We start from the raw sequence: 57,671 nt of genomic DNA, 5'->3' as shown, positions 1-57,671 counted from the left end.
GAGGGGGGCGGTGGGCACGCACGGTGGCGGGCCGGGCGCGCAGGTGACTGGGCACGCCACCTGCATGCGAGGATCATGCCGGACGGGACCCCTCTGCCGGGGTGTCGCCGCCTGTTTCCTGCCTTCGAGCGCTCACCAACATGCCTGAAACCGCCGCCATGCCCCTGTCTCCCGCCGCTGTGCAAGACGACCCCGCCCGGGCCTGCACCCATCCTGTGCTGGACGCGGCCGACCTGGGCACCCAGGCCCCGGTGGGGGTGCGGCTGCTGGAGGAGGACTGGGTGCTGTGGCGCGACGCGGCCGGCCAGGCCTGGGCGGCGCCGGACCGCTGCCCACACCGGGGCGCACGCCTGAGCCTTGGCCGGGTTGGCGACGGGGCCCTGGCCTGTCCGTACCACGGCTGGCGATTCGGGGCCGGTGGCGCCTGCGTGCTGGTGCCGGCCGTGCCGGGCTGGGTGCCGCCAGCTTCGCACGGCCTGCGTGCCGTGCCCGTGCTGGACGCCTGCGGCCTGCTGTGGCTGCGTCCGGACGGGCGACCGGCCCAGCCCCCGGCCTTTGCCGCCGAGGCGGACCTGCGGCTGCGCAAGCTCAACGTGGGGCCGTATGAGGTGGCCACCAGTGCGCCGCGCATCGTCGAGAACTTCCTGGACATGGCGCACTTCAGCTTTGTGCATGCCGGCTGGCTGGGCGATGAGGCGCATGCGGCGGTGCAGCCGCATGCGGTGAGCGTGAGCGCCGAGGCGGGGCTCTGGGCCCAGGGCTGCCAGGCCTGGCAGCCACAGAGCAACCGGCTGTCGACCGAGGGGTCCTGGGTGGCGTACGACTACCGGGTGCCGGCGCCTTTCACCGCGGTGCTGGAGAAGGCGCCCGATGCCCAGGCTGGCTATCGCGAGTCCATCGCCCTGTTCATCCAGCCCCAGGGGCAAGAGGCGTGCCGGGTGTGGTTTCGGCTGGCGGTGCCGGACTTCGAGTCCGGTGACGCACAGTTGCGCGCCTTCCAGGACACGATCTTCGCGCAGGACGCGCCGGTGCTGCTCTCGCAGCGCCCCCGGCGGCTGCCCTTGACCGAGGCCGCGCCGGTGCAGGAGGTGCACTGCGCGGCCGACCGCTCCAGTGCCGCCTACCGGCGCTACCTGCGCGCCCTGGGCTGGCGCTGGGGGGTGTGCTGAGGCGGGCGGCCCGCTCCCGCGGCATCAGTGGGTGTCGAGGTCCAGGGTGTAGGCGCCCTGCGGGTTGTTGGAGACCCAGCGGACCTCCAGCACCCAGGTCACCGGGGTGGCATTGGTATTGGTGCGGCTCAGGTACTCGTCAAAGCCCTTGGCGCGCTGGCTCTTTTGCACCAGCGCCCCGTTGGCCTTGCGGTAAAGGTAGAGCTGCTGGTTGGCCTCGTTCTGCAGGTTGAGCGTGACCTGGAGCGTGGCACCGGCGGGCACCTCGATGGCGTAGAAGTCGCTGGCACCGCTGCGGGAGACCTGGCCCGTCACCGTTTGCGGGAAGACCGCCGGCAGTGTCTGAGCCGTCGCCAGGCTGCTGTGGTCGTCGTCGGTCTCATCGGTCAGGGTGGCCAGGGCCATGCGGGCGCTGCGAGCGGCCGTGACGGCCGCCTCGGCGTCCAGCAGGCCGGCGCCGCACTGGCTGCAGGTGGCCGGGAAAGCCCTGGCGCTGGAGGTCAGCAGGTTCTTGACCTCAGCCGGCGTCAGGTTGCGGTGGGCGGCCAGCATCAGGGCGGCCACGCCGCTGACGTGCGGGGCGGCCATCGAGGTGCCCTGGTAGTACTGGTAGATGTCGTTGCCCGGGCTGGTGCTGCCATCGTTGAGCGTGGAGAGCACACCGTTGGCGATGCCGGTGGACATGTCGCCCCCGGGGGCGGCCAAGGTCACGCCGCTGCCGAAATTGGAGTAATAGGCCCGGGCACCGGTGCGTCCGGTGGCCGCCACGGCCACCACGCCGCTGCAGTTGGCCGGGAAGGCATTGGCCACATCGGTGGCGCTGTTGCCGGCCGAGACGACCACGGTGCTGCCACGGGCCACCGCCTGGGTGATGGCGGTCTGCAGCAGGCTGCTGCAGCTGCCCGAGCCGCCCAGCGACATGTTGATGACCTGGGCCGGATGCGTGTTGTCCGGCACGCCACTGACCGTGCCGCCTGAGGCCCAGGTGATGCCGGCGATGATGTCCGAGGTGTAGCCGCCGCAGGTGCCCAGCACCCGCACCGGCAGCACCTTGGCGCCATAGGCCACGCCGGCCACGCCCTCGGTGTTGCGGGTCATCGCGGCGATGGTGCCGGCCACATGCGTGCCATGCCAGGTGGAGGCCCGGGCGCTGTGGGCGTAGCCGCACTGGTTGGCGCTTACCCAGTCCCCCGGGTCCAGCGGGTCGGCGTCGCGCCCGTCGCCGTCATTGCCCACGCTCGGGGTGCTGATGAAGTCGTAGCCGGCCAGCAGGTTGCCCGCCAGGTCGGCATGGGGGCGGTAGCCGGTGTCCACCACCGCCACCACCACGCCAGCGCCCAGGCTGGTGTCCCACGCGGCGGGGGCGCGGATGCCGGCGGTGCCCTCGTGGTAGTGCCACTGGCTGGCGTAAGAGGGGTCGGTGGGGGTGTAGTGGGCCGCCACGCGCAGGTCGGGCTCGGCAGCGGTCACGGTGCCGTCGGCCTGCTTGAGCTGCAGTGCCAGGGCGCGGGCCTGCTCGGCGCTCACGCTGCGGCTGAGCTTGAGCACATGGCCGCGCTGGACCACGCCGGAGCGCAGCAGGCTCAGGTCCACGCCCATGCGGCGGGCGGCGCTGCGGGCCGTGGCCAGGCGCGCCGGCTCCAGGGCGTCGTCCGCGCCGTCGCGGTACTGCACGATCAGCCGGTCGGTGGTGGCCAGCCAGGCGTCCTGCGCCGCCTGTTCGCCGGGGGTCAACGGGGTGGCCCAGGCGGGCACGGTGGCAAGGCCGAAGGCCAGGGCGGTGGCCAGACGGGTCCAGGGCAGGGCGGGGGCTCGGTTCATGGGCAGGCTGCGAGGGTGAAGATTCGTCGACGGCGGTACGCCCTGGCCTGGGCCGAAATGGGCGCTCTGCACAGTCTGGGTTGCGCATGATGCCGCAGGCCGACTCCAAGGTGAACTTTCGTTGCGGCGCGCGGCCGCGCCAAGTTGGGGGGGCGCCGGCCGATACTTGCCGCCATCTTCCTTTCACCCGAGGTCGGCCCCATGACTGCCCCCCAAGACGCGCCCTTGAAGGCGCCCTGGTCCTTTGCCCTGCCCGAGTCGGTGCACCGCGTGCCGGCGTCGGCCCTGCCGGCTCTGATCGAGCGGCTGCCCAAGGCCGAATTGCACCTGCACATCGAGGGTTCGCTCGAGCCCGAGCTGATCTTCGCCCTGGCGCAGCGCAACGGCGTGGCGCTGCCCTACGCCAGCGTAGAGGCCTTGCGCGCGGCCTATGCCTTCACCGACCTGCAGAGCTTCCTGGACATCTACTACGCCGGCGCCAGCGTGCTGCTGCAGGAGCAGGACTTCTTCGACATGGCCTGGGCCTACCTGCTGCGGGCCCAGGCCGACCAGGTGGTGCGGGCTGAGTTGTTCTTCGACCCCCAGACGCACACCGAGCGCGGCGTGCCGTTCGAGGTGGTCATCCGTGGCCTGCACCGGGCCTGCCGCCAGGCCCAAGCGTCCCTGGGTGTGAGCGCGGACCTGATCCTGTGCTTCCTGCGCCACCTCAGCGAGGAGGAGGCCCTGGCCACCCTGCAGCAGGCGCTGCCTTACCGGGACCTGTTCATCGGCGTGGGGCTGGACAGCGCCGAGCGCGGGCACCCGCCGGAGAAGTTCGCCCGGGTGTTCGCCCAGGCACGGGCGCTGGGCCTGCATGTGGTGGCCCATGCCGGTGAGGAAGGGCCCCCGGCCTATGTGTGGAGCGCCCTGGATGTGCTGCAGGTCGAGCGCATCGACCATGGCGTGCGCAGCGTCGAGGATCCGGCCCTGATGGACCGGCTGGCCGCACAGGGCGTGCCGCTGACGGTCTGTCCCCTGTCCAACCTGAAGCTCTGCGTGGTGCGCGATCTGGCCGACCACCCGCTGCCGACCCTGCTGGCCGCCGGCCTGAAGGCCACGATCAACGCCGACGACCCGGCCTACTTCGGTGGCTACCTCAACGACAACTGGCGTGCCACCTTCGCGGCGCTGCCCCAGCTGGGACCGGCGCAGGCCTATGCGCTGGCGCGCCACAGCCTGGAGGCGACCTTTGCGCCGCCCGAGGTGCAGGCCGCCTGGGTGGCGCGGCTGGATGCGGCCTTTGAGGAGGCGGCCGCGGCGTCGGCTCCCCTCAGGCCTTGAAGAGTGCGCTCGGGGTGGTGCCCAGCTCGCGCCGCACCATGGCGCTGAAGGCGCTGGGGCTGGCGTAGCCCAGCTGGCTGGCGATGCGGTTCATCGGCTGCCCGGCGGCCGCCAGGGTCATGGCCCGGGCGATCAGGGCCTGCTGTCGCCACTGGGCAAAGCTGGTGTCCAGCTCGCTGCGGAACAGGCGGGCCAGGGTGCGTTCGCTGGCAGCGGCGTCGGCCGCCCAGGCCGCCAGGGTGCTGTGGCGGGCCGGGTCGTCCACGATGGCCTCGCACAAGGCGCGCAGGCGCTTGTCGCGCGGCATGGGCAGGCCCAGGGCCACCGGACGGGCCCGCGACAGCTCGTCGAGCAGGCTGTGCATCAGGCGATCCTGGCGGGCCTGCTCGGTCGCCGTGGGGCCCGGGCCCAGGTCGTCGCCCCGGGTGTCCAGGTTCAGGATCAAGGCGCGCAGCAGCTCAGTGACCTCCAGCACCTGGCAGACCGACCAGTCCCGGGCGGCGGGGCTGGCGCCGCCCAGGTGGGCAGGGGGGGCCTCCAGCACCGCAGCCGGTCCGCAGGCGCCCGGCCGTTGTGCCAGGTAGACGGTGAAGTACTCGCAGTCGTCCAGCATGGTCACCGCGTGCTCCACATTGGGGGGCACCCACACCGCCCGTGAGGGCGGCGCCAGAAAGGTGCCCTGCGCCGCCGTGAGTCGGGTCACGCCGCTGCTGGAATAGGCCAGCTGGGCCCAGGGGTGCTGGTGCGGCACCACCCGGGTGTCGGCGGCGTGGCTCAGTCGCTTGCACCGCACCGGCCGCTGTGCGGTGGGCGCGAACAGGTGCGGGGTGGCTGGTGGTACCTCACGCGGACTTGGCATGATCTCGATAGAAGTTGACGGTCTGTCGCCAGTCTGCCGCAACCCGGCGGTGCCGTCCTTGCCTACGATGCCTGCATGGCTCAATCACCCCAAGCACTTGCCGGCGCCACACCGCCGCCCCTGGGGCAGGATGCCCGCACCATCGGCCTGGTGGGTCTGGCGCACGGCTCCTCCCATTTCTTCCATCTGCTGCTGCCACCGCTGTTTCCTGCGCTGATCGCCGAGTTCGGCTTCAGCTACTCGCAGCTGGGCCTGCTGGTGACGGTGTTCTTCATCATCTCCGGCGTGGGTCAGGCGCTGTCGGGCTTTCTGGTGGACAAGGTCGGGGCCCGGCCGGTGCTGTTTGCCGCCCTCTCGGCCTTTGTGGCGGCGGGCCTGTGCGCGGCCACTGCCACGGGCTATGGCGGCTTGCTGGCCGCCGCGGCGCTGGCGGGCCTGGGCAACGCCCCCTTCCATCCGGTCGACTTCACTATCCTGAACAAGCGCGTCAGCCAGAAGCGTCTGGGCCATGCCTTCTCGGTGCACGGCATCAGCGGCAACCTGGGTTGGGCGCTGGCCCCGGTCTTTCATCTGGGGCTGCTGGCCTGGGGTGGCGACTGGCGTACCGGCCCGGCCGGGGCGGCGCTGCTGGCCGCGGCGGTGCTGGCCATCATGGTGTGGCAGCGGGCGGCGCTGGATGACCGTGCCGGTGCGACCGTCGCGGCCAAGGCAGCCGGCCTGCCTGAGGAGCATCCCATGGCCTTTCTCAAGTTGCCGTCGGTCTGGCTGTGCTTCTCCTTCTTTTTCTGGACCACCGCGGCGCTGAGCGCGGTGCAGAGCTTTGCCAGCCCGGCCTTGCAGCAACTCTATGGCCTGCCGCTGGCGGCCACCGCCTATGTGGTCAGCGGCTACATGCTGTGCGGGGCGCTGGGCATGGTGGCCGGGGGCTTTCTGGCCGCCCGGGCCGCGCGGCTGGAGAAGGTGATCGGCGGTTCCATGCTCCTGTCGGCCGCCCTGCTGGCGCTGCCGGGCACCGGCTGGCTGCCCGGGGGCCTGGGGGCCGTGCTGGTGGCCCTGGCGGGCGTGGGCACCGGGCTGGCCGGGCCTTCGCGTGACATGCTCATCAAGCGTGCTGCGCCGCCGGGCGCCACCGGGCGGGTCTATGGCACGGTCTACTCGGGCCTGGACACCGGCTTTGCCCTGGCCGCGCCGGTCTTTGGCTGGCTGCTGGACCACGGGCATCCGGCCGGGGTGTTCTGGGGCGCCGCGCTGGCCATGCTGCTGGGCGTGGTCTCGGCCACCGTGGTGGGCGCCGGTGTGGCGCGGCGCGCGGCGCTCAAGCCGGGGGCCGCCGTGGCGGCCTGATGCGGTCCGGCGCGGCGCGCAGTGCCTCCGCACTCTCGCGCACCACGGCGTGCAAGGCCGCGGCCACTGCCAAGACCAGCAGGCTGCCCAGGCCCCAGGCCGTCCAGAGCAGCCCTTGCAGCAGCCCGCGCCAGTCGCCCAGCACCGCCAGCGCCAGTTGGGTGCCGGCCAGCCCCAGGGCCAGCAGGCTGCGCCAGCCGGGCAGCCAAGGGTCCAGGCGCTCGACCCAGGGCCATTGCGCCAGCAGGGCCTCGGCGTCAGGCACCTGGCTGGCGGTGAGCCCGAGCAGGGCGTGTCCCAGGGCGGCCAGACCCGTCCAGGCCGCCAGCGTCAACAGGGTGAGGGTCCAGAGCAGCGCACGCATGCCGGCAGCTTAACCAGGGTCGGCGCCCCGGGCACGAGAGCGCTCGCGCTGCCCCGGGCCGCCAGGGGCCAAGCCCAGTGGCCCCACGTGCGGCACGTCTGAGCGACAATCCCGCCCCCGCCGCCTTCGCGTGCCCCCGCAGGCGGCGTGTCTCACCTGTCATTGCGGGCCATGTCGAGGACAACCATGTCAAAAAACCTCAGCCGGACGCGCATGCTGCGCGCTGCCGCCGCTGTCTGCCTCTCCACCCTGTCCGGCCTGTTGGCCGTGCCCGCCGCCGTGCAGGCCCAGGCCGTCGCCCCGGCACCGCTCAAGGTCGCCTTCGTCTATGTCAGTCCGGTGGGGCAGGCCGGCTGGACTTTCCAGCACGACCAGGGCCGTCAGGCCATGGAGCAGGCCCTGGGCAGCAAGGTGCGCACCACGGTGGTCGAGGCGGTGGCCGAAGGGGCTGACAGCGAGCGCGTGATGCGCGATCTGGCGGCGCAGGGCCATCAGCTGATCTTCGCCACCAGCTTCGGCTACCTGGAGCCGGCCCTGCGCGTGGCCGCCGACCATCCGAGCGTCAAGATCGAACACGCCGGTGGTTACAAGACCGCCGCCAACCTCAACACCTACAACGCCCGCTACTACGAGGCGCGCTACCTGGCCGGCATGCTGGCTGGCTACAGCAGCCAGAGCGGTGTGGCCGGCTATGTGGCGGGCTTCCCGGTGCCCGAGGTGGTCCAGGGCGTGAACGCCTTCACCCTGGGCATGCGGGCGGTCAACCCCAAGGCCGAGGTCAAGGTGGTCTGGCTCAATGCCTGGTTCGATCCGCCCCGCGAGCGTGATGCCGCGCTGAGCCTGATCGCCCAGGGGGCCGACGTGCTGACCAACCACAGCGGTTCACCGGCCGTGCCGCAGACGGCCGAGGAGAAAGGCGTCAAGCTGGTGGCCTACCAGAGCGACATGGCCCGCTTTGCCCCCCGGGCGCAGCTGGCGGCGGTGACCCACCACTGGGGCGGCTACTACACGCAGGTGGCCCAATCGGTGCTGGCCGGTCGTTGGGCGGCCAAGCCGGTCTGGGGCGGCATGAAGGACGGCCTGGTGCGCCTGACCGCGCTCAGCCCCACGCTGCCGGCGACCACCGTCAAGGCCCTGCAGGAGCGCGAGCAGGCCATCAAGGCCGGCCGCTTCCACCCCTTCAGCGGGCCGCTCAAGGACAACCAGGGCCAGCTGCGCCTGAGCCAGGGGGTGCTGCCGGACCCGCAGATCGCCCAGATGGACTGGCTGGTGGAGGGCGTGGGCGGCAAGCTGCCCGGCCGCTGAGACCTGTGGCGCGCGCCGGCGGTGCCGGGCGCGCCCCGCAGCCTCCTAGAATCTGCACGCCCTGGCCGCCCTGGCGGCGCCGGGGCGTTTTCAATTTCCCCCCTGCAACCGACACAGCCCCCACACCGCCATGCCCGTGAACCTGCAAGCCCCCCGTCCCGAGAATCTGGCCCCCGTGGCCGGTGTCACCCTGGGCATCGCCGAGGCCGGGGTGCGCAAGGCCAACCGCAAGGACCTGGTGGTGGTGTCGCTGGCGGCGGGCTCCACCGTGGCGGGCGTCTTCACCCAGAACCGCTACTGCGCCGCACCCGTCCAGGTCTGCCGTGAGCACCTGGCGGCCTCGTCGGCCATCCGCGCCATCGTGGTCAACACCGGCAACGCGAATGCCGGCACCGGGGCCGATGGCCTGGCCCGCGCCCGCCGTACCTGCGCCACCCTGGCGGCGATGATGGACCTGCAGCCCGGACAGGTGCTGCCGTTCTCCACCGGCGTGATCATGGAGACCCTGCCCGTCGAGCGCATCGAGGCCGGTATGCCCGCGGCACTGGCCGACCTCGCGCCCACCCACTGGGGGCGCGCCGCCGAGGGCATCATGACCACCGACACCCTGCCCAAGGCCGCCTCGCGCCAGGTGCAGATCGGTGGCAAGACCGTGACCATCACCGGCATCTCCAAGGGGGCGGGCATGATCCGGCCCAACATGGCCACCATGCTGGGCTTTGTGGCCACCGATGCCGTCATCGCCCCCGAGTTGGTGCAGCCGCTGGTCAAGGCCGCGGCCGACGCGTCCTTCAACCGCATCACCATCGACGGTGACACCTCCACCAACGACAGCTTCCTGCTGATCGCCACCCACCAGGCCGGCCACGCGCCCATCACGGCGCTGGACAGCGCCGACGGCGCAGCCCTGCAGGAGGCGGTGCTGGCCGTCTCGCGCGAACTGGCCCAGGCCATCGTGCGTGATGGTGAGGGTGCCACCAAGTTCATCAGCGTGCAGATTGACGGCGGCCGCACCGAGGACGAGTGCAAGCTGGCGGCCTACGCCATTGCCCACTCGCCGCTGGTCAAGACGGCGTTCTTCGCCTCCGACCCCAACCTGGGCCGCATCCTGGCCGCTGTGGGTTACGCCGGCATTGGCGACCTGGACCAGAACCTGATCGAGATGCACCTGGACGATGTGCACGTGGTCACCCAGGGTGGGCGCCACCCGGCCTACCGCGAGGAAGACGGCCAGCGCGTGATGAAGCAAGCCGAGATCACCGTGCGGGTGAACCTGGGCCGTGGCGCTGCCAGTGCCACCGTCTGGACCTGTGACCTCTCGCACGACTACGTCAGCATCAACGCCGACTACCGCAGCTGAGCGGGAAGGGACCTGCTGTCCTGGCGGCTTTCCGGGCTGCGCACGGTGCGGGGAACGCCGGTCCGGGCTGACGTGCCGCTCCAGGTGCCGCCTGCGCTGGCTGACGCTAACCGGTGAGTTGGGGGCCGTCCTTGGTGATTGCCGTCAGCGGATGCCTCAGTGTCCCGGCGTCGTCCGTGGATCGCGCCTGGGATCGAAGGTGCGCACCGCGTCGCTGATCAAGCCGTCGATGCCCAGCGCCACCAGGCGCCGGGCTTCCTCGGGCTCGTTGACGGTGTAGACCAGGGCCCGCATGCCGGCTGCGCGCAATTGGGCCCGCAGTGTGGGCTGCATCAGCCGGTGGTGGGTGACCACCGCCACGCAGCCCAGCGATTCGGCCGTGCGCAGCCAGCCGGGTCTCAGGGTCTCCAGCAGCAGGGCCCGGGGCAGGTCCGGTGCCGCGGCCCGGGCGGCGGCCAGGGCCTGGGGTTCGAAGCTGCTGAGCAGCGGTGGGGTGCGGCCCGCCCACAGCCGGGCGACCGTGGTGGCCACCACCGTGCCGGTGCGCTCGGCCTGGCCCGGTACCGGCTTGAGCTCCAGGTTCAGCAGGAGGTCCTGAGGCAGCAGCCAGGCGGCCAGATCCTCCAGGTTGGCGGGGGGCTCGCCGGCGAAGGCCGGGCTGTGCCAGCTGCCAGCGTCCAGCCGGGACAAGCTGGACCAGTCCAGCACGCCGCAGGGGCCCTGGCGGTTGGTGGTACGGTCCAGGGTGCTGTCGTGCATCAGGAAAGGTACGCCGTCGGCCGAGAGCTTGACATCGCACTCGAAGGCCCGCCAACCCAGGGCTGCGCCGACCCGGAAGGCGCCCAGGGTGTTTTCCGGCGCCTCCAGACCCGCCCCCCGGTGGGCAATCCAGAAGGGGTAGGGCCAGGCGGGCAGGGGGGGCAGCTCGTGCAGGGACATGGGGGGCCATTGTGGTGCCTGCCCATCGAGCAACCCCGCGCCGCCTGGGGAGGAAGGGGGGTGCGATAAACTCGCGCCCCGCGTGGAAACCCGGTTTCCGCCGGATCTTCGCCACCTCCGTGACACGCTGACCGCGGCGGACTGGGCCGCCGGTGGCCCGATCCGCCGGCCAGCCCAGGCCGATGAACGCACCCCACCACCCGACCCTGACCGCCGATGCCGAGCTGCACGGCGCCGCGCCCCGTCTGCGTGAGATTCCGTACAACTACACCTCGCTGTCCGACCGCGAGATCGTCTGTCGGCTGCTGGGCGATCGCGCCTGGGAGGTGCTGGGCCGTCTGCGCGAGGAGCGCCGTACCGGGCGCTCTGCCCGCATGCTCTACGAGGTCCTTGGCGACATCTGGGTGGTCCAGCGCAACCCGTACCTGGAAGACGATCTGCTGGACAACCCGAAGCGTCGGGGCCTGCTGATCGACGCCTTGCACCACCGCCTGGCCGAGGTAGAGAAGCGCCGCAAGCCGCAGGATGACGCGGTGCGCGACGCCTACGTGGGCGAGCTGCTGGCCATGGCCCGTGCGGCGGTGGAGCGCTTCGCGCGCCGTTTCGACGAGGTGGACCTGCTGCGCCAACGCTGCCGGCGCCTGCTGGGCCGCCACACCGCCAAGGACAACATCAAGTTCGATGGCCTGAGCCGCGTCTCGCACGTGACCGACGCCACCGACTGGCGGGTGGAGATGCCCTTTGTGGTGCTCACCCCCGACACCGAGGCCGAGATGGCCGGCCTGGTGGCCGCTTGCGTCGAGTTGGGCCTGACCATCATCCCGCGCGGGGGTGGCACCGGCTACACGGGTGCGGCCGTGCCCCTGACCTGGAAGAGCGCGGTCATCAACACCGAGAAGCTCGAGCAGATGACCGAGGTCGAGCTGGTCGACCTGCCCGGCCTGGCCCAGAAAGTGCCCACCGTGTGGACCGGCGCTGGCGTGGTGACGCAGCGCGTGGCCGACGCCGCCGAGCGCTCGGGTTATGTGTTTGCGGTGGACCCGACCTCGGCCGAGGCCTCCTGCGTGGGCGGCAACATCGCCATGAACGCCGGGGGCAAGAAGGCCGTGCTCTGGGGCACGGCGCTGGACAACCTGGCCAGCTGGCGCATGGTCACGCCCGAGGCCAAATGGCTGGAGGTCACCCGTCTGGACCACAACCTGGGCAAGATCCACGACGTGGCGGCAGCCCGCTTTGAGCTGAAGTACTTCGACGCCAGCGGCAAGGTGCTGGAGCGTACCGAGATCCTGGAGATCCCGGGCCGCGTCTTCCGCAAGGAGGGCCTGGGCAAGGACGTCACCGACAAGTTCTTGGCCGGGCTGCCCGGCGTGCAGAAGGAAGGCTGCGACGGCCTGATCACCAGCGCGCGCTGGGTGGTGCACCGCATGCCGGCGCACACCCGCACCGTCTGCCTGGAGTTCTTCGGCAACCCCAAGGACTGCGTGCCCTCGATCGTTGAGATCAAGGACTTCATGTTCCAGGAAATGAAGCAGCCCGGCGGCGCCATCCTGGCCGGCCTGGAGCATCTGGACGACCGCTACCTCAAGGCGGTGGGCTACACCACCAAGAGCAAGCGCGGCGGCTTTCCGAAGATGGTGCTGATCGGTGACATCGTGGGCGACGACGCCGACCGCGTAGCCCGCGCCACCAGCGAGGTCATCCGCCTGGCCAACGGCCGCTCCGGCGAGGGCTTCGTGGCCGTGTCCGCCGAGGCCCGCAAGAAGTTCTGGCTCGACCGCAAACGTACGGCGGCCATCTCCAAGCACACCAACGCCTTCAAGGTGAACGAGGACGTGGTGATCCCGCTGGAGCGCATGGGCGAGTACACCCTGGGCATCGAGCGCATCAACATCGAGCTGTCGCTGCGCAACAAGATCGCCCTGGCCGACCGGCTGGAGGCCTTCTTCAGCCAGGACGAGCTGCCCCTGGGCAAGACCGACGAGGCCGCTGAGCTGCCCAGCGCCGAGTTGCTGGAAGACCGCGTGCAGCAGGCGCTGACGCTGATCCGGGAGGTGCGGGCGCAGTGGCAGCACTGGAGGGGCCACCTTGATGCGGTGCAGCCTGGCGAAACCCGATCCTTCTTTGATCAGCTGCAGGACCACAGCCTGCGCGCGAGCTGGCGCACCCAGATCCTGCGTCCGCTGCAGGGCCTGTTCGCCGGCGCGGCCTTTGCCCCGCTGATCGACGAGTGCCGCCGCCTGCACAAGGAAGTGCTGCGCGGCCGCGTGTGGGTGGCGCTGCACATGCATGCCGGTGACGGCAATGTGCACACCAACATCCCGGTCAACAGCGACAACTACGAGATGCTGCAGACCGCCCACGAGGCGGTGGCCCGCATCATGGTGCTGGCGCGCAGCCTGGGTGGGGTGATCTCGGGCGAGCACGGCATCGGCATCACCAAGCTGGAGTTCCTGAGCGACGACGAGCTGGCCAACTTTGCCGCCTACAAGGCCAAGGTGGATCCGGAAGGCCGCTTCAACAAGGGCAAGCTGCTGCGCGGTGAGGCCCTGAAGAAGCTGGGCGAGGACGTGCACCTGGCCGACCTGAGCCATGCCTACACGCCCAGCTTCGGGCTGATGACGCATGAGTCGCTGATCATGCAGCAGAGCGACATTGGCGACATCGCCAAGTCGGTCAAGGACTGCCTGCGTTGCGGCAAGTGCAAGCCGGTGTGCTCCACCCACGTGCCGCGCGCCAACCTGCTGTACAGCCCGCGCAACAAGATCCTGGCCACCTCGCTGCTGGTGGAGGCCTTCCTCTACGAGGAGCAGACCCGCCGCGGCGTGTCGCTGGCCCATTGGGAGGAATTCGAGGACGTGGCCGACCACTGCACGGTCTGCCACAAGTGTTTCACGCCCTGCCCGGTCAAGATCGACTTTGGCGACGTGACCATGAACATGCGCAACCTGCTGCGCAAGATGGGCAAGAAGAGCTTCCGTCCGGGCAACGCCGCGGCCATGCTCATGCTCAACGCCACCAACCCTGAAACCATCAAGTTGGCCCGTTCGGCGATGGTGGGGGTGGGCATGAAGGCCCAGCGCCTGGCGCATGACGTGCTCAAGCTCGCCGCGCGCAAGCAGACCAGCGCACCGCCGGCCACGGTGGGGGCAGCTCCGCTGAAGGAGCAGGTGATCCACTTCATCAACAAGAAGATGCCGGGCGGCCTGCCCAAGCGCACCGCGCGCGCGCTGCTGGACATTGAGGACAAGGACTACGTCCCCATCATCCGCAACCCGCAGGCCACCACCACCGACAGCGAGGCGGTGTTCTATTTCCCGGGCTGCGGCTCGGAGCGCCTGTTCAGCCAGGTGGGCCTGGCCACCCAGGCCATGCTCTGGCAGGCGGGCGTGCAGACCGTGCTGCCGCCGGGCTACCTGTGCTGTGGCTACCCGCAGCGTGGCTCGGGCCAGTTCGACAAGGCCGAGAAGATCATCACCGACAACCGGGTGCTGTTCCACCGTGTGGCCAACACGCTGAACTACCTGGACATCAAGACGGTGGTGGTGAGCTGCGGCACCTGCTATGACCAGTTGCAGGGCTACAAGTTCGAGGAGATCTTCCCCGGCTGCCGCATCGTCGACATCCACGAGTTCCTGCTGGAAAAGGGCATCACGCTTGACGGCTCCAAGGGTGGCTTCCTGTACCACGAGCCCTGCCACAGCCCCATGAAGCAGCAGGACTCGCTCAAAACCGTCAAGGCCCTGGTCGGTCCGGGCGTGGTCAAGAGCGACCGCTGCTGTGGCGAGTCGGGCACGCTGGGCGTGACCCGACCGGACATCTCCACCCAGGTCCGCTTCCGCAAGGAGGAGGAGATCCGCAAGGCCGAGGCGCAGCTGCGCGCCAGCGGCGCCGTGGGCGCCCAGGACGACCTGAAGATCCTCACCAGCTGCCCCAGCTGCCTGCAGGGCCTGTCGCGCTACGGTGACGACCTGGCCAACGGCCTGCTGGAAGCCGACTATGTGGTGGTCGAGATGGCCCGCCAACTGCTGGGGGCCAGCTGGATGGAGGACTATGTCGCCCGTGCCAATGCCGGCGGCATTGAGCGCGTGCTGGTCTGATCGACGCCTGGGCCGCTCCCCCGGACTTGCCCGATCGCGGGGCAAGTCCGGGGGGCGGTACCGGCGTTGATGCTTTTGGTTACAAGTTTTCGCCGTGTACCTTGTTTGTGGTACAAAATCGCTCTTGGACGTAAAGGCAACCGGCCCCAGACCGCAAACGTGGAAGGGATGAGCTGGTGAGAGGGAGCAGGTGTTTGGATGCCGAGCGCTTGCTCGGCAGTCATCGCCTACGTACGAGAAGAGCATGGCGGAAAGCGAACAGTGGAACCACGCCGGCGGTTGGGTGCAGGGGATGCGCTTTATCTGTCGTGCGCTGGGCGCAGTGCACCGAGGGCAGGGCGTCACCGTGTGGGTCCGGCGCGTCAGGCTGATGGTGGCCTCTGCCCGCAAGGTGCACCTGTGGCGCCCGCTGGCGCAGGCGAAGTCAGGCCCGCTGGCCGAGCTCGCGACTGCCCGGCCCGAAGTGCTGGGCATGCTGGAGTGGCCGTATCAGCATTGCGGCTGGTCTGTGGAGGAGCGCTTCCGGGCGTTTTACGGTCACTACCGCGAGCTTCAACATCTGGCCTGGCTGCGGGTTCCCTTGGGTTGTCGTTGGGTGTTGGCCCGGCTGGATGATGTGTATCCGGACCTCTCCGTGCAGCTCGACCGTCCCATTTGGTTGTTCCGCGAAGGTGAGTTGTCCCTGAACCTGTTTGTCGGGGACCTGCGCGCCTACACCTTGGCCTTCAGTTTCGACCGCGATGAACGGGGCCGGCGAGTGTCCCGCGTCGGAGGCATACAAGGCAGGTCGGTGGAGGGGGCTGCCGAGCTCTATGCGGGTCTGACCCAGGCGCTTCACGGCTGCCGGCCGCGGGATTTCATGGTGGCCTTGCTGCAGTTCATTTGCGAGGGCGCGCAAGTGGAGCAGATCCTGGCGGTATCCGACGCCAGTCGACACCACCTGCACCCCTACTTTGGCGCCGGTGCGGCCAAGGACAGGTCGTCGGTTTATGACGAGATCTGGACGGACCGCGGTGGCGTCCGGGGGGACGATGGGTTTTTTCGGCTGCCCGCGCGGCATGTGGCCCGGGACCTGGCCGAGGTGCCGGCCAAGAAGCGGGCGCAGTACCGGCGGCGGTACGCGCTGCTGGCGCGCCTGCAGGCGGATATCCGCGATATCGGACAATTGGGTCAGCCCTGTCCTGATGTCGTGACCACGCCCGCCACATGAGCCCTGATGCCTGTCCCCTGTGCCTCCTCCGCCCCGAAGACGCCGTCTGGCATGACGCGCACTGGCAGGTCATCCGGGCCCAGGAGTCCGGGTTCCCGGCTTTTTACCGGTTAGTGCTGCGCCGCCACGCGGCCGAGTTCACCGACCTCACCGCCACCGAGCGCCAGCGCTGCATGTCGCTGGTCGCCGTGATGGAGCACGTGCTGCGCGACACCCTGCAGCCCACCAAGATCAACCTGGCCACCCTGGGCAATGTGGTCCCGCACTTGCACTGGCATGTGATCGCCCGGTTCGAGGGCGACAGTCACTTTCCGCAACCGGTCTGGGCCGCGCCTGTGCGCGCCCAGGATCCCGCCGCCTTGGCCTCGCTGTCGGCCCGCCTACCGCAGCTCGAGGTGCGGATGCGCGAGGCCCTGGACGCCTGCGGCCCTTGCGCGGCGGCCTGACCGGCTCCCCGGTCCTGCCACTACAGTCTGAGGTGGGCGCTGCGCCCGGCCGCGCCGGCTGGCTTTGCGCCCATCCCTCGCCCCTTTGCCTTCCACCGCTTCCTCGTCACGCCATGACCATGCCGCAGCCCACTTCGCTCACCCTGCACCAGACTTCCCGTCAGCTGGAGATTGGTTTTGACGACGGGCAGGTCTTCCATCTGCCCTTTGAGCTGCTGCGGGTGTATTCCCCCTCTGCGGAGGTGCAGGGCCATGGCCCCGGTCAGGAGGTGCTGCAGACCGGCAAACGCGGCGTGAACATCACCACCTTGGTGCCGGTGGGCCACTACGCGGTGCAGCCCACCTTTGACGACGGCCACGACACCGGGCTCTACACCTGGGAATACCTCTACCAGCTGGGGGCCCGCCAGGCCGAGTTGTGGGCGCAGTACGAGCAGCGGTTGCTGGAGGCGGGCGTGGACCGCGACGCACCCATGCCCGAGAAGTCCGGCTCGGCCTGCGGCAGCCACTGAGCGTCCGGTCCGCCCCAGAATCCAGATTGCAAGGAAACCCATGTCGCAGACGCATTTCGGCTTTCAGACCGTGGAAGAGACGGAGAAGGCCCGCAAGGTCAAGGGCGTGTTCGACTCCGTCGCCTCCAAGTACGACGTGATGAACGACCTCATGTCTATGGGCATGCACCGGGCCTGGAAGGCGTACACCGTCGCGGTGGCCAACCTCAAGGCCGGCGACAAGGTGCTGGACATCGCCGGGGGCACGGGCGACCTCTCCCGTGCATTTGCCCGCAAGGTGGCGCCCACCGGCACGGTGGTCCACACCGACATCAACCACGCCATGCTCTCCACCGGTCGCGACCGGCTGGTCAATGAGGGCCTGGTGTTGCCCACGTCCCTGTGTGATGCGGAGAAACTCCCCTTCAAGACCGGGGAGTTCGACCTGGTGAGCGTGGCCTTCGGCCTGCGCAACATGACCCATAAGGACCTGGCACTGGCTGAGATGTGCCGGGTGCTGCGTCCGGGGGGGCGCCTGCTGGTGCTGGAGTTCTCGAAGGTGGCCGCACCACTGCAAAAGCCCTACGACTGGTACTCGTTCAACGTCCTGCCCAAGCTGGGCAGCATGGTGGCCGGCGATGCCGAGAGCTACCGTTACCTGGCGGAGTCGATCCGCATGCACCCGGACCAGGCCACGCTGAAGGCCATGATGAAGACCGCCGGCTTCGGGCATGTGGACGTGCACAACATGACCGGCGGCGTGGTGGCCCTGCACGTGGGCATCAAGTGCTGAACCCAGCCTGCGACCTCCACCGCCTTACCGAGAAAACGACATGAGCACCAAGATTCTGCTGACCGGGGCCACCGGCTACATCGCCTCACACACCTGGCTGGCCCTGTGGGAGGCCGGCTATGAGGTGGTCGGGGTGGACAATTTCTCCAACAGCTCTCCCGAGGTCCTGCGCCGCCTGACCGAGCTGTCCGGACGCACCCCCACTTTCATTGAGGCTGACGTCAACGACGCGCAGGCCATGGAGGCAGTGTTCGATGCCCATCCCATCGCCGCCGTGGTGCACTTCGCTGCCTTCAAGGCGGTGGGCGAGTCCACCGCCCAGCCCCTGAAGTACTACGAGAACAATCTCGGTGGCCTGGTCAACATGTTGCAGGTCATGGGCCGGCGCGGCGTGCGCAACTTCGTGTTCAGCTCCAGCGCCACCGTCTATGGCGAGCCGCAGTTCCTGCCCTACACCGAGCAGCATCCCCTGGCGGCCATGAACGTCTACGGCCGCACCAAATTGATGGGCGAGCAGATCCTGCGCGACCTGGAGGTGGCCGAGCCTGACTGGCACATCGCCTGGCTGCGCTACTTCAACCCCGTGGGGGCCCACGAGAGCGGCCGCATGGGCGAGGATCCCCGGGGGGTGCCCAACAACCTGATGCCTTATGTGCAGCAGGTGGCGGTGGGTCGTCGCGAATACCTGTCGGTCTTTGGCGGCGACTACGACACCCCGGACGGTACCGGCGTGCGCGACTACCTGCACGTGATGGACCTGGCCGAGGGCCATGTGGCGGCGGTGCGCTACCTGCTGGAGCGTCAGCGCTCGATCACCGTCAACCTGGGCACCGGCGTGGGTTACAGCGTGCTGGACCTCGTCCGTGCCTTCGAAAAAGCTGCCGGCAAGCCCATCCCCTACCGCATCGTCGAGCGCCGCCCCGGCGACCTGCCTTCCTACTACGCAGACGCCACCCTGGCGCGCGAGGCCCTGGGCTGGCAGGCCCGTCGCAGCCTGGAGCAGATGTGCGCGGACGCCTGGCGCTGGCAGAGCGGCAATCCTCAAGGCTACGGCGGCTGAGTCGAACCGGCCCGACGGGCACCCCAGTGCCCGCCAGGGCTGCACACCGCTGCCTACAATGAGGCGCATGGCTGATCCCCTTGCTTTTCTCACCGCGACGGTTATGCCCGCGGCCACCGCCCGCTTCGTGCTGCTGGCCAACCATGTGCTGCAGGCCGCCCCGGCGGCCACCGAACGGCTGCGTGCCCACGCCGGACGCCTGGTGCAGGTGGACGTGGAAGGCTGGCGCCTGCCGTTGCTGCCGCAGCCCCCTTCCCTGTGGCTTCGCATCACGCCCGCCGGCATGTTTGAGCAGCCGGGGCCGGACGAGCCCGGCGCGGCGCCCGATCTGCGCCTGGGTGTGGACGCGTCCCAGCCGCTGGACAGCGCCCGGCGCTTGGCGGCCGGAGAGGTGCCAGCCGTTCGCATCGAGGGCGACGCCGCCCTGGCGGCCGACATGAGCTGGCTGCTGGCCCACGTGCGCTGGGATCCGGCCGCCGACCTCGAGCGGGTGTTTGGGCCGATGGTGGCGGAAGGTTTCAGCCGTGCGGGTGGTACGGCGATGGCCGCCGTGCGGCAGGTGGTCCAGAGCGTTTCCGGCGTCGTCCGCCGACCCTGAGGCGGATCTCGGTCCCCCGTTGACCGCAGGCCGGCAGGCCGCGCTCCAACCTCGCCTGACGTGGCCCGCGCCCTGCGCGGCGCCAGTGGGCGTCCTCTTCCCCGTCCTGGCGTGTGTTGCCGGGGCACCAGCCCCCTGCGGGGGCCCCCAGAGCATCGGAACCCGCCCATGAGGTACTTCGCGCGCCTGATCCGCATCCTGTTCACCCTGTGGCGCCATGGCGTGGTGGACATGGCCCTGTCGGGGACGCCGCATGCCGGACTGCGCTGGCTGGGCCGCCTGAGCACCCTGGGCACGGAGTTGCAGGCCCCGCGTGGCGAGCGCTTGCGCCTGGCCTTGGAGGCCCTGGGGCCGATCTTCATCAAGTTCGGCCAGGTGCTCTCCACCCGGCGCGATCTGGTGCCCCCGGACATCGCCGAGGAGCTGGCCAGGCTGCAGGACCGTGTGCCACCGGTGCCGTCCGCGCTGGCGCGGCAGCTCATCGAGCGCGGCCTGGGCCGCCGTATCGAGGAGGTCTTTGCCGACTTCAGCGCTGACCCCGTGGCCAGCGCATCCATTGCGCAGGTGCATTTCGCCACCCTCAAGGACGGGCGGGAGGTCGCCGTCAAGGTCTTGCGCCCCGGCATGTTGGCCGTCATTGAGGATGACCTCGCCCTGCTGCACACCCTGGCGCGTTGGGTGGAGCGCCTCTCGGCGGACGGCAAGCGGCTGCGGCCGCGCGAGGTGGTGGCCGAGTTCGACACCTACCTGCACGACGAGCTGGATCTGGTGCGCGAGGCTGCCAACGCCGCCCAACTGCGCCGCAACATGGCCGATCTGCCTTTGATCCTGGTCCCGGAGATGCATTGGGACCACAGTACCGAGACGGTGCTGGTGATGGAGCGCATGAAGGGGGTGCCCATCAGCCAGGTGGGACGCCTGCGCGAGGCGGGCGTGGACATCAAGAAGCTGGCCCGCGATGGCGTGACCATCTTCTTCACCCAGGTGTTTCGCGACGGCTTCTTCCATGCCGACATGCACCCCGGCAACATCCAGGTGAGCCTGGACCCAGCGACCTTCGGCCGCTACATCGCCTTGGACTTCGGCATCGTGGGCACCCTCACCGAGGTGGACAAGGAATACCTGGCGCAGAACTTCATCGCCTTCTTCCGCCGGGACTACAAGCGTGTGGCCGAGCTGCACGTCGAAAGTGGCTGGGTGCCGCGCAACACCCGCATCGAGCAGCTGGAGCAGGCCATCCGCGCCACCTGTGAACCGCATTTCGATCGCCCGCTCAAGGAGATCTCGCTGGGCCAGGTGCTCATGCGCCTGTTCCAGACCTCGCGGCGCTTCAATGTGGAGATCCAGCCGCAATTGGTGCTGCTGCAGAAGACGCTGTTGAATGTGGAGGGCCTGGGTCGCGAACTGGACCCGGACCTGGACCTGTGGTCCACCGCCAAGCCCTTCCTGGAGCGCTGGATGAACGAGCAGGTGGGCTGGCGTGCGCTGCTGCGGCGCGTCAAGGAAGAGGCGCCGCTCTACGCCAAGCTGCTGCCTGAACTGCCCCGGCTGCTGCATGCCCGCCTGCACGCCGAACGCGCCGACGAGCGTCCGCTGCTGGCGGCGCTGCTGCGCGAGCAGCGCCGCACCAACTGGCTGCTGTCCGCCGTGCTGTGGAGCGGGCTGGGCTTCTTGCTGGGCGCGGTCATCACCCGCTTGGTGACCCAGTTCTGGCGCCTGTGAGCCCCGGATGGGGCAGGGCGGGGCGCCGTGGTGGCGCCCCGGGGCCTCACTTGCCGGCCTTGAACTTCTGGAAGATACGGGTCTGGACCCGGCGGATGTCCTGCGGCACGCTGTCCGGCGGGGTCATCTTGGCCATGTCTTCGGCGCTCAGGAAGACGGTGCGGTTCTCCGCCACTTCCTTCTTCACGTGCTTGAGCGAGGCCTTGTTGGGGTTGGCGTAGAACACCTTGTTCGTCAGGCTGGCATGCACCTCGGGGCGCATGATGTAGTTGATGAACAGGTGGGCGTTCTTGACGTTCTTGGCGTCTGCCGGGATGGCCATGGAGTCGAAGAAGAGGGTGGCGCCCTTGGTCGGGATCAGGGCTTCCAGCTTCACGCCGTTCTTGGCCTGCTGGGCGCGGGCGCGGGCGATGTTGATGTCGCCCGAGTAGCCCATGACCACGCACAGGGAGCCAGCGGCCATCTCCTCGATGTAGCCGGAGGAGGAGAAGCGGGTGACGTAGGGGCGCACCGACATCAGCATCTCGCCGGCGGCCTTGTAGTCCTCGGCCTTGGTGGAGAAGCCCGGCTTGCCGGTGTAGATCATGGCCACCGGCAGCACTTCGGAGGGTGAGTCCAGGAAGCTCACGCCGCAGCTCTTGAGCTTGGCTGCGTACTTGGGGTCGAACACCAGCGACCAGGCGTTCTCGGGCATGGGCAGTTCACCCAGGGCCTTCTTGACCTTGTCCACGTTGATGCCCACGGTCACATAGCCCCAGAGCCAGTCCACCAGGTACTGGTTGCCGGGGTCCACGGCCTCCATCTGCTTGAGCAGGGCAGCGTCCAGGTTGGCCCAGTTGCTCAGTTGGCTGCGGTCCAGCTTCTGGAACAGGCCGGCGGCAATTTGCTGCTTGGCGAAGTGGGCACCGGGCACCACGATGTCATAGCCCGTCTTGCCGGCCACCAGCTTGGCGTGCAGCACCTCGTTGTTGTCGTAATTGTCGTAGCGGACCTTGATGCCGGTCTCCTTCTCGAAGTTCCGGATCGTGTCCTCGGCGATGTAGTCTGACCAGTTGTAGATGTTCAGGACCTTGGAATCGTCGGCTGCCTGGGTCAGACCGCAGGCCGCCAGGGCCAGTGCGGCGGGCACGAGGCGCTTGAGCAGGGAACGCATGAAGGGAGACTCCTCAGCAATGGGGGGCTTGGGACCATGGACTGCGGCTGGAGCAGCCGCGAGCGGCCCGGATTCTAGGAGGGTGGCGCACGGATGCCGACGACCTGCGCGGCCAAGGGGGCAACCCTATAATTTCAGGCTTTCGTTCACTACAAGAAGATCGCCATGCCTATCTACGCTTATCGCTGCTCGGCCTGCGGCCATTCGCGTGATGTGTTGCAGAAACTCTCTGACGCGCCGCTCACCAGCTGCCCGTCCTGCGGCGCCGATGCCTTCCAGAAGCAGCTGACGGCCGCGGGCTTCCAGCTCAAGGGGTCGGGCTGGTACGCCACCGACTTCAAGGGTGGCGGCAGCAGCAGCACCGGCACGGCGCCATCGCCGGCCCCGGCGGCGGCCGAGCCGGCCGCCGCAGCCCCTGCGGCCTCGCCCTCCACCCCCTGCGGCGGCTCCTGCGCCTGCCATTGAGCCGGAAGCGCCCCGGGGTCGCGCATGCCCGTTCGGCGTGCCCGGCGGCGCGGTCAAAGCGCACCAGCAAAACGGGCACAATCGCCGCTCCGTTCCTCCTGACATCGCCCAAGTGAAGAAATACCTCATCGCCGGTCTGCTGACCTGGCTGCCGCTGGCCATCACCGTATGGGTGCTGCTGTGGGTGCTGGGACTCATGAACGGCATGTTCGGCACCGTGCTGTCGGTCACCCAGGCCGTCTTCCCCGCCAGCGCGCGGGAAGGCCTGGAGCAGTTACGCACCATTCCCGGCCTGGGCGTGTTGGTGATGGTGGTGGCCATGCTGCTGACCGGTGTGTTCGTCACCAACATCTTCGGGCAATGGTGGGTGCGGCAATGGGACACGCTGCTCACGCGAATTCCCATCGTCAAGTCCATCTACAGCTCGGTCAAGCAGGTTTCCGACACGCTCTTCTCCAGCAGTGGCAATGCTTTCCGCGAGGCGGTGCTGGTGCAGTACCCCCGCCAGGGCTCCTGGACCATCGCCTTCGTCACCGGCAAGCCTGGCGGCGAGGTGGCCGCCAAGCTGCCGGGAGAGCATGTGAGCCTGTATGTGCCCACCACGCCCAACCCGACCTCCGGCTTCTTCCTGATGGTGGCGCGCGACCAGGTCACTCCCCTGGGCATGAGTGTGGACGAGGCGCTCAAGTACATCATTTCCATGGGGGTGGTGGCGCCCCCGGCGTCCGCCTCCGCCTCCGGCACTTCGTTGCCGGAGGAGGCCGACCCCAATCGGCGGGGCTGAACGCCCCGCCCGGTCCCCGCGTTCAGTCCTGAGGCCCCGTGCCCGCCCCCGGCCCGGCCCCCGATGGGAGCCCCTCACGCCCCTGGCCGTGACGGCGCCCGACCTGACACCGAATCACCCGAGAAACACATCATGCGAAGCAGCTATTGCGGCCTGGTCAACGAGACCTTCGACGGCCAGATCGTCACCCTCATGGGCTGGGCCCACCGTCGTCGCGACCATGGCGGCGTGATCTTCATCGACCTGCGTGACCGCGAGGGCGTGGTCCAGGTCGTTTGCGACCCGGATCGTCCGGAGATGTTCAAGACCGCCGAAGGCGTGCGTGGCGAGTTCTGCCTGAAGGTGGTGGGCAAGGTGCGCCAGCGCATGGCCGGCACCGAGAACGCCAACCTGGCCAGCGGTCGAGTCGAAGTGTTGTGTCACGACCTCGAGGTGCTGAACCCGTCGGTGACGCCGCCGTTCCAGCTGGACGACGACAACCTCTCCGAGACGGTGCGCCTGACCCATCGGGTACTGGACCTGCGCCGCCCGCAGATGCAGAAGAACCTCATGCTGCGCTACCGCGTGGCCATGGAGGTTCGCAAGTTCCTGGACGCCAACGGTTTCGTGGACATCGAGACCCCGATGCTCACCAAGAGCACGCCGGAAGGTGCCCGCGACTACCTGGTGCCCAGCCGCGTGCACGACGGCCAGTTCTTCGCGCTTCCGCAGTCGCCCCAGCTCTTCAAGCAGCTGTTGATGGTGGCCGGCTTCGATCGCTACTACCAGATCACCAAGTGCTTCCGTGACGAGGACTTGCGCGCCGACCGTCAGCCGGAATTCACCCAGATCGACATCGAGACCTCCTTCCTCACCGAGGAGGAGATCCGCGCGATGTTCGAAGGCATGATCCGCTCGGTTTTCCGCAACGCCATGGGCGTGGAGCTGCCGGTGTACCCGGTGATGCCGTATTCCGAGGCCATGTTCAAGTACGGCTCTGACAAGCCTGACCTGCGCGTGAAGCTGGAGTTCACCGAGCTCACCGACGTCATGAAGGACGTGGACTTCAAGGTGTTTTCCGGCCCGGCCACCACCCCGGGGGGCCGCGTGGTGGCCCTGCGCGTGCCGGGTGGTGCCGAGATCAGCCGCGGCGAGATCGACGCCTACACCGAGTTCGTCAAGATCTACGGGGCCAAGGGCCTGGCCTGGATCAAGGTCAACGACGTGGCCAAGGGCCGTGATGGGCTGCAGTCGCCCATCGTCAAGAACTTGCATGACGCCGCCATCGGCGAGATCCTGGCCCGCACCGGCGCCTGCAACGGTGACCTGTTGTTCTTCGGCGCCGACAAGTCCAAGGTGGTCAACGATGCCATCGGCGCACTGCGCCTGAAGGTCGGCCACAGCGAGTTCGGCAAGAAGAACGGTCTGTTCGAAGACAAGTGGGCACCGCTGTGGGTGGTCGACTTCCCGATGTTCGAGTACGACGAGGGTGAGGACCGCTGGAACGCCTGCCACCATCCCTTCACCAGTCCCAAGGATGGCCACGAGCAGCTCATGGCCACCGACCCGGGCGCCTGCGTGGCCAAGGCCTACGACATGGTGCTCAACGGCTGGGAACTGGGTGGCGGCTCCATCCGTATCCACCGCGCCGATGTGCAGTCCAAGGTGTTCGAAGCCCTCAAGATCTCGGAAGAGGACCAGCGGATCAAGTTTGGCTTCCTGCTGGATGCGCTGCAGTACGGCGCGCCTCCGCATGGCGGCCTGGCCTTCGGCCTGGATCGGCTGATCACCCTGATGACCAAGGCCGAGTCGATCCGCGACGTGATCGCTTTCCCGAAGACCCAGCGCGCCCAGTGCCTGCTGACCGGCGCCCCGAGCAATGTGGATGAGAAGCAGCTGCGCGAGCTGCACATCCGCCTGCGCAATGCGCAGCCGGCCGCGTCCTGAGTCCGCTGCGCGTCGCCTGAGCCCGAGGCCGCGGCGCCTCGCGCGGCGCTGACCCCACGGAAGCCCGCTTCGGCGGGCTTCGCGCTTTTCTGATCGTCCTGCGGACACCGGGCGGACATCCTGCCTTGGGGAGAATGCACCCATGAACACCACCTCCACACTTCCTCAACTCAGCCTGGACCAGGTGCTGGCCGCGCTGCGTCATCCCCATGCGTGGATCGAGCTGGCAGCGGTGGCCATTGCCGTCGGGCTGGCCTGGCTGATGGTGCGCCTGCTGCGTGGCGCCGAGGCGCCCCGTGGCTCGATCTGGTTCGGCGACCGCATCGTTGACGGCGTCTTCTTTCCGGTGCTGGCGCTGGGTTTGACCTACGGCGTGCGCGCCCTGCTGCAGGTGCTGGCCATTGAGGTCAGCCTGTTCCGCATCGTGCTGCCGGTCATGGTCTCCTTTGCCGTCATCCGCCTGTCGGTGCGGGTGCTGAGCGCGGCGTTTCCCGAGTCCCGGGTGGTGCGGATGGCGGAGCGCACCATTTCCTGGGTGGCTTGGGCGGCGGTGGTGGCCTGGGTGACCGGGGTGCTGCCGCAGCTGCTGGAGGAGCTCGACCAGGTCCACTGGAAGTTGGGCACCAGCCAGGTATCGCTGCGCACCCTGCTGGAGGGCAGCCTGTCGGCCGGTTTTGTGCTGATGCTGGTCCTCTGGGCGTCGGCCGCCATCGAATCGCGGCTGCTGCAGGGCGCCACCGGGGAGCAGCTGTCGCTGCGCAAGGCAGCAGCCAACCTGGTGCGTGCGGCCCTCACCTTCGTGGGTCTGCTGCTGGCCCTCTCCGCCGTGGGCATTGACCTGACGGCCTTGTCCGTCCTGGGTGGTGCGGTGGGCGTCGGCCTGGGCTTTGGACTGCAGAAGCTGGCCGCCAACTACGTGTCCGGCTTTGTCATCCTGGCGGAGCGCAGCCTGCGCATCGGGGACATCGTCAAGATCGACCAGTTCGAAGGCAAGGTGACCGACATCACCACCCGGTACACCGTCGTGCGCGCCCCCAGCGGTCGTGAGGCCATCGTGCCCAATGAGACCCTGATCACCACCACGGTGGAGAACCTGTCGCTGGCCGACCGCCATCTGCTGCTGCAGAGCCCGGTGAGCGTGGCCTACGGCACGGACCTGCAGGCGCTGATGCCGGCCCTGGTGGAGCGGGTGCGTGCCGTGCCGCGCGTGCTGGCCGATCCCGCCCCCAGCGTGCTGCTCAACGCCTTTGGCGCGGACGGGCTGGACCTGGTGGTCTGCTACTGGATTGGTGACCCGGAGAATGGCCAGGGCAATGTCCGCTCCGATGTGAACCTGGCCGTCCTGGCCCTGCTCAACGAGCAAGGGGTGGAGATTCCCTACCCGCAGCGTGTGCTGCGCCTAGAGGGCCAGGGCACGGCGCTGATCGCCGAGCCGCCCGGCCGCTGAGGGGAGAGGCGGCCAGGCTGGCCCCCGCATGAAAAAAGGGGCGCCGTTGGCGCCCCTTTCACAGTCCAGCCCACCTGCGACGTGGTGGGGGTGGCACGAGGCGGTGTCGGTCAGGCCACCGTGACGGGGATCTTGCCGATCTTGGCCTGCCAGGTCTTGGGGCCTTCGATGTGGGCGCTGGTGCCGCCGGCGTCCACCGCCACGGTGACCGGCATGTCGACCACGTCGAACTCGTAGATGGCTTCCATGCCCAGGTCGGCAAAGCCCACCACCTTGGACTGCTTGATCGCCTTGGACACCAGGTAGGCGCTGCCGCCCACGGCCATCAGGTAGGCCGACTTGTGCTGCTTGATCGCCTCGATGGCGACCGGGCCGCGCTCGGCCTTGCCCACCATGGCGATCAGGCCGGTCTTGGCCAGCATCATCTCGGTGAACTTGTCCATGCGGGTGGCGGTGGTGGGGCCGGCCGGGCCGACCACCTCATCACGCACCGGATCGACCGGGCCGACGTAGTAGATGACGCGGTTGGTGAAGTCCACCGGCAGGGGCTCGCCCTTGGCCAGCATGTCCTGGATGCGCTTGTGGGCGGCATCGCGGCCGGTCAGCATCTTGCCGTTGAGCAGCAGGGTGTCGCCGGGCTTCCAGCTGGCCACCTCGGCGGGGGTCAGGGTATTGAGGTCCACGCGCTTGGACTTGTTGTAGTCCGGTGCCCAGGACACGTCCGGCCACAGGTCCAGGCTCGGCGGCTCCATGAAGGACGGGCCCGAGCCGTCAAGCACGAAGTGGCCGTGGCGGGTGGCGGCGCAGTTCGGGATCATGGCGATCGGCTTGGAGGCCGCGTGCGTCGGGTAGGTCTTGATCTTGACGTCGAGCACGGTGGTCAGGCCACCCAGTCCCTGGGCGCCGATGCCCAGCGCGTTGACCTTCTCGTAGAGCTCGATGCGCAGCTCCTCGAGCTTGTTCTGCGGGCCGCGTTCCAGCAGCTCGTACATGTCGATGTCGTCCATCAGCGACTCCTTGGCCAGGAGTGCGGCCTTCTCGGCCGTGCCGCCAACGCCGATGCCCAGGATGCCGGGTGGGCACCAGCCGGCGCCCATGGTCGGGACGGTCTTGAGCACCCAGTCGACGATGTTGTCGGACGGGTTGAGCATGTAGACCTTGGACTTGTTCTCCGAGCCGCCGCCCTTGGCCGCGACGATCACGTCCACGGTGTTGCCGGGGACGACTTCCATGAAGACGACGGCGGGCGTGTTGTCCTTGGTGTTCTTGCGCTCAAAGATTGGGTCGGCCAGGACCGAGGCACGCAGGCGGTTGTCCGGGTGGTTGTAGGCGCGGCGCACGCCCTCGTTCACGGCGTCCTGGATGGAGCCGCTGAAGCCTTCCCACTTCACGTCCATGCCGATCTTCATGAACACGTTGACGATGCCGGTGTCCTGGCAGATCGGGCGACGGCCCTCGGCGCACATCTTGGAGTTGGTCAGGATCTGAGCGATCGCGTCCTTGGCCGCAGCGCTTTCCTCGCGCTCGTAGGCGCGGGCGAGGTGGGCGATGTAGTCGGCCGGGTGGTAGTAGCTGATGTACTGCAGCGCGGCGGCGACGCTCTCGACGAGGTCGTCGTAGCGGATGGTGGTGCTCATGTTGCGGGTCCCGTATGGAAGGCGGAGCGGCCTGGGGAACACCGCTCCGGCGGCGAGGAGAATGCCAGCCCAGGCTTGCGCCGGGCTGGCGGGCCGGCCGGGGAGGCTGGCCGGCGCCGGCAGTGTATCCAAGCACGGTGGGCGCCGTGCGGTGTGTGCCACTCTGGCGCAGGCCGGGGGGCTTGCGTGCCAGGGCTGCTCAGTGGTCTGGGCCGTGCTGGCTGCCCGCCAGCAGCCGATCCGTCCAGGCGATGGCCAGCGCCGACGCCAGGAAGGCCAGGTGGATGAGCGTCTGCCACAGCAGCGTCTTCTCTTGGTAATTGTCGGCGTTGATGAAGGTCTTGAGCAGGTGGATCGAGCTGATGCCGATGATGGCGGTGGCCAGCTTGACCTTGAGCACCGAGGCGTTCACATGGCTGAGCCATTCCGGCTGGTCCGGATGGCCCTCCAGGTTCAGGCGGGAGACGAAGGTCTCATAGCCGCCCACGATGACCATGATGAGGAGGTTGGAGATCATGACCACGTCGATGAGCCCCAGGACCACCAGCATGATGACCGTCTCGTTCAGGCCGGTCAGGGGCTGGTCCTTCTGGACATAACCGATGCTCTTGACCAGGGTGTCCAGCGCATGCTGGTTGCCGAAAGCCGCCTCGATCAGGTGTACCAGCTCGACCCAGAAATGGAACACATAGACCGCCTGGGCCAGTATCAACCCCAGGTACAGGGGCAGCTGCAGCCAGCGGCTGGCGAAGATCATGTTGGGCAGCGGACGCAGCCGGGTGCCGTGCGGATCAGGGAGTTGGCTCATGGAGATTGGAGTTCTGCGGCGTTGGACCGGCGCGGATTCTAGGAGCCGCGCCGGGCTGGCATGTGACGTGCTCGCGACGACCCATCGGCCCGGGTGTGACACGCAGAGTAAGGCCTTCGTCAGAAGGCCAGAACAAAGTCCTCTCCGGCCGCACACCCTGACGTGCAATGGAACATCGAGACCAGGAGACACCACGATGAGTGACGATCTGAAGATCTACAACCCCTCGCCTGAATTCAGCGCCGCGGCCCACGTGTCCGGCATGGAGGCCTACCAAGCCCTCTGCAAGGAAGCCGAAACCGACTACGAAGGCTACTGGGCCCGCTTGGCCCGTGAGCTGATCTCCTGGCACAAGCCTTTCACCCAGGTGCTCAACGAGGAGAACGCCCCGTTCTTCAAGTGGTTCGAGGACGGCCTGCTCAACGCCAGCTACAACTGCCTGGACCGCAATGTCGAGCGCGGCCTGGGTGACAAGACGGCCATCATCTTCGAGGCCGATGGTGGCGAGGTCACCAAGGTCAGCTACAGCGAGTTGCTGGCCAAGGTCAGCCAGATGGCCAACGGCCTGAAGAGCCTGGGTCTGGGCAAAGGTGACCGCGTGGTCATCTACATCGCCATGTCCATCGACGGCGTGGCCGCCATGCAGGCCTGCGCCCGTCTGGGCATCACCCACTCGGTGGTCTTCGGCGGCTTCTCCGCGCAGTCGCTGCGTGACCGCATCGAGGACACCGGGGCCAAGGCTGTCATCACCGCCGACTGTCAGGTGCGCGGTGGCAAGAAGCTGCCGCTCAAGGCCATCGTCGACGAGGCCCTGGGCATGCCGGGCTGCGAGAAGATCGAGAAGGTGCTGGTGGTCAACCGCGCCGACGCTCCGGTCACCATGCAGGCCGGCCGTGACGTCTGGATGGCCGACGTGGTGGCGGGCCAGTCCACCACCTGCGAGCCGGTGTGGGTCGAGGCCGAACACCCGTTGTTCCTGCTCTACACCTCCGGCTCCACGGGCAAGCCCAAGGGCGTGCAGCATTCCACGGGCGGCTACCTGCTGCATGCCGCGCTGACCACCAAGTGGACCTTCGACCTCAAGGCCGATGATGTCTTCTGGTGCACGGCCGACATCGGCTGGGTGACGGGTCACACCTACATCACCTACGGCCCGCTGGCCCTGGGTGGCACCGAGATCGTCTTTGAAGGCGTGCCCACCTACCCGGATGCCGGTCGCTTCTGGAAGATGATCCAGGACCACAAGGTCTCGATCTTCTACACCGCGCCCACCGCCATTCGCAGCCTGATCAAGGCCGCCGAGGCCAACGACGCCGTCCACCCCAAGAGCTACGACCTGTCCAGCCTGCGCATCCTGGGCTCGGTGGGTGAGCCCATCAACCCAGCGGCCTGGGAGTGGTACCACCAGCACGTGGGTGGCGGTCGCTGCCCGATCGTGGACACCTTCTGGCAGACCGAGACCGGCGGCCACATGATCACCCCGCTGCCGGGTGTCACCCCGCTGGTGCCGGGCTCGTGCACGCTGCCCTTCCCGGGCATCCAGTTCGCGGTGGTGGATGAAGTGGGCAATGATCTGCCCTGGGGCAAGGGTGGCATCCTGGTTTGCAAGAAGCCCTGGCCGTCGATGATCCGCACCATCTGGGGCGACCCGGAGCGCTTCAAGAAGTCCTACTACCCGGAAGACTTCAAGGGCAAGTACTACCTGGCGGGCGACGGCGCGATCCGCGACGAGAAGACCGGCTACTTCACCATCACCGGTCGCATCGACGACGTGCTGAACGTCTCGGGCCATCGCATGGGCACGATGGAGATCGAGTCGGCACTGGTCAGCTGCACCGAGCTGGTGGCCGAAGCCGCGGTGGTGGGCCGCCCCGACGACACCACCGGCGAGGCTGTGGTGGCCTTCGTGGTGCTCAAGCGTCCGCGTCCCACGGGTGACGAGGCCAAGGCCATCGCCAAGATCCTGCGTGACCATGTGGGCAAGGAGATCGGTCCGATCGCCAAGCCCAAGGACATCCGTTTCGGTGACAACCTGCCCAAGACCCGCTCGGGCAAGATCATGCGCCGTCTGCTGCGCTCGATTGCCAAGGGCGAGGCCATCACCCAGGACACCAGCACGCTGGAGAACCCCGCCATCCTGGACCAGCTGTCCGAGAACAACTGAGTCCGCTGCCGGGCCCTCAGGGCCCGGCGGTCGGGTCGACCCACCGTCGACCCACCGTGACTTGGGCCCACGGCCCGCGCCAAGCCGGCACCCAGAAGAAAGCCCCGCATTGCGGGGCTTTCGGCTTTCAGGCCGCCCCGGCGGCGGCTGCGGGGGCTCGGGCGGACCTCAAGGCGCCAGCAGGCGGTTGACCGCCGTCACATCCTCGGCGCCCAGCACGCCGCTGACCTGCCGCAGGCGCAGGCCGCCGACGATCACCTCGTAGCGCGCACGCGCCAGGTCCCGCTGGGTCTGGTGCAGCTGGGCCTGGGCGTTGAGCACGTCCAGGTTGACGCGCACGCCCACCTTGTAGCCCAGCTGGATCGCCTCCAGCGCGAGCTTGCTGGACGACTCGGCGGCCTCCAGCGCCTTGACCTGGGCCCGGCCGGACTGCACGCCGAAGAAGGCGGTGCGGGTGCCCTGGGCCACGGCGCGGCGAGCGCCTTCCAGGTCGTTGCGGGCACGGTCCTCCAGCAGCAGGGTTTCCTTGATGCGGTTGTCCAGCGCTCCGCCGGTGAACAGCGGCATGTTCAGGGTCACGCCGACGCTGGCGCTGTAGCCGCCGCCGGGGAATTGGGTGGAGGTGTAGGCGGGGTACTGGGTCTCGCTGCTGCCGCCGCTGCGGCTGGCGCCCAGGCTGGCGCCCAAGCTCACCGTGGGCCGGCGGCCCGCCTTGGCCTTCTCGGTCTCCAGCCGGGCGATCTCGTGCGCCATCTGGGCTTGCTGGACGCTCACGTTGGTGGCCTCGGCGCGGCTGATCCAGTCGCCCACGGCCGGCGGGTGCAGGTCGGGCAGGGCCACCGGCTGGGCCAGTGGGCGCGGGCTCAGGGCGGTCCGACCCACCAGCTGCTCCAAGGCCAGCTGCTTGACCCGCAGGTCGTTGTCGGCCGCCAGCTCCTGTGCGGTGGCCAGGTCAAACCGGGCCTGGGCCTCGCGGGTGTCGGTGATGGTGGCCGTGCCCACCTCAAAATTGCGCTTGGCTGCAGCCAGTTGCTCGGCGATGGCCTTCTTGCCGGCCTGCACCGTGGCCAGGCTGTCCTGCGCGGCCAGCACATCAAAATAGGCTTGGGACAGGCGCACGATCAGGTCCTGCTCGGCGGCCTTCAGTCGCGATTCGGCCAGCAGCTGGCTCTGCTCGGCCTGGCTGATGCTGGCCTGGCTGGCGAGGTTGAACAGCGAGCGCTGGGCTGACACGCCCACTTGCACCGTGCGGGTGCTGGCCTGGCTGTCCACCGGGATGTGGGAGAAGGAGGCGCCGGGCTGGTCGCTGGAGGCTTCGACCGAGCCCTTGCTCCAGTTCTGCGTGGCCGAGGCCTGCAGACCCACCGTGGTACGCATCAGCGCCCGGGCCTGCTCGGTGGCGAAGCCGGCCGCCTCTGCCTGGGCGCGGGCAGATAGGAAGCCCGCGTCGTAGCCGCGCGCGGCTTCCAGCAGCTCGGCCAGGCTTTGTGCCTGCGCCGCGGCCGGCAGCAGGGCCGCCAGGGCCAAGCCCAGGGCGACGGCCTGCAGGCGGGGGGTCTTCAACGGGGCAGGGATGCCATGTCGCTGCATGTGAGTCCTCTCAAGAACGGGAGTCGGAAATCGGTTGGAGCCATCGCGGCGCCCGGCGCGACGTTGTAGCCCGTGACGGGCTCCGCTGCGCCCACCGTGCGACGCACGGCTGGTTTGGCCCCCCTGGGCTGCGTTCCGGGGCGATGGAGGGCTGTCCCCACCCGCGCCGACCGTGGCCGGCGCCGCGCCATACGCCCGGCACCGACTGCGCGGCGGGCCGCGGACGGGAGGGCAGATCGGGCAGGGCGGTGCATGGCGGCCTTGAGAGGGTGGAGGCTCAGAAGCGGAAACGGGTCGGCTCGGAGAAGCCGTCCAGGCGCGGCACCACGGTGTCAAACAGGTCGGTGGTGGTGTAGGCGGTCTCGGTCTGGCGGGTCACCAGGCGGGCGATCATGTTGGGCTCCTGGCCTTCCACGGCCACCAGGCGGCCACCGACCTTGAGCTGCTTGAGCAGCGCATCGGGCAAGGTGCCCACCGAGCCCGAGAGCACGATCACGTCGAACGGGCCTTCGGCGGCCAGGCCCTGGCTGCCGTCACCCTGCACCACGGTCACGTTGCTCAGGCCGGCATTGCGCAGGTTGTGCGCGGCCACCTGGGCCAGCGCCGGGCGGCATTCGATGGTGAAGACGCGTTGGGCACGGTGGCCCAGGAGGGCGGCCATGAAGCCGGAGCCGGCGCCGATCTCCAGCACGGTTTCGTGCTTCTGCACCTTGGCTTCCTGCAGCAGGCGGGCTTCCACGCGCGGGGCCAGCATGCACTGGCCGTCGCCCAGCGGCACCTCGGTGTCCACAAAGGCCAGTGCCCGGCAGGCCGGCGGCACGAAGTCTTCGCGCTTGACCCGTGCCAGCAGTTCCAGAACGGCAGTGTCCAGGACGTCCCAGGGACGGATCTGCTGTTCGATCATGTTGAAGCGGGCTTGTTCGATGTTCACGGTGCGGTCCTCTGGAGAGCTCTGTGTGGGTTCCGGCCTCGGTGACGACGCCACCGCCGGGAAGGCAACCCTCGATTCTAGGAAGCTTCTCCTGTCGCCGGGCTGAGGCGGCCCAGGCGTCTCAAGGTCCAGTCCTTCAGGTCGTCCAGCAGGGCGTAGGCCACCGGCACCACCACCAGCGTCAGCACCGAGGAGGTGATGACCCCGCCGATGACGGCCTGCCCCATGGGGGCTCGCTGCTCCGACCCCTCAGTCAGGGCGAAGGCCAAGGGCACCATGCCGAAGACCATGGCCAGGGTCGTCATCAGGATGGGCCGCAGGCGAACCGCGGCGGCCTGCATCAGGGCCTCGGTGCGGGGCACGCCCTGGGCGCGCTGGCGGATGGCGAAGTCCAGCAGCAGGATGGCGTTTTTGGTGACCAGGCCCATGAGCATGACCACGCCGATGACCGAGAACAGGTTGAGGGTGGAGCGCCACACCAGCAGGGCGCCGACCACGCCGATGAGGGTCAGCGGCAGCGAGCTCATCAGCGCCACCGGCTGCAGGTAGCTGCGGAACTGGCTGGCCAGGATCATGTAGATGAACACGATGCCCAGCACCAGGGCCTGCGCGGCATACGAGAAGCTCTCGGCCATGTCCTTGCTCGAGCCGCCGAAGCGGTAGCGGTAGCCCTCGGGCAGGGGCTGGGCGGCCAGCACGGCGCGGATGTCGGCCGAGACCTGGCCCAGCGGGCGGCCGGCGGTGTTGGCGGTCAGTTCCACCTCGCGCATCAGGTCGCGGTGGTGGATCTGGTTGGACAGGCCTTGCTCGCGCAGCTCGGCGACCTGACCCAGGCGCACGGTGCGGGCCTGGCCGTCGGCCTGAGGTGCGCTGAGCAGGGGCAGGCTGGCCAGCGTGGCCGGATCGGTGCGGCTGTCGGGCGCCAGTCGCAGTTTGAGGTCGTGGTATTGCCCATCCGGGCCCTGCCAGGGCTGCAGCGTCACCCCGCCGATGAGCTGGCGCAGCTGGGTGGTGATGGCGCCGACGGACAGGCCCAGCTCCGAGGCCAGGGCACGGCGCACCTCCACCTGCACGGCCGGCTTGTCCGGCTTCATGCTGGTGTCCAGGTCGGCCACGCCCGGTACCGCGGCCAGGGCGGATTGCAGCCGCTCGCCCAACACGCGCAACTGCGCCAGGTCCGGGCCCTGGATGGAGACGGAGATTGGCTTGGCGCCACCCACTGCGTCCAGCAGTCCCACATGGGTGACGGTGATGCCAGGAACCTGGGCCAGCTGCGCACGGAGCTCGGCCGAGAGCTCGTCGACGCTGCGTTGGCGTTCATGGCGGTCGACCAGACGGATGAAGAAGCCCACCTGATGGCGACCCAGCGCCTGGCCGGTGTTGACGGTGGCCACGGTGAAGCGCACCTCGGGCAGCCGGCGCAGCAAGGCGTCGACCTGGCGGGCCCGCTCTTGTGTGACCGCCAGGCTGGTGCCCACGGGGGTATGGAAGCTCAGCGAGGTTTCAGAGAAGTCCGCCTTGGGCACGAACTCGGTGCCCAGCCGGCCTGCCCCTGCCACGCTGAGCACCAGGGTCAGGGCGGCCAGGGCCAGGGTGGCGCCGCGGTGGCGCAGTGACCAGGCCAGGGCCCGCTGGTAGCCCCGGCCCAGGGCGCGGGAGAGCTGGTCCATGCCGTGGGTGAGGCGGCCCAGGGTGCGGTCGTACAGCCCCCGCGGGTGGAAGGGCTGGCCCTCCCGGTCGATGGCCGGGTCGTGCCAGACGGCGCTGAGCATCGGGTCGAGTGTGAAGCTCACGAACATCGAGATCACCACTGCCGCGACGATGGTGATGCCGAACTCGTGGAAGAACTTGCCGATGATGCCGGCCATGAAGCCGATGGGCAGGAAGACCGCCACGATGGACAGGGTGGTGGCCAGCACGGCCAAGCCGATCTCGGCCGTGCCCTCCAGCGCGGCCTGCCGGGGGGATTTGCCCATCTGCACGTGGCGCACGATGTTTTCGCGCACGACGATGGCGTCGTCGATCAGCAGCCCCACGCACAGCGACAGCGCCATGAGGGTGATCATGTTGATCGAGAAGCCGAACCACTGCATGAACAGGAAGGTCCCCACCAGCGAAATCGGCAGGGTCAAGCCGGTGATGACCGTGGAGCGCCAGGAGTTCAGGAATAGGAAGACGATGCCCACGGTCAGCAGCGCGCCCTCGACCAGGGTGCGCCGCACGTTGGTGACCGAGACCCGGATCGGACGCGAGTTGTCACGTACCACCTCCAGGGCCATGCCCGGCGGCAGCGCAGTCTGCAACTCGGCGGCCGCGCGGTTCAGGCCGTCCACCACCTCCAGGGTGTTCTCCCCCTGGGCCTTGACCACGTCCAGCGCGATCATGCGCACCCCGTTGAGCAGGGCCACGGACTCGGGTTCCTCCGGCCCGTCCACCACCTCGGCCAACTGCGCAAGACGCACCGGCTGGCCGTTGCGCCGCGCCACCACCAACTCACCCAGCGCTGCGGCCTGGCGCATCCGGCCGTCAACTTGCACGATGTGGTCGGTCTGGCGGCCGTGCAGGGTGCCGGCGGGCAGCTGCCGTGTGTCGCCCGCCAGGGCGGCACGCACCTGCTCGGCACTCACCCCCAGCGCGTCCAGGGCCTGGGGACGCAGGTACACGTTGATCTCCCGGCGGGCGGTGCCCACCAGGGTGACCGAGCCCACGCCGCGTACGTTCTCCAGCCGCTTCTTGAGCACCTCGTCGGCATGGTGGCTCAACGCCATGGGTGAGAGCTGGTCGCCGGGCGAGGTGACGGCCAGCGTCCAGATCGGGCGGGAGGCCGGATCGAAGCGCTGCACCTTGGGCTCCTCCACCTCCTGGGGGAACTGCGCCCGCACCTGAGAGACCTTTTCGCGCACGTCATCGGCCACGCGCCGCGGGTCAAGGTCCAGGTTGAACTGGATGATGACGACGGACTGTCCCTCGTAGGTGCGCGAGGTCAGCTGGTTGACCCCGGCAATGGTGTTGACCGACTCCTCCACCCGCCGGGTGACCTCTTGCTCCACGATCTCGGCAGCGGCCCCGGGATAGGCCGTGGTGACCACCACCGTGGGGAATTCGATGTTGGGGAACTGGTCCACCTTCAGGCGCAGGTAGGACACGGTGCCCAGCACCATGAGGGCCAGCATGACCATGACGGCCATGACCGGGTTGGCGATGGAGACGCGGGTGAACCACATGGGGCGAGTCCTGGGGGCGGCCGGTCAGTGGGAGGCCGCGTCGGCGGCCGGTGGCACCACCAGCTGGCCGGCGCGTACCGGGCCGGCGCGGCCGGCCACCAGGGACTGCCCGGGGGCCAGTCCGTCCAGCACCTCCACCCGCCAGAGGCCGTCGGCCCCTTGGCCGCGGGCGCCCACGCGCACGGGCTGGCGCCGCAGGGTGTCGCCTTCCAGGCGGAAGACCACGGTTTCCCCCTGGTCCTGACGCAGTGCGTCCGCCGGCACGGCCAGCACCTCGCGCGCCACCCGGGGCAGCCGCAGCTGCAAGAACAGGCCCTGGCGCAGGGCCGGGTGGCTGGGCAACGCGAAATAGGCGTTGAGCGTGCGGCTGGCGGTGCTGGCCGCCGGGCTCAGGCGCAACAGACGTGCGGCCAGCGGCGTCTCCAGTCCTTCCACCTGGGCTTCTCCAGTCTGTCCGGGCCGCAGCAGCACGGCCTCGGCTGCTGGCAGCGCCACCTCCAGCTCCAGGCTGCCCAGGTCCACGATCTCCAGCAGCCGGGTGTCGGCGGCCACCCGCTCGCCGGGCTGGGCCAGGCGCTGGGCCACGTGGCCGCCCAAGGGGGACCGCAGCTCGGCCTCGGCCCGGGCCCGGCGGGCCAGCTCCACACCCGCCTGGGCGGCCTGCAGGCTGGCGCGGGCGGCCTGCGCGTTGGCCACCGTGGTTTCCAGTGCGGTGGCAGAGATGAAGCCCTGTCCCACCAGGCCGCGGTTGTTGGCCAGGGCCCGCTCGGCAATCTCCAACTGGGCACGCGCCACCTCGGCCTGCTGTTCGGCCTGCCGCAGCCGCCAGTCCAGATCGGCGGGGTCCAGCCGCGCCACCACCTGGCCGGCGGACACGGCCTGGCCTTCTCGCACGTCCAGCATCAGCAACTCGCCCGCGGCGCGGGACTTGACCCAGGCGGTGCGCGCCGCCCGCAGGCTGCCGCTGTACTGGGCCTCTTCTCGCAGGGTCAGCCGCTCAGCGCGCACCACGTCTGCCGGCTGCAGGGCGAGCGCCGCGGGCGCGGGCGCGGGCGCGGCCGCGCCGGCCCCTGGTGACGCCCCTGCCGCGGCCGGACCGGCCGGCTGGCAGGCCGACAGGCCCATCGTCACCGCCAGGGCCGTGCCGAGCGCTCGGCAGGTCGGGACAAGGCGCATGCGGCGCCGGGCGAAGAGGGCGGACAGGCTCACGGCAAGGGTCCTCACAGGCGGGCCGGGCCCCGCCGCAGGCCGTTGACGACCAGGGCCAGGTGCTGGCGGATGAACAGCTCGGGTTGCTCCAGGGCCGGGTCGCCCAGGCCGCAGGCACCCAGTGAGTGCTTGTGCAGGCAGAGCATCACCATGGGCAGCAGCACCGAGAGCGCGGCCTGCTGCACGTTGACGTCGGCGAACTCACCGCTGGCCACCCCTTCGCGGATCAGGGACTCCACCAGCTGCGTGCCGGGCATCACCACCTCCTCGGCGTAGAAGCGGGCGATCTCCGGGAAATTGCGCAGCTCGGTGATCACCAGCTTGAACACACCCGAGGTGGGGCTGGCCAGGATGCGCTCCCACCAGTCGGCCACCACCCGCTGAAGGCGGTCGCCCGCCGGGCCGCCCATGCGGGCCAGTTCCTGGGCGCCGGCGGCGATTTCGGTGGAAAGGTTGTGCCGTATCACGGCCCGCAGCAGGTCTTCCTTGCTGGGGTAGTACAGGTAAAGCGTGCCCTTGGAGACGCCGGCCAGGGCGGCCACCTCCTCGGCCTTGGTGGCGGCGAAACCCTTCTCCACGAACAGGCTCAAGGCAGCGTCCAGCAGTTCCTGCGGGCGGGCATCCTTGCGGCGTTGACGGGTGGACACGATGGACTTCACACAATTAATGACTGACTGGTCAGTAATGCTAGCAGCCGGGGCGGCTTTCCACAATCGCTCACATCATACCCAGTTGGGTATTTTGGCGGACGATGCGTCCGGCAAGCCCCAGTCGGGCCGGCGTCACGGGGGCCGTCTATGATCCGCCTCCTTTGATTGGCTTGGCTGGTGCCCTGGTGCCGGCCCGAGGTAGACCGCGCGTGGATCTGGTTCTCTTGCTGAAGGCGGCCCTGATGGGCGTGGTGGAAGGGCTCACCGAGTTCCTGCCGATTTCCTCCACCGGGCATCTGATCCTGGTCGGCACGCTGCTGGGCTTTGCCGATGCCAAGGCCAAGGTTTTCGAGGTGGCCATCCAGAGCGGTGCCATCCTGGCGGTGGTGATCGTCTACTGGGCCCGGCTGCGCGACGCGGTGACGGGTCTGGGCAGCCGTCCGGAAGCCACGCGCTTTGTGGCCAATGTGGTGACCGGCTTTCTGCCGGCTGCGCTGGTGGGCTTCCTGGCCTACAAGGCGATCAAGGCCCACCTGTTCAACGCCCCGGTGGTGGCCGCGTCCTTCATCGTCGGCGGGCTCATCATCCTGTGGGTGGAGCGTCGGCCGCAGACGGCCGTGCGCATCCAGCGGGTCGAGCAGATGTCAGGCCTGGATGCGCTCAAGGTGGGGCTGGTGCAGTGCCTGGGCATGATCCCGGGCACCAGCCGTTCCGGGGCCACGATCATCGGCGGCATGATGCTGGGCCTGTCCCGCCAGGCGGCCACGGATTTCAGCTTCTTCCTGGCCATTCCTACGCTGGTGGCGGCGGGGGGCTACAGCCTGTGGAAGGAGCGGCACCTGCTCACCCTGGCGGACCTGCCGATGTTTGCCGTGGGGCTGGTGGTCTCGTTCCTCAGTGCCTGGGTGTGTGTGCGCTGGCTGCTGCGCTATGTGGCCACCCACACCTTCGTGCCCTTTGCCTGGTACCGCATCGCGTTTGGTGTGGTGGTGCTGGTGACCGCCGGCACGGGTTGGGTGGATTGGTCGGCGCACTGAGCCGGGCAGGTCTTCCGCCCGGTCCTGGTTGGCGGCCGGGTTGGCTTCAAACCTTGCGGAACACCAGGTCCCAGACCCCGTGACCCAGGCGCAGGCCGCGGGCCTCGAACTTGGTCAGAGGGCGGTAGTCCGGACGGGGAGCATAGCCGGGGGCGGTGTTGGCCAGGGTCGGCTCGGCGCCCAGCACCTCCAGCATCTGTTCGGCATAGGGTGCCCAGTCGGTGGCGCAGTGCAGGACGCCACCCGGCGCCAGGCGCGAGGCCAGCAACTGCACAAAGGGCGACTGGATCAGCCGGCGCTTGTGGTGCTTCTTCTTGTGCCAGGGATCTGGAAAGAACACATGCACGCCCGCCAGGGAGCCCGGGGCGATGCGCTTTTCCAGCACCTGTACCGCGTCGAACTGCACGATGCGCAGGTTGGAGATCTCCTCCTCGCCGATGCGCTTGAGCAGGGCGCCCACACCCGGCACGTGAACTTCGATGCCGATGAAGTCGGTGTCCGGGCGAGCCTTGGCAATCTCGGCCGTGGCATGGCCCATGCCAAAACCGATCTCGACGATGACGGGGGCCTGGCGGCCGAACAAGGTGGGGAAGTCCAGCAGCGACTCCTCGGCCGGCACCAGGAAACGGGGCCCCAGGTCCTGCAGGGCGCGGGCCTGACCTGTGCCCATGCGGCCGGCGCGCAGCACATAGCTGCGCACCGCACGGCGATGGCCATCTTCGCAGGCCTCGGCCTCGGCGCGGTCGGCGCCGGTGGAGGAAGGAGGGGGCAGGTCGGCGGCAGGGGGGGCGGGCAGGTCGGACATGGAGCGCTGTGGTTGGCCGGCGGCGGCGCGCCGGATTCCCGGGGCGTCGCGCCAGCGTCAAAGGGAGCGCGATTTTGCCGGAGCCCGCAGGCCTGACCACGCAGTACGCGGCCGGTGTCAAAAATGACGCTACACTCTTGGTCGCTGCGGGTGTAGTTCAATGGTAGAACGGCAGCTTCCCAAGCTTCATACGAGGGTTCGATTCCCTTCACCCGCTCCAGATGCCAAACCCGGTGACGTGCCCTGTGCATGCACCGGGTTTTTTCTTGCCCTCACGTTCCCCAGCCGCCCCGGCGGCGCGGGGGAAGTTCCGGCGCAAGCTCGTGTCTGGCGGCCGACCGTGAGGTCCGCGCCAGTGATGCGGGTTTTCCCTTCTGGCCCTTTGTCACGGCCGGGACAAAACCGGGGTGTCGGCGCTCCCAGAATCGAACGGACGTTCTGGAAGTCCGCTTCCGGCGCCTGCGGCGGTCGTCTTCTCCGGCGCCGGGGCGTTCCCCCCTCTCCACCCAGAAGTCTCGCGAGGATTTCGCCCCATGACCGCCCTGTATGAAACCCGTGGCCCGGTGGCCGTGATCACCTTGAGCAACCCGCCGGTCAACGGCTTGGGCTACAGCACCCGTGTGGGCGTGGCGCAGGCGCTGGACCGCGCGCAAGCCGACCCGGCCGTGCAGGTCATCGTGCTGACGGGTGCGGGCAAGGCCTTCTCCGGTGGCGCTGACATCAAAGAATTCGGCAGCCCCCAGGCCACTGCCGCGCCCAACCTGCTGGACCTGATCCGCGCCTGCGAGCTGTGCAGCAAGCCCATCGTGGCGGCTGTGCACTCGGTGGCCATGGGCGGTGGCCTGGAGCTGGCGCTGGGCTGCCACTACCGTGTCACCGCCCCGGGCGCCAACATCGCGTTGCCGGAGGTCAAGATTGGCCTGATCCCGGGTGCCGGTGGCACGCAGCGCCTGCCGCGCGTGCTGGGGGTGGAAACCGCGCTGAACCTCATCGTCAGCGGTGACCCGGTCAAGAGCGAGCTGCTGGCCAGCCTGCCCGGCCAAAAGCTGTTTGACCAGGTGATTGAGGGTGACTTGCTGGAAGGCGCCATCGCCTTCGCGCTGGAAAAGGCCGATGTGCGCCCGCTGCCCCTGGTGCGCGACCTGAAGGTGCGCCACGAGAACCCGGACGGCTACTTCCAATTCGCCCGCAACATGGTCAAAGGCATGGCCAAGAACTTCCCGGCGCCGGCCAAGTGCGTGGACGCTGTGGAGGCCTCGGTGAAGAAGAAGTTCGACGACGGCATGGTGCTGGAGCGCGAAATCTTCACTGCGCTGATGTTCACGCCCGAATGCAAGGCGTTGCGCCATGCCTTCTTTGCCGAGCGTGCCACGAGCAAGATCCCGGACGTGCCGGAAGACACCCCCGTGCGCACCATCGCCAAGGTGGCGGTGATTGGCGCCGGCACCATGGGTGGTGGCATCAGCATGAATTTCCTGAACGCCGGCATCCCCGTGACGATCCTGGAAATGAAGCAGGACGCCCTGGACCGCGGCATCGCCACGATCAAGAAGAACTACGAAGCCCAGGTCAAGAAGGGCAAGCTCAAGGAAGACAAGTACGCCCAGCGCATGGCGCTGCTCTCCACCACGCTGGACTACGCCGCCATCGGCGACGCCGACCTGGTGATCGAGGCGGTGTTTGAAGACCTGGAGGTCAAGCGCGCCGTGTTCCAAAGCCTGGACCGGGTGATGAAGCCCGGCGCCATCCTGGCCTCCAACACCTCCACGCTGGACCTGAACAAGATCGCTGCCTTCACCGAGCGTCCGCAGGACGTGATCGGCATGCACTTCTTCAGCCCGGCCAACGTGATGAAGCTGCTGGAGGTGGTGCGCGGCGAGCAAACCGCCAAGGACGTGCTGGCCACCGTGATGGCCTTGGGCAAGAAGATCAAGAAGACCTGCGTGGTCTCGGGCGTGTGCGATGGCTTCATCGGCAACCGCATGATTGAGCAGTACAGCCGCCAGGCCGGCTTCTTGCTCGAAGAAGGCTGCACCCCGGCCCAGGTGGACCGCGCGGTGGAGAAGTTCGGCTTTGCCATGGGCCCCTTCCGCATGGGCGACCTGGCCGGCAACGACATCGGCTGGTACATCCGCAAGCGCCGCTACCAAGAAAAGCCGGACCTGCGCTACTCCAAGACCGCCGATCTGCTGTGCGAGCTGGGCCGCTACGGCCAGAAGACCGGTGCCGGCTGGTACGACTATGTGCCCGGCAAGCGCGACGCCATCCCCTCGGCGCTGGTGGAGGAGATGATCGCCCAGCACCGCGCCGAGCTGGGCATCACGCCCCGCAAGATCGACGATGAAGAGATCGTGCATCGCCTGGTGTTCTCGCTGGTCAACGAGGCCGCCCACCTGCTGGAAGAAGGCATCGCGCTGCGCGCCTCCGACGTGGACATGGTCTACCTGACCGGCTACGGCTTCCCGCTGCACCGCGGCGGGCCGATGTGCTACGCCGACACCGTGGGCCTGTGGAACGTGGTGCAGACCATGAAGCGCTTTGCCGCCAACCCGCTGGACGACGCCAGCTTCTGGCAGCCCGCGCCGCTGCTGGCCCAACTGGCCGCTGAAGGCAAAACCTTTAGCTGAAGCCCTCGGCACGCCACACCCCCAAGAGACCCAGCACACACCGCGAGATTCAGGACCTCACCATGACCCAAGCCGTCATCGTCTCCACCGCCCGCACGCCCCTGGCCAAGAGCTGGAAGGGCGCCTTCAACATGACCCACGGCGCCACCTTGGGCGGCCTGGCCGTGCAGGCCGCCGTGCAGCGCGCCGGCATTGACCCCGGTGCCGTGGAGGACGTCATCATGGGCTGCGCCAACCCCGAAGGGGCCACCGGCGCCAACATCGCCCGCCAAATCGCCCTGCGCGCCGGCCTGCCCATTTCGGTCAGCGGCCTCACCGTCAACCGTTTTTGCTCCAGTGGTTTGCAAACCATTGCGCTGGCCGCCCAGCGCGTGATCGCCGGCGAAGGCGATGTGTACGTGGCCGGTGGCGTGGAGAGCATTTCCTGCGTGCAGCAAGAAATGAACACCCACATGCTGGCTGATGCTTGGCTGGCCCAACACAAGCCCGAGATCTACTGGAACATGCTGCAAACCGCCGAGAACGTGGCCAAGCGTTACGGCATCGCCAAAGAGCGCATGGACGAGTACGGCGTGCGCAGCCAGCAACTGGCCTGCGCGGCGCAAGAGGCCGGCAAGTTCAATGACGAGATCGTGCCCGTCACCACCACCATGGGCGTGGCCGACAAGGTCCTGGGTCTGCGTACCCAGGAAGTGACCGTCAGCGCCGACGAAGGCCTGCGCCCCGGCACCACGATCGAGGCCGTGCGCGGCATCCGCAGCGCGGTGCCCGGTGGGGTGGTCACGGCCGGCAACGCCAGCCAGTTCAGCGATGGCGGCGGCGCCTGCGTGGTGGTCAGCGAGGCCTATGCCCAGCAGAAGGGCCTCAAGCCCCTGGGCCGCTTCCTGGGCTTTGCCGTGGCCGGCTGCGAACCCGACGAGATGGGCATCGGCCCGGTCTTCGCCGTGCCCAAGGTGCTCAAAAAGCTGGGCCTGACCGTGGCCGACATCGACCTGTGGGAGCTGAACGAAGCCTTCGCCGTGCAGGTGCTGTACTGCGCCGACACCCTGGGCATCCCCATGGACCGTTTGAACGTCAACGGGGGCGCGATCGCGGTGGGCCACCCCTACGGCGTGTCAGGCCAGCGCCTGACCGGCCACGCCCTGATCGAGGGCAAGCGCCGCGGCGCCAAGCGCGTGTGCGTGACCATGTGCATCGGCGGCGGCATGGGCGCCGCGGGCGTGTTCGAGGTGCTCTGAGCGCAGGTCGCCGCCATGGACTTGGAAACCCTGCGCCAGTTCTTCCACCTCTCCCCCTTCATGCGGGACTTGGGGGTGGAGCCCACGGCGGTGTCGGTGGGGCGGGTCACGGCCGTGCTGCCCATGCAAGACCGCTTTCGTCAGCACTCCGGCCATGCCCATGCCGGGGTGCAGACCACGCTGGCGGATCACTGCATGGGCTCGGCGGCCCAAACCCAGGTGGCCGACGGGTTCTGGGTGCTCACAGCGGACCTGAAAGTCAGCCTGCTGCGGCCGGCCGATGGCGACCGCCTGGTGTGCGAGGCCTGGGTCATCAAGCCTGGCCGCACGCTCAGTTTCACTGAGGCGGAGGTCTGGGCCGAGCGTGGCCCTGAAGGCGCCAGCCAGCGCACCCTGGTGCTCAAGGCCTCGGCCACCATGGCCGTTGTGGCCCGCGACCGGGCCTGAACCCTCCCAGCATTCACCCGCACTCACCTGAACACAGGAGGGCGCCATGCGTCCCATCGTTGATTTCCTGCTGCACGACTGGCTGCGGGTGGACACGCTCACCCTGCGCGAGCGTTTCGCTGACCACAGCCGCGACACCTTCGCCCAGGTGCTGGACACCTGCGAGCGCATCGCCCGCGAGAAGTACGCGCCCTTCAACCGCCTGGTGGACACCCAGGAGCCGCAGTTCGACGGCGACAAAGTCATCCTGCCCCAGGCCACGCACGAGGCCTGGGCCGCCTACGCCGGCAGCGGCATGCTGGCGGCCGCGCAAGACTATGAGCTGGGCGGCATGCAACTGCCGTACAGCGTGGAGGCGGCGGCCAACGCCTTCTTCGGCAAAGCCTCGGTGAGTATCGGCGCCGGCATGCTCACCAGCGGCAACGCCAACCTGCTGATGGCCCACGGCACGCCGCTGCAGCAGCAGGTGTTCGCGGCCCACGAGTTCAGCGGCCGCTGGGCCGGCACCATGTGCCTGTCGGAGCCGCAGGCGGGATCGAGCCTGTCGGACATCGCCACCCGCGCCGAGCCCGATGGCGAAGGCTTTGAGGCCGACCCGCTGGGCCCACGTTTTCGCCTGCGCGGCCACAAGATGTGGATCTCAGCCGGCGAGCACGAGCTGACCGAGAACATCGTCCACCTGGTGCTGGCCAAGATCCCAGGGCCGGACGGCAAGCTGATCCCCGGCGTCAAAGGCATTTCGTTGTTCATCGTGCCCAAGAAGCTGGTGAACACCGAGGGCCAGCTCACCGGCGAGCGCAACGACGTGGCCTTGGCCGGCCTCAACCACAAGTGCGGCTGGCGCGGCACCACCAACACGCTGCTGAACTTTGGCGAAGGCAAGTTCCCGGTGCGCGGCGCGGCCGGGGCCATCGGCTACCTCGTGGGCCAGCCGGGCGAAGGCCTGCGCTGCATGTTCCACATGATGAACGAGGCGCGCATCGCCATTGGCCTGAGCGCCGCCATGCTGGGCATGGCCGGCTACGAGGCCGCGCTGGCCTACGCCCGCCAGCGGCCGCAGGGCCGGCCGGTCGGTGCCGGCGGCAAAGATGCGGCGGCGGCGCAGTCCCTGCTGATCGAGCATGCTGACATCAAGCGCATGCTGCTGGCCCAAAAGGCCTATGCCGAGGGGGCCCTGGCCCTGTGCCTGTACTGCGCCCGCCTGGTGGACGAGAAGCACACCGGCACCCCCGAAGACAGCGCCGAGGCGGCACTGCTGCTTGAAGTGCTCACCCCCATCGCCAAGAGCTGGCCCAGCGAGTGGTGCCTGGAGGGCAACTCCCTGGCCATCCAGGTGCACGGCGGCTATGGCTACACCCGCGACTTCCCCGTGGAGCAGTACTGGCGCGACCAGCGTCTGAACATGATCCACGAGGGCACCCACGGCATCCAGGCCCTGGACCTGCTGGGCCGCAAGGTGGTGATGCAGGGCGGCGCCGGCCTGAAGCTGCTGGCCACCCGCATCAGCGACACCTTGCATCGGGCCGGGCAGGACGAGGCCCTGGCGCCCTTTGTGCCCGCCCTGGCTGGCGCCTTGCAGCGCCTGGGTGCTGCCACCAAGGCCGCCTGGGCCACCGGCGTGCCGGAAGAGGCCCTGGCCAACGCCACGCCCTACCTGCAGGCCTTTGGCCATGTGGTGCTGGCCTGGGTGTGGCTGGAGCTCGGCCTGGCCGCCCGCGCCGCCAGCCCGAAGACAGAGGCCGAGCGCGACCGCGCCGCCGGCCTGCTGGCCGCGCTGCGCTTTTTCCATGTTTACGAGCTGCCCAAGATCGACGCCTGGCTGGGCGTGGTGGCCAGCCGCGAGGCCATCTGCCGCGAGATGCAGGATGCCTGGTTTTGACCTTCCCCCGCAGGAGACACCCATGAGCACCCCCATCCAACAACTCTTCGACCTCAGCGGCCAGGTGGCCGTGGTCACCGGCGGCTCGCGTGGCCTGGGCCTGCAAATCGCGGAGGCGCTGGGTGAGGCCGGCGCCAAGATCTTGCTGAGTTCGCGCAAGGCCGCCGACTTGGAGGAGGCCACCGCCCACCTGCAGGCCAAGGGCATTGACGCCCGCTGGGTGGCCGCCAACGCCGCCGTGCCCGAGGAGGGCCGCCGGCTGGTGACCGAGGCCATGGAGCGCCTGGGCCGCATCGACATCCTGGTCAACAACGCCGGCGCCACCTGGGGCGCCCCGGCCGAAGCGCACCCGCTGGAGGCCTGGGACAAGGTGATGGACCTGAACATCCGCAGCCTGTTCGTCATCAGCCAGGCTGCGGCGGTGGCCAGCATGATTCCGCGAAAGGCCGGCCGCATCATCAACGTGGCCTCCATTGCCGGCATGGGCGGCAACCCGCCGGGCATGCAGACCATCGCCTACAACACCAGCAAGGGCGCGGTCATCAACTTCACCCGGGCCCTGGCCGGGGAATGGGGCCGGCACGGCATCACCGTCAACGCGCTGGCGCCGGGCTTCTTCCCCAGCAAGATGACGCACGGCCTGCTCGCCACCCTGGGGGCCGACAAGATGGCCGCCCATGCGCCGCTGAACCGCCTGGGCGATGACGATGACTTGAAGGGCGCTGCCCTGCTGTTTGCCAGCGCTGCTGGCAAGCACATCACGGGCCAAACCTTGGCGGTGGACGGCGGTGTCAGCGCCTTGATCGGTGGATGACTGTGAGCCCCCACGCTCCCTGCCGGTCGCTGCCCCCCAAGGGGGCTCAGGCAGTGGACCGGCAAAGCCGGCTCCACGCCTGCGGCTTGGCTTTGGGTGGCGTTGTCAGCGCCTGGGTGCTGGGATGATGTCGTGATGAATACACCCACCTCTCCTTTGCCTTTCCCGGTGCACATCCCCTTCGTGGCGCACCTGGGCCTGGAGCTCATCGCCTGCGCCGATGACCGCTCCGAGCTGCACCTGGACCTGCGCCCCGAGCAGCTCAACTCCTTCAACGTGGCCCACGGCGGCGTGGTGATGACGCTGCTGGACGTGGCCATGGCCCACGCCGCCCGCAGCCGTGACCTGGCCGGCCCAGGCGTCGTCACCATCGAGATGAAGACCAGCTTCATGCGGCCCAGCGAAGGCCGCCTGCGTGCCGAAGGCTTGCTGCTGCACCGCACCGCCACCATGGCCTTTTGCGAGGCCAGCATCTTCAACCCAGCCGGCCAGCGCTGCGCGCACGCCACCGGCACCTTCAAGTACCTGCGCGCGGTGGCCGGCCATGGCCGCCGCATCAAACCCCTGAACGGCCCGGCCAGCCTGCCGGAACCGCCCCAGTCCTGAAAACTACTTGTCCCCCCCGTCCACCATGAGCATCACCAACCGCCAGATCCACCTTGTGTCCCGCCCGCAAGGCGAGCCCCGCACCGACAACTTCGCCCTGGTGGAGACCCCCGTGGCCCCGCTGGCCGAGGGTGAAGTGCTGGTGCGCAACCACTACCTGAGCCTGGATCCGTACATGCGCGGCCGCATGAACGACAGCAAGAGCTACGCCCAACCCCAGCCGCTGAACGAGGTGATGATCGGTGGCACCGTGGGCGAGGTGGTGGAGTCGCGCAACGAGCACTTCAAGGCCGGCGACCAGGTGGTGGGCATGGGCGGCTGGCAGGAATACCAGCGCGTCAACGCCAGCCAGCGCGGCGTGCTGCAGAAGGTGGACACCACCCACATCCCGCTGTCGGCCTACCTGGGCGCCGTGGGCATGCCCGGCGTGACCGCCTGGTACGGCCTCACCCAGATCCTCAACCCCAAGGCGGGTGAAACGGTGGTGGTGTCCTCTGCCAGCGGTGCCGTGGGCGGTGCGGTGGGCCAGCTGGCCAAGGCCCGGGGCGCCCGCGTGGTGGGCATTGCCGGCGGCCCGGCCAAGTGCGAAGCCGTGGTCCAGGAGCTGGGCTTTGACGCCTGCATCGACTACAAGGCCCACCCCGACCTGCGCTCGCTCAGCAAGGCGCTCAAGGAGGCCTGCCCCGATGGCATCGACGGCTACTTCGAGAACGTGGGCGGCGTGATCCTGGACGCCGTGATGCTGCGTGCCAACGCCTTCAGCCGCATCGCCTTCTGCGGCATGATCGCCGGCTACAACGGCGAGCCCATCCCCATGGCCAACCCCTCGCTGATCTTGGTCAACCGCATGAAGCTCGAAGGCTTCATCGTCAGCGAGCACATGGAACTCTGGCCCCAGGCCCTCAAGGAGCTGGGCACCATGGTGGCCACCGGCCAGTTCAAGTACCGCGAGACCGTGGCCCAAGGCCTGGAGAACGCGCCCGAGGCCTTCATGGGCCTGCTCAAGGGCAAGAACTTCGGCAAGCAACTGGTCAAGCTGGTGTGAGCCCGCCGGGGGAGGGTGGGTGCGTGCAAGGCCCGAAGCGGTGCCCACCCCAGGTAGGCTTGCCCCATGAATGCCTCTTCCTCACCTTCCTCACCCGGCGTGGCTGCGCCGACACCCGTGCTGTCCTGGACCTGGGCCCGCTTTGCCCAGCTCAGCCTCGATGACCTCTACGACGCGCTCGCCCTGCGCTGCCGCGTCTTCATCCTGGAACAAGGCCCTTACCAAGACCCCGACGGCCTGGACCGCCAAAGCTGGCACCTGCTGGGCCGTTTGGCCGAGCCTTGGGGCGAGCTGCCGGCGGGCGAGGCCGTGGCCTACCTGCGCGTGGTGGACGCTGGCGTCAAGTTTGACGAGCCCAGCATCGGCCGCGTGGTCAACCACCCCGCGTTGCGCGGCCAGGGCCTGGGCCGGGTGCTGATCGCCCAGGCCTTGCAGCGCTGTGATGCCGGCGCCTACCCCGCCCAGCCCAACCGCATCAGCGCCCAGGCGCACCTGGCAGCCTTTTATGGCGCCTTTGGCTACGCCAGCGTGGGCGAGCCGTATCTGGAAGACAACATCCCCCACATCGAGATGCTGCGTCCGGCCCAGCTTGGGGCTTGAGCCGCCGGGTTGTCTCCTGTGGGTGCATTTTTTAAAGCGACCGTGAATCCACAGGAGACTTGCCCATGAACACCTTCCAAGGACGTACCGCCGTGCTGACCGGTGCCGGCTCGGGTTTTGGCCTGGAGGCCGCGCGCCTTGCCGCCGGCCTGGGCATGAACGTGGTGATGGCCGACGTGCAGGCCGATGCCCTGGAAGCCGCCACTGCGGAGATCCGCCCCCTGGCCTCCGCCCACGGCGCGGGCGTGCTGCCCTTCCGGTTGGATGTGGCCAAGGCCGAGCAGGTGCAGGCCCTGGCGGACGCCACAGTGGCCACCTTTGGCGTGCCGCATCTGGTGTTCAACAACGCGGGTGTGGGCGCCGGTGGCCTGATCTGGGAGCACACCCAGAAGGACTGGGAATGGGTGGTGGGGGTCAACCTCATGGGCGTGGCCCACGGCGTGCGCGTGTTCACCCCCCTCATGCTGGCCGCCGCCCAGGCCGACCCGAGCTTTGAGGGCCACATCGTCAACACCGCCAGCATGGCCGGCCTGGTGAACGCACCCAACATGGGTGTGTACAACGTCACCAAGCACGCCGTGGTGGCCCTGAGCGAAACGCTGCACCAAGACCTGGCCCTGGTCACTGACCAGGTTCACGCCAGCGTGCTCTGCCCCTATTTCGTGCCCACCGGCATCCACCAAAGCCACCGCAACCGCCCGGCCGACATGCGCGAGGGCGTCAAGCCCACCCGGAGCCAGCTCATCGCCCAGGCGATGAGTGACAAGGCGGTGACCAGCGGCAAAGTCACCGCCGCCGAGGTGATGCAGCGCGTGTTCAACGCCGTGCGCGACCGTCAGTTCTACGTCTTCAGCCACCCTCAAGCCCTGGGCGGCGTGCAGAATCGGTTGGAGGACATCATGCTGGGCCGCAACCCCAGCGATCCGTTCAAGGACCGCCCGGAGCTTGGTGTCAAGCTGCGCGGGCAGTTGAGGGGCTGAGGTCGCTTGCTTGTCGAGCCGCGATCTCCAAACGCAGCCTCAAGAATAGGCCACACCTTCCGGCTCGACTTCGACCGAGATGGCGTCGGCGGGCAGGCCGTAATCGGTGGCCAGTGGAGACCGGGTGGGGCCCTGTCGGGCGCCTGCCCCGCAGCCGCTGCTGGCTGACCACGCCCTGGTGGGGTAGGCCCGGGGCCCGGCTCCTCCTACAGGCCGACCGCCAGCCGCAGCCAGTGGTGCACGCCGGTTGGGTCGGTCTCCACGGCCGTGGCGTGGAAGGGGATGCCGCACACCCGGGCCAGGTCGCGAAGCTGTTCCGGGGTGCGCAGCTGCATGGACCAGTCGCAAAAGGCCAGGTAGGCCTGTGAGGGGTGGCCTGAGGCGGTGTTGCCCAGCACCACCTGGCCGGCCCGTGGCTCCGCCAGGTCGACCAGCCGGGCCAGCAGGGCGGCCAGGCCCCGGTCGTCCAGGGTCTCCGCCAAACCGGCGCACCACACCAAGTCAAAACGTTCATGCAGCCGCATGCGCAGGGCATTGGCGAGCATGAACTGGACCCGGCCGGCATGGGGGCGGCACAGCTGGCGGGCATGGGCCAGGGCGTGGGGGTTCTGGTCCACGCAGACGAACTGCACCGGGGTGCCGGCCTGCTCCTCCAGGTACTCGAACACCTCGCGGCAGGGGCCGCAGCCGACGTTGAGCACCTTCAGGGGCCGGTGGCCGCCGCTGACACACAGCTCGTGCACCGTTTGCTTGAAGTGCGCCTTGCGCTGCTGCAGTGCGCGCACGCAGGGCTGGTCGAGCAGGAAGCGGTCCCAGGCGGCCAGCTGGGGCAGGGCGCTGATGCGCTGCAGGTACAGGTCGTCCATCAGGCGGTAGTCGCCCCCTGGCCCTTGGGGCTTGAGCCAGGCCCGACCTTGCAGGGTGTGCTCGCCCATGGCCTCGCCCAGGCTGCGCCGTAGGCCGTCCAGCTCCTGGCTGGACAGGCGCCCGGTCAACCTCGCCTGGTGCAGCTGGCCCAGGGTGTCCTGCAGCAGCCGGTACTGCGCCGGCTGCGGGCCGCCCGCCTGGGCAAAGCCCTGCAGGATGACCCACCAATGGCCCAGCAAGGATTGCCAGGCCGCCTCTTCCGACTCTGCGAACGTGCCCGTGGCCGCTCTGCCCGGTTTGTTGACCAGGTCCATGGTGTGTTCCCCCCTCTGGCCCGGGCGTGCAGGCCCGGGACCGCCAGCGTCTTGAAGACCGGCGCCTGGACCCGCGGTGCCGGGCCAGGTGACATCGGGAAGATATCCCGGGCGCCGGTGAGGCGCCTCATCAGATCTGGGGAGGTGTGCGGGCGGCGGGGTCCACCAAGTGGTGGAGGTCGGCCACCACTGCGTCGGGACTAGGGAGACGGAGTGGGGGCGGCAGCCAGGGGGGCCGCCAAGGTGTCGTGGGGGGCGAGGGCGGGCCCGGCCGGGCCGGTGTCCGGCGCCGACTCCAGGGCCCAGCGCCGGGCCTGGGCCATCAGACCTTCGGCGGTCAGGCTGTACGGGCGGGTGCGCACGGGCAGACCGGCACTCGCCAGGGCTTCGCCCACCCAGACGTTGCAGTTGCTCAGCAGGCCGTAGCGGCCTTGGGCGGCATAAAAGCGGCCGTTGCCAGGTTGCAGACCCATCAGGTCCTGGGCCGTGGCCCCCTCGGGCGGGGCCAGGGTGTCCTGCACAAAGTCCACCAGCCGCCGGGCCTGCGCCGGGCTGACTGACAAGGCCACCACCTCGCGGCCTGCGGGTTGGCCGCTGCGGGGGGGGCGTCCATAGGGCAATGCCTGCAAGGCTGGCCCCTGGGAGGCGAAGACCGCGCGCAGCGCACCTTGCCAGCCCTCGCCCTGGCCGGTGAAGAACAGGCGGTCGCCCCAGCCGAAGCCCATGTGGCTGACCGTCTCGGGCTCCTCGTCCAGGAAGCGGGTGTGGGCGCGCACGAGCGCAGCGGGCAGCACCAGGCTGGTGTGCCAGCCATCTTGCTGGACATAGACCTGCACGGTGGCCGGGGCGGGCGCCGGGGGGGCGGGGGGGGCAGACAGGCGGGTGGCGCAGCCCGGCAGCAGCCACAGGCACAACAGGGGCCAGGCGCCGCGCCAAAGGGTGCGGGCAAGCCGCGGAAGGATGAGGGCGGACACGGGGAACAGCGTTTAAGGGGAGGGGAGGTGCGCGCGGCCTGGCGGCGAACGGCAGGCCGCGGCGGACATACGGTGCCCGGATTGTCGGTGCAAGCCCGCGGCGCGGTGCCGGGGGCGCTGTGAAATGGCGCGTGGCGGGCGTGGATGGTGGGGAGAGAACGGGGCCACCCGGCGGGTGGCCCCTGGACCAGGTCTTGGGCCTGGTGCCTTCTCCTGCGGCAGACTCGGCACTCTGTGGTGGTGCCCTGGCTCCCTGCCTGCCGCAAATGCTCGCCTCAAGTGGCGGATGACAGCGTCCAGCAAGGGCCTGGGGGGTGAACCACGGTTCGATCGGCCCTTTGCTTGATGGGCCATACGTTAAATCTTGTGTGCGCCCGGCGCCTCCTCACTTTGGCGGAGACGGCACAGTGCTGGCCGGTGCCGGCCAAACCCCCTATCCTGACACCTTGACCTGACACTTTGATACAAAGAGGCCGCCTGCCAAGGGGTGGTCGCACCGGTTGGGGCAGGGCATCAGAACAGGATGGGCATGGTCCAGGAGATTTTGCGCAGGGTCCACATCCCTGCTGTGGCACAGGAGCGTCTGCGGGAGACCCGCCTGCGCATGTTCATCGTGCAGAGCCGCATGGGGACGACGTCCGCGGCCTTGGCGGCGACCTTTCTGGGGCTGCTGGTGGCCCCGTCGGTGGGGGTGGGCCGTTTTGCCCTGTGGCTGATGTTGCTGGGGGTGGGCTTTGCCGTGCGCGGCTGGGTGGTGCGGCGGCTGGCCCGGCGCGACACCCACAACGAGCGCGATGAGCGCTGGGTGACCTACTCCACCGTGGCACTGGCACTGGTGGTGGGCATGCCCGCGCCGATGTTCATGCCGCAGCTTGATGCCGAACTGCGGGCCTTGTGCACCACGGTGCAGGTGTGCTGGGTGGTGGCGGGCGCCCTCATCCTGGGCCTGTACTGGCGGGCCTACCAAGCCTATGTGGGCATCAGCTTCTCGCTGATTGCCGCGGGCTGGATCCTCAGCGCGCACTGGGAGATCGCCCTGCCCATGACGCTGCTGCTGCTGGCGGCCAGCATGGTGCTGGTCCGCTTTGCGCAGCGCCTGGCCACCATGTTCGAGGAGTCGGTCAAGATCCGCTATGCCAACGAGGTGCTGGTGGGTGAACTCACCCAAGCCCTGCAGGACACCGAGCAGGCCCAGCAGGCGCGGTCGCGCTTTCTGGCCGCTGCCAGCCATGACCTGTTGCAGCCGGTGCATGCGCTGATGCTGCTGGTGGGGGTGCTCAAGGACCAACGCACCCCCGAGGCGGTGGAGCAGACCACCCGGCGGCTGGAGACGACGGCCGGCACGGTGGCGGCCATGTTCCGTGGTCTTTTCGACCAGGCGCGGCTGGACGCCGGTGCGGTCGCGCCGCAGCTCACCCGGGTGGGCGTCTCGGCCCTGCTGCGCAGCATCGAGGACAGCAATGCGCCGCGCTGCGCGGCCAAGGGCCTGGCGCTGCAGGTGTCCTGCGAGCCGCATCTGGTGGTCTGGGCCGATGCCGGGCTGCTGGACCGTGCGGTGCGCAACCTGGTGGACAACGCCATCAAGTACACCCCGCAGGGGGAGGTGGAGGTGCGGGCCTGGGGTGACGAGCAGAGGGTCCACATCCTGGTGCGTGACACGGGCATCGGCATTTCGCAGGCCGATCAGAAGCTGGTGTGCGACCCCTTCTTCCGGGGCCAGGAGGCCAAGCGGTCCGGCGTGGACGGTGTGGGGCTGGGCCTGGCCGTGGCGCAGCAGATGGTGGGTCTGATGGACGGCACGCTGGCCTTGACCTCTAGCTGTCCCGGCGGCACGCGCATCACGGTGTCGTTGCAGCGCGCCCTAGACGGCGCGTTGGTGGCCGAGGTGCCGCAGCCCGCCTCCCCCGAGCAGCCGGCCCTGACCGGTCGACGGTTGCTGGTGGTCGAGGACGACGTCAAGGTCCGCGAAGCCCTGGTGCTGTGGCTCAAGGGCCAGGGCTGCCAGGTCTGTGATGCCGGCTGCCTGGCCGATCTGCTGGCGCGCTGCGATCCGGCCCACCAAGCCCCAGACCTGGTGCTGAGCGACCAGCGGCTGGAGCCCGGACCCGATGGCCTGACCGTGATCGCCCGCCTGCGTGAACGCTGGCCAGACCTGCCGGCAGTGCTGGTCAGCGGCGAGTCGCTGAGCGCTGAAGAGGTGCCGGAGGACGTGTTCTTTCTGCAGAAGCCGGTGTCCACACCGGCACTGCTGATGGTGCTGAAGACGATGCTGGACAAGGGAGAAGAAGATGAACGGAGCGACCGGATCGGAGGTGCCCCCTCCCCAGGATGAGCCGCCGCAGGCGGCGCTGTTGTCTGAGCGTTGGCAGGACCGTGTCCGGCGCAGCGGCACCCAGGCGCCGCTGCAGGCCGATGCGGTGGTGATCGGCTCGGGCTATGGCGCCTCGGTGGCGGCGCTGCGGCTGGCCGCCATGGGCTGGCAGGTGACGGTGCTGGAGCGTGGCGGCGAGCTGCGTCCCGGCGACTTTCCCGAGGACGCGGGCCTGGCCCTGCCGGCCCTGCGTGGCCCCCTTCCCGAAGGACGGGGGGTGCTGGGCAACCCTGCCGGCCTGTATGAGCTGCGGGTCGGCCCGGGCATGGCGGCCCTGACCGGCAACGGTCTGGGGGGGGGCAGCCTGGTCAATGCCGGCGTGCTGATGCGTCCGGAGGACGAGGTCTTGGCCCAGGCTGCATGGCCCGATGAACTGCGGCAGGACCTGCGCGCCCTGGACGAGCACTTTGCCCGGGCCGCCGCCGAGCTGGGCAGCCACAGTGCCGCCGACCTGCCGGGGCTGGACCGCCTGCCCAAGGCCGCCGCGCTGCGCCGCCTGGCCCGGGGTCTGCCCGCCGTTGTCCAAGTTGCGCCGGTGAACTTCACCGTCAATCCTGAACGATGTACCCAGTGTGGCGACTGTGCGGCTGGTTGCAACGTGCCCGGTGCCAAGCTCACCTTGCGCGACACCTATCTGCGCCGTGCCGTGGCCCAGGGGGCGCAACTCTTCACCGGCGCCACGGTCTACACCCTGCAACCCGAAGCCGGCGCCCTGGGCCTGGGCCGGCGGCCCGCGCAGGCACCGCGTTGGCGCCTGCGGGTGATGCCCACCGACCGGGTGGGCCACTACCGCAGTGAGGCCGAGGCCGCCACCCTGGCCGCGGACGGCGGCGCGGGTGTTGACCTGCTGGCCCGCTTGGTGGTGGTGGGGGCCGGGGCGCTGGGCAGCACCGAGCTGCTGCAACGCTCCCAGGCGCGGGCGCAGGGGCGCTTCTGGCTGTCGCCGGCCCTGGGGACCCGGGTGTCGGCCAACGGCGACAGCCTCAGCTTCAGCGCCGACGAGCCGGTGCCGGTGCAGGCGGTGGGCCTGGGGGCCGACACCTGGCAGCGATCCACCGCGGGGGCGGGGGTCGGCCCGGTCGGGCCGACCATCACCCTGGCGGCCGACCTGCGACAGCCGGGGCGTCCGCTGGAGCGGCGTCTGCTGGTGGAAGAGGGGGCCGTGCCGGGCGCCATCGGGCGGCTGTTTGCCGAACTGCTGGCGGCCACCCGGCTGGTGCAGACCATGGACGGCCTGCTGCCGGAGCCGCCCCGCGACCTGCAGCGCGAGCCCCTGTCCGCCGGCCATTGGCTGCACCCGACCGGTGGCCACCTGGATCCTGCCGCCAGCCTGCCCCAGCGCACGCAGGTGCTGTTGACCATGGGCCACGACGGGGCCCAGGGCCGCCTGCTGTGGCAGCCCGACCGTGACGCCAGCGTGCCGTTCTGGGAAGACCCACAAGACCTGCCCACCTACCGCGAGCAGGCCCGGGTGCTGCCGGCCGCCAGTCGCCAGGCCGGTGGCCGCTGGGTGCCCAGCCCCCTGTGGCAAGCCTTGCCGCAGCCGGTCCTGGATCTGATGGAGGGCTGGAAGCCCCGCCCGCTGATCACCACCGTCCACCCCCTGGGAGGCTGCCCCATGGGGGACGACCCCCGGCAGGGGGTGGTCGACTCCCTGGGCCGTGTCTGGCGGCAGGAGGAGGCGGTGGCCCCGGAGCGCGAGGCCGAGCGCCATTACCGCAACCTGCTGGTGGTTGACGGGGCCATCCTGCCCACCGCTTTGGGCTGCAACCCGCTGTGGACCATCACTGCACTGGCCGAGCGCGCCCTGGCCAACCCTGACCTGCCGCGTCTGCGCCTCGAGCTGGGCCACCCCGGCCCGCCGTTGCTGGCCCAGCCCCAGCCGGGACGTCCGCCACTGCGGCGGCCGTGGCGGCGCCATGCTCCGGTGCGGCTGCCGGTGGACATGCTGGAGCGCCTGACCGCCGCCGACTTGCCGGCCCGCGGCGCCCTGGCCGCCAGCCTGGCGGCGATCTCCGGCGGGTTGGACCGCCCCCCGGCAAGCCAGGCGCCCGGGCTGCATGCCGAGCTGCGCCTGAGCCTGAGCGCGCGCAGCGGCGACTGGCTGGCCTTGTGGGACGACCCGATGCACCGCCTGCAGGTCCGCGGGCAGCTGCGCCTGGAGCCCGCGGCGCCGCCCGG

Annotated in this window: 45 protein-coding genes and 1 tRNA gene; 31 read left to right on the top strand and 15 right to left on the bottom strand. The window is 69.1% G+C overall.

Translation table 11 applies throughout. The features are described 5' to 3' along the window. Positions 1-158 precede the first annotated feature (158 nt). Complete coding sequence (locus G3A44_RS02225; RefSeq protein WP_163455871.1) at positions 159-1,169, top strand: Rieske 2Fe-2S domain-containing protein; 1,011 nt, start codon at positions 159-161, stop codon at positions 1,167-1,169. Positions 1,170-1,193: 24 nt separating this feature from the next. On the opposite strand, the gene G3A44_RS02220 is transcribed toward G3A44_RS02225, so the two are convergent. Beyond that, on the bottom strand, positions 1,194-2,990 hold the full coding sequence (locus G3A44_RS02220; protein ID WP_203561262.1) for a S8 family peptidase: 1,797 nt from the start codon (positions 2,988-2,990) through the stop codon (positions 1,194-1,196). A gap of 201 nt (positions 2,991-3,191) precedes the next feature. Here G3A44_RS02220 and G3A44_RS02215 point away from each other — a divergent pair, with 201 nt between their 5' ends. After that, positions 3,192-4,310 carry an adenosine deaminase gene (locus G3A44_RS02215; RefSeq protein ID WP_163455870.1) on the top strand — a complete coding sequence of 373 codons (1,119 nt, stop codon included), beginning with the start codon at positions 3,192-3,194 and terminating at the stop codon, positions 4,308-4,310. Here G3A44_RS02215 and G3A44_RS02210 read toward each other — a convergent pair. Continuing rightward, the gene (locus G3A44_RS02210) at positions 4,300-5,169 is read right to left on the bottom strand and encodes an AraC family transcriptional regulator (protein ID WP_163455869.1); all 870 of its coding nucleotides are present in this window, start codon (positions 5,167-5,169) and stop codon (positions 4,300-4,302) included. The two genes, G3A44_RS02215 and G3A44_RS02210, sit on opposite strands and share 11 nt — an antisense overlap. A 75-nt stretch (positions 5,170-5,244) precedes the next feature. Between G3A44_RS02210 and G3A44_RS02205 the strand changes: the two genes are divergently transcribed. Then, entirely contained in the window at positions 5,245-6,513 is a 1,269-nt protein-coding gene (locus G3A44_RS02205) for an MFS transporter (RefSeq protein WP_163455868.1), read from the top strand. On the opposite strand, the gene G3A44_RS02200 is transcribed toward G3A44_RS02205, so the two are convergent. Further along, positions 6,485-6,877: a hypothetical protein gene (locus G3A44_RS02200; protein ID WP_163455867.1), complete on the bottom strand. Its 393-nt coding sequence runs from the start codon at positions 6,875-6,877 to the stop codon at positions 6,485-6,487. The two genes, G3A44_RS02205 and G3A44_RS02200, sit on opposite strands and share 29 nt — an antisense overlap. A 186-nt stretch (positions 6,878-7,063) precedes the next feature. On the opposite strand from G3A44_RS02200, the gene G3A44_RS02195 reads away from it, so the two are divergent. Both G3A44_RS02195 and argJ read left to right on the top strand, forming a co-directional pair. Beyond that, the gene (locus G3A44_RS02195) at positions 7,064-8,182 is read left to right on the top strand and encodes a BMP family ABC transporter substrate-binding protein (RefSeq protein ID WP_163455866.1); all 1,119 of its coding nucleotides are present in this window, start codon (positions 7,064-7,066) and stop codon (positions 8,180-8,182) included. A gap of 130 nt (positions 8,183-8,312) precedes the next feature. Next, complete coding sequence (gene argJ / locus G3A44_RS02190) at positions 8,313-9,542, top strand: bifunctional glutamate N-acetyltransferase/amino-acid acetyltransferase ArgJ (protein WP_163455865.1); 1,230 nt, start codon at positions 8,313-8,315, stop codon at positions 9,540-9,542. Between the two features lie 156 nt (positions 9,543-9,698). On the opposite strand, the gene ugpQ is transcribed toward argJ, so the two are convergent. Continuing rightward, complete coding sequence (gene ugpQ / locus G3A44_RS02185; RefSeq protein WP_163455864.1) at positions 9,699-10,481, bottom strand: glycerophosphodiester phosphodiesterase; 783 nt, start codon at positions 10,479-10,481, stop codon at positions 9,699-9,701. A gap of 182 nt (positions 10,482-10,663) precedes the next feature. Between ugpQ and G3A44_RS02180 the strand changes: the two genes are divergently transcribed. From G3A44_RS02180 to ubiB, 8 genes are all read left to right on the top strand, one after another. Next, positions 10,664-14,578 (top strand): DUF3683 domain-containing protein, encoded by a 3,915-nt coding sequence (locus tag G3A44_RS02180; RefSeq protein WP_163455863.1) that lies wholly within the window; start codon positions 10,664-10,666, stop codon positions 14,576-14,578. Between the two features lie 244 nt (positions 14,579-14,822). Beyond that, complete coding sequence (locus G3A44_RS02175) at positions 14,823-15,788, top strand: VirK/YbjX family protein (protein WP_163455862.1); 966 nt, start codon at positions 14,823-14,825, stop codon at positions 15,786-15,788. Further along, entirely contained in the window at positions 15,785-16,234 is a 450-nt protein-coding gene (locus tag G3A44_RS02170) for an HIT family protein (RefSeq protein ID WP_163455861.1), read from the top strand. The genes G3A44_RS02175 and G3A44_RS02170 overlap by 4 nt, the downstream gene beginning before the upstream one ends. Before the next feature lie 113 nt (positions 16,235-16,347). Beyond that, a complete protein-coding gene (locus G3A44_RS02165) occupies positions 16,348-16,746 on the top strand; it encodes a gamma-butyrobetaine hydroxylase family protein (protein WP_163455860.1) in 399 nt (132 codons plus the stop codon). Positions 16,747-16,786: 40 nt separating this feature from the next. Further along, a complete protein-coding gene (ubiE, locus tag G3A44_RS02160; protein WP_163455859.1) occupies positions 16,787-17,518 on the top strand; it encodes a bifunctional demethylmenaquinone methyltransferase/2-methoxy-6-polyprenyl-1,4-benzoquinol methylase UbiE in 732 nt (243 codons plus the stop codon). A gap of 40 nt (positions 17,519-17,558) precedes the next feature. After that, entirely contained in the window at positions 17,559-18,578 is a 1,020-nt protein-coding gene (gene galE, locus G3A44_RS02155) for a UDP-glucose 4-epimerase GalE (RefSeq protein ID WP_163455858.1), read from the top strand. A 67-nt stretch (positions 18,579-18,645) separates the two neighbouring features. After that, a complete protein-coding gene (locus G3A44_RS02150; protein WP_163455857.1) occupies positions 18,646-19,176 on the top strand; it encodes a hypothetical protein in 531 nt (176 codons plus the stop codon). A 168-nt stretch (positions 19,177-19,344) separates the two neighbouring features. Then, on the top strand, positions 19,345-20,898 hold the full coding sequence (ubiB, locus tag G3A44_RS02145) for a ubiquinone biosynthesis regulatory protein kinase UbiB (protein WP_163455856.1): 1,554 nt from the start codon (positions 19,345-19,347) through the stop codon (positions 20,896-20,898). Between the two features lie 46 nt (positions 20,899-20,944). Here the strand turns inward: ubiB and G3A44_RS02140 are convergent, their stop codons facing one another. After that, complete coding sequence (locus tag G3A44_RS02140; protein ID WP_163455855.1) at positions 20,945-22,051, bottom strand: polyamine ABC transporter substrate-binding protein; 1,107 nt, start codon at positions 22,049-22,051, stop codon at positions 20,945-20,947. A gap of 165 nt (positions 22,052-22,216) precedes the next feature. Between G3A44_RS02140 and G3A44_RS02135 the strand changes: the two genes are divergently transcribed. The 4 genes from G3A44_RS02135 (at position 22,217) to G3A44_RS02120 (ending at position 26,673) form a co-directional block, all read left to right on the top strand. Next, positions 22,217-22,516 carry an FmdB family zinc ribbon protein gene (locus G3A44_RS02135; protein ID WP_163455854.1) on the top strand — a complete coding sequence of 100 codons (300 nt, stop codon included), beginning with the start codon at positions 22,217-22,219 and terminating at the stop codon, positions 22,514-22,516. A 112-nt stretch (positions 22,517-22,628) separates the two neighbouring features. Then, entirely contained in the window at positions 22,629-23,300 is a 672-nt protein-coding gene (locus G3A44_RS02130; RefSeq protein WP_163455853.1) for a DUF502 domain-containing protein, read from the top strand. 132 nt (positions 23,301-23,432) lie between these two features. Next, positions 23,433-25,226 carry an aspartate--tRNA ligase gene (gene aspS / locus G3A44_RS02125; protein ID WP_163455852.1) on the top strand — a complete coding sequence of 598 codons (1,794 nt, stop codon included), beginning with the start codon at positions 23,433-23,435 and terminating at the stop codon, positions 25,224-25,226. A gap of 142 nt (positions 25,227-25,368) precedes the next feature. Further along, positions 25,369-26,673, top strand: a complete 1,305-nt coding sequence (locus tag G3A44_RS02120) for a mechanosensitive ion channel family protein (protein ID WP_163455851.1) — start codon at positions 25,369-25,371, stop codon at positions 26,671-26,673. Between the two features lie 110 nt (positions 26,674-26,783). On the opposite strand, the gene G3A44_RS02115 is transcribed toward G3A44_RS02120, so the two are convergent. Together G3A44_RS02115 and G3A44_RS02110 are read right to left on the bottom strand one after the other, a co-directional pair. Next, on the bottom strand, positions 26,784-28,310 hold the full coding sequence (locus G3A44_RS02115; protein WP_163455850.1) for a fumarate hydratase: 1,527 nt from the start codon (positions 28,308-28,310) through the stop codon (positions 26,784-26,786). Between the two features lie 199 nt (positions 28,311-28,509). Further along, positions 28,510-29,118: a TIGR00645 family protein gene (locus G3A44_RS02110; RefSeq protein WP_163455849.1), complete on the bottom strand. Its 609-nt coding sequence runs from the start codon at positions 29,116-29,118 to the stop codon at positions 28,510-28,512. Positions 29,119-29,314: 196 nt separating this feature from the next. On the opposite strand from G3A44_RS02110, the gene acs reads away from it, so the two are divergent. Then, positions 29,315-31,282, top strand: coding sequence for an acetate--CoA ligase (acs, locus tag G3A44_RS02105; protein WP_163455848.1), 1,968 nt, complete (start codon positions 29,315-29,317; stop codon positions 31,280-31,282). 168 nt (positions 31,283-31,450) lie between these two features. Here the strand turns inward: acs and G3A44_RS02100 are convergent, their stop codons facing one another. From G3A44_RS02100 to G3A44_RS02080, 5 genes are all read right to left on the bottom strand, one after another. Further along, the gene (locus tag G3A44_RS02100) at positions 31,451-32,845 is read right to left on the bottom strand and encodes a TolC family outer membrane protein (protein ID WP_163455847.1); all 1,395 of its coding nucleotides are present in this window, start codon (positions 32,843-32,845) and stop codon (positions 31,451-31,453) included. 304 nt (positions 32,846-33,149) lie between these two features. Further along, on the bottom strand, positions 33,150-33,803 hold the full coding sequence (locus G3A44_RS02095) for a protein-L-isoaspartate O-methyltransferase family protein (protein WP_163455846.1): 654 nt from the start codon (positions 33,801-33,803) through the stop codon (positions 33,150-33,152). A 77-nt stretch (positions 33,804-33,880) separates the two neighbouring features. Further along, the gene (locus tag G3A44_RS02090) at positions 33,881-37,027 is read right to left on the bottom strand and encodes an efflux RND transporter permease subunit (protein ID WP_163455845.1); all 3,147 of its coding nucleotides are present in this window, start codon (positions 37,025-37,027) and stop codon (positions 33,881-33,883) included. A gap of 24 nt (positions 37,028-37,051) precedes the next feature. Beyond that, complete coding sequence (locus G3A44_RS02085; protein WP_163455844.1) at positions 37,052-38,236, bottom strand: efflux RND transporter periplasmic adaptor subunit; 1,185 nt, start codon at positions 38,234-38,236, stop codon at positions 37,052-37,054. A gap of 11 nt (positions 38,237-38,247) precedes the next feature. Continuing rightward, entirely contained in the window at positions 38,248-38,883 is a 636-nt protein-coding gene (locus tag G3A44_RS02080) for a TetR/AcrR family transcriptional regulator (protein ID WP_310734307.1), read from the bottom strand. A 212-nt stretch (positions 38,884-39,095) separates the two neighbouring features. Between G3A44_RS02080 and G3A44_RS02075 the strand changes: the two genes are divergently transcribed. Continuing rightward, positions 39,096-39,923, top strand: coding sequence for an undecaprenyl-diphosphate phosphatase (locus G3A44_RS02075; RefSeq protein ID WP_163455842.1), 828 nt, complete (start codon positions 39,096-39,098; stop codon positions 39,921-39,923). A 46-nt stretch (positions 39,924-39,969) separates the two neighbouring features. On the opposite strand, the gene trmB is transcribed toward G3A44_RS02075, so the two are convergent. After that, positions 39,970-40,728: a tRNA (guanosine(46)-N7)-methyltransferase TrmB gene (gene trmB, locus G3A44_RS02070; RefSeq protein ID WP_163455841.1), complete on the bottom strand. Its 759-nt coding sequence runs from the start codon at positions 40,726-40,728 to the stop codon at positions 39,970-39,972. A 146-nt stretch (positions 40,729-40,874) separates the two neighbouring features. On the opposite strand from trmB, the gene G3A44_RS02065 reads away from it, so the two are divergent. The 10 genes from G3A44_RS02065 (at position 40,875) to G3A44_RS02020 (ending at position 50,964) form a co-directional block, all read left to right on the top strand. Next, positions 40,875-40,948, top strand: a tRNA-Gly gene (locus tag G3A44_RS02065). Positions 40,949-41,261: 313 nt separating this feature from the next. Beyond that, positions 41,262-43,355 carry a 3-hydroxyacyl-CoA dehydrogenase NAD-binding domain-containing protein gene (locus tag G3A44_RS02060; protein ID WP_163455840.1) on the top strand — a complete coding sequence of 698 codons (2,094 nt, stop codon included), beginning with the start codon at positions 41,262-41,264 and terminating at the stop codon, positions 43,353-43,355. Positions 43,356-43,417: 62 nt separating this feature from the next. After that, positions 43,418-44,593 (top strand): acetyl-CoA C-acyltransferase, encoded by a 1,176-nt coding sequence (locus G3A44_RS02055; RefSeq protein WP_163455839.1) that lies wholly within the window; start codon positions 43,418-43,420, stop codon positions 44,591-44,593. Positions 44,594-44,608: 15 nt separating this feature from the next. Next, a complete protein-coding gene (locus G3A44_RS02050) occupies positions 44,609-45,040 on the top strand; it encodes a PaaI family thioesterase (RefSeq protein ID WP_163455838.1) in 432 nt (143 codons plus the stop codon). Between the two features lie 46 nt (positions 45,041-45,086). Further along, positions 45,087-46,919 (top strand): acyl-CoA dehydrogenase, encoded by a 1,833-nt coding sequence (locus G3A44_RS02045; protein WP_163455837.1) that lies wholly within the window; start codon positions 45,087-45,089, stop codon positions 46,917-46,919. A gap of 22 nt (positions 46,920-46,941) precedes the next feature. Continuing rightward, the gene (locus G3A44_RS02040) at positions 46,942-47,733 is read left to right on the top strand and encodes an SDR family oxidoreductase (protein ID WP_163455836.1); all 792 of its coding nucleotides are present in this window, start codon (positions 46,942-46,944) and stop codon (positions 47,731-47,733) included. A 135-nt stretch (positions 47,734-47,868) separates the two neighbouring features. After that, complete coding sequence (locus tag G3A44_RS02035; RefSeq protein ID WP_163455835.1) at positions 47,869-48,339, top strand: PaaI family thioesterase; 471 nt, start codon at positions 47,869-47,871, stop codon at positions 48,337-48,339. Between the two features lie 25 nt (positions 48,340-48,364). Then, positions 48,365-49,384, top strand: coding sequence for an NADP-dependent oxidoreductase (locus tag G3A44_RS02030; RefSeq protein WP_163455834.1), 1,020 nt, complete (start codon positions 48,365-48,367; stop codon positions 49,382-49,384). Positions 49,385-49,450: 66 nt separating this feature from the next. Beyond that, positions 49,451-49,984 (top strand): GNAT family N-acetyltransferase, encoded by a 534-nt coding sequence (locus tag G3A44_RS02025; protein ID WP_163455833.1) that lies wholly within the window; start codon positions 49,451-49,453, stop codon positions 49,982-49,984. Between the two features lie 65 nt (positions 49,985-50,049). Continuing rightward, positions 50,050-50,964: an SDR family oxidoreductase gene (locus G3A44_RS02020; RefSeq protein ID WP_163455832.1), complete on the top strand. Its 915-nt coding sequence runs from the start codon at positions 50,050-50,052 to the stop codon at positions 50,962-50,964. Positions 50,965-51,170: 206 nt separating this feature from the next. Here the strand turns inward: G3A44_RS02020 and G3A44_RS02015 are convergent, their stop codons facing one another. After that, positions 51,171-52,145, bottom strand: coding sequence for a class I SAM-dependent methyltransferase (locus tag G3A44_RS02015; protein WP_163455831.1), 975 nt, complete (start codon positions 52,143-52,145; stop codon positions 51,171-51,173). A gap of 200 nt (positions 52,146-52,345) precedes the next feature. Beyond that, positions 52,346-53,119, bottom strand: a complete 774-nt coding sequence (locus G3A44_RS02010; protein WP_163455830.1) for a DUF2459 domain-containing protein — start codon at positions 53,117-53,119, stop codon at positions 52,346-52,348. A gap of 529 nt (positions 53,120-53,648) precedes the next feature. On the opposite strand from G3A44_RS02010, the gene G3A44_RS02005 reads away from it, so the two are divergent. Both G3A44_RS02005 and G3A44_RS02000 read left to right on the top strand, forming a co-directional pair. Beyond that, a complete protein-coding gene (locus tag G3A44_RS02005; RefSeq protein WP_163455829.1) occupies positions 53,649-55,451 on the top strand; it encodes an ATP-binding response regulator in 1,803 nt (600 codons plus the stop codon). Then, a partial coding sequence (locus G3A44_RS02000; protein WP_163455828.1) for a GMC oxidoreductase occupies positions 55,408-57,671 on the top strand: 2,264 nt, incomplete at its 3' end. The genes G3A44_RS02005 and G3A44_RS02000, both read left to right, overlap by 44 nt.

The organism is Ideonella livida, from assembly GCF_010499455.1.
In the GTDB taxonomy this organism is placed as follows: domain Bacteria; phylum Pseudomonadota; class Gammaproteobacteria; order Burkholderiales; family Burkholderiaceae_C; genus Ideonella; species Ideonella livida.
This window is presented reverse-complemented; position numbering and strand designations above follow the sequence as displayed.

Excerpts from the sequence above, each read along its gene's own strand:
- G3A44_RS02045 (WP_163455837.1), top strand. The coding sequence starts at position 45,087 with ATGCGTCCCATCGTTGATTTCCTGCTGCACGACTGGCTGCGGGTGGAC.
- galE (WP_163455858.1), top strand. The coding sequence starts at position 17,559 with ATGAGCACCAAGATTCTGCTGACCGGGGCCACCGGCTACATCGCCTCA.
- G3A44_RS02135 (WP_163455854.1), top strand. The coding sequence starts at position 22,217 with ATGCCTATCTACGCTTATCGCTGCTCGGCCTGCGGCCATTCGCGTGAT.
- G3A44_RS02035 (WP_163455835.1), top strand. The coding sequence starts at position 47,869 with ATGAATACACCCACCTCTCCTTTGCCTTTCCCGGTGCACATCCCCTTC.
- G3A44_RS02215 (WP_163455870.1), top strand. The coding sequence starts at position 3,192 with ATGACTGCCCCCCAAGACGCGCCCTTGAAGGCGCCCTGGTCCTTTGCC.
- G3A44_RS02030 (WP_163455834.1), top strand. The coding sequence starts at position 48,365 with ATGAGCATCACCAACCGCCAGATCCACCTTGTGTCCCGCCCGCAAGGC.
- G3A44_RS02055 (WP_163455839.1), top strand. The coding sequence starts at position 43,418 with ATGACCCAAGCCGTCATCGTCTCCACCGCCCGCACGCCCCTGGCCAAG.
- ubiB (WP_163455856.1), top strand. The coding sequence starts at position 19,345 with ATGAGGTACTTCGCGCGCCTGATCCGCATCCTGTTCACCCTGTGGCGC.
- G3A44_RS02090 (WP_163455845.1), bottom strand. The coding sequence starts at position 37,027 with ATGTGGTTCACCCGCGTCTCCATCGCCAACCCGGTCATGGCCGTCATG.
- G3A44_RS02200 (WP_163455867.1), bottom strand. The coding sequence starts at position 6,877 with ATGCGTGCGCTGCTCTGGACCCTCACCCTGTTGACGCTGGCGGCCTGG.
- ugpQ (WP_163455864.1), bottom strand. The coding sequence starts at position 10,481 with ATGTCCCTGCACGAGCTGCCCCCCCTGCCCGCCTGGCCCTACCCCTTC.
- G3A44_RS02150 (WP_163455857.1), top strand. The coding sequence starts at position 18,646 with ATGGCTGATCCCCTTGCTTTTCTCACCGCGACGGTTATGCCCGCGGCC.
- G3A44_RS02220 (WP_203561262.1), bottom strand. The coding sequence starts at position 2,990 with ATGAACCGAGCCCCCGCCCTGCCCTGGACCCGTCTGGCCACCGCCCTG.
- G3A44_RS02165 (WP_163455860.1), top strand. The coding sequence starts at position 16,348 with ATGACCATGCCGCAGCCCACTTCGCTCACCCTGCACCAGACTTCCCGT.
- G3A44_RS02205 (WP_163455868.1), top strand. The coding sequence starts at position 5,245 with ATGGCTCAATCACCCCAAGCACTTGCCGGCGCCACACCGCCGCCCCTG.
- G3A44_RS02180 (WP_163455863.1), top strand. The coding sequence starts at position 10,664 with ATGAACGCACCCCACCACCCGACCCTGACCGCCGATGCCGAGCTGCAC.
- G3A44_RS02005 (WP_163455829.1), top strand. The coding sequence starts at position 53,649 with ATGGTCCAGGAGATTTTGCGCAGGGTCCACATCCCTGCTGTGGCACAG.
- G3A44_RS02040 (WP_163455836.1), top strand. The coding sequence starts at position 46,942 with ATGAGCACCCCCATCCAACAACTCTTCGACCTCAGCGGCCAGGTGGCC.
- G3A44_RS02140 (WP_163455855.1), bottom strand. The coding sequence starts at position 22,051 with ATGCGTTCCCTGCTCAAGCGCCTCGTGCCCGCCGCACTGGCCCTGGCG.
- G3A44_RS02175 (WP_163455862.1), top strand. The coding sequence starts at position 14,823 with ATGGCGGAAAGCGAACAGTGGAACCACGCCGGCGGTTGGGTGCAGGGG.
- acs (WP_163455848.1), top strand. The coding sequence starts at position 29,315 with ATGAGTGACGATCTGAAGATCTACAACCCCTCGCCTGAATTCAGCGCC.
- G3A44_RS02120 (WP_163455851.1), top strand. The coding sequence starts at position 25,369 with ATGAACACCACCTCCACACTTCCTCAACTCAGCCTGGACCAGGTGCTG.
- G3A44_RS02015 (WP_163455831.1), bottom strand. The coding sequence starts at position 52,145 with ATGGACCTGGTCAACAAACCGGGCAGAGCGGCCACGGGCACGTTCGCA.
- aspS (WP_163455852.1), top strand. The coding sequence starts at position 23,433 with ATGCGAAGCAGCTATTGCGGCCTGGTCAACGAGACCTTCGACGGCCAG.
- G3A44_RS02170 (WP_163455861.1), top strand. The coding sequence starts at position 15,785 with ATGAGCCCTGATGCCTGTCCCCTGTGCCTCCTCCGCCCCGAAGACGCC.
- G3A44_RS02020 (WP_163455832.1), top strand. The coding sequence starts at position 50,050 with ATGAACACCTTCCAAGGACGTACCGCCGTGCTGACCGGTGCCGGCTCG.
- G3A44_RS02025 (WP_163455833.1), top strand. The coding sequence starts at position 49,451 with ATGAATGCCTCTTCCTCACCTTCCTCACCCGGCGTGGCTGCGCCGACA.
- ubiE (WP_163455859.1), top strand. The coding sequence starts at position 16,787 with ATGTCGCAGACGCATTTCGGCTTTCAGACCGTGGAAGAGACGGAGAAG.
- G3A44_RS02210 (WP_163455869.1), bottom strand. The coding sequence starts at position 5,169 with ATGCCAAGTCCGCGTGAGGTACCACCAGCCACCCCGCACCTGTTCGCG.
- G3A44_RS02115 (WP_163455850.1), bottom strand. The coding sequence starts at position 28,310 with ATGAGCACCACCATCCGCTACGACGACCTCGTCGAGAGCGTCGCCGCC.
- trmB (WP_163455841.1), bottom strand. The coding sequence starts at position 40,728 with ATGTCCGACCTGCCCGCCCCCCCTGCCGCCGACCTGCCCCCTCCTTCC.
- G3A44_RS02225 (WP_163455871.1), top strand. The coding sequence starts at position 159 with ATGCCCCTGTCTCCCGCCGCTGTGCAAGACGACCCCGCCCGGGCCTGC.
- argJ (WP_163455865.1), top strand. The coding sequence starts at position 8,313 with ATGCCCGTGAACCTGCAAGCCCCCCGTCCCGAGAATCTGGCCCCCGTG.
- G3A44_RS02110 (WP_163455849.1), bottom strand. The coding sequence starts at position 29,118 with ATGAGCCAACTCCCTGATCCGCACGGCACCCGGCTGCGTCCGCTGCCC.
- G3A44_RS02050 (WP_163455838.1), top strand. The coding sequence starts at position 44,609 with ATGGACTTGGAAACCCTGCGCCAGTTCTTCCACCTCTCCCCCTTCATG.
- G3A44_RS02060 (WP_163455840.1), top strand. The coding sequence starts at position 41,262 with ATGACCGCCCTGTATGAAACCCGTGGCCCGGTGGCCGTGATCACCTTG.
- G3A44_RS02195 (WP_163455866.1), top strand. The coding sequence starts at position 7,064 with ATGTCAAAAAACCTCAGCCGGACGCGCATGCTGCGCGCTGCCGCCGCT.